Source organism: Propionispora vibrioides (assembly GCF_900110485.1).
In the GTDB taxonomy this organism is placed as follows: domain Bacteria; phylum Bacillota; class Negativicutes; order Propionisporales; family Propionisporaceae; genus Propionispora; species Propionispora vibrioides.
On the sequence record NZ_FODY01000010.1, the window covers coordinates 1 to 57,125 of the forward strand.

Below are 57,125 nucleotides of genomic sequence, written 5' to 3' on the forward strand. Positions count from 1 at the left end.
CATCGACCTATTCCCATATGGAGAAACGCGGTTCCCGTTATTTGCGGTATGCTCTTTTCAATGCCGCTAAATTTGTCTGCAACTGGGATCCCTCTTTTGCCGCCTATCTTGAAAAAAAGCGTGCTGAAGGAAAACATTACAATGTCGCTATTTCTCATGCTGCTAAGAAGCTTGTGCGGCTCATTTATGCCTTAGTCAAATCCCAATCGCCTTACAATCCTGCCGCCTGACTCTTCCTGACTCTACACTTTTTTTGAGCGCCGCAAGACGCTCTTTTTGCTATGCCCTTTTGTCTTCTTTGCCTATTCGTAACTCTTTTGGCTTTTCACCCTTGACTTTTTATAGTTAGTCTTTCTATTAAGAATGACTTATTTTCCGTTTTTATTACTTGATGTCGTGATTGGCCAAATAAATGTTAGAGATGAATATGAGAGAATAGGCATGTCTTATGACAGTATTCAGACATACAAAAAGACGGGTTGGCCAAAAGCTAACCCGTCTTTTTGTATGTCTTCGTGCCGTATTACCAGATTTGCAGGTAGTACTGTACGGCCAGTGAAACTGAAGCTACGGCGAACCAGCAGGCTAATCCCAATAAAACCGGCCGTATGCCGTTAGTTATGAGCTGAGGCAGGCTGGTTTTCAAGCCGATGCCGGCCATGGCGACAATGATGAAAAACTTTCCGGTTTGGGCCAGCAAAAGGCAAATTGCTGGAGGCAGCATTCCCCATGTATTGATGAACGAGGCAAGGATAAAGCCAATAATGAACCAGGGGAAGGTTTTAATAAAATTAAAAGTGCTGTCAGTTTTTTGCCTTCTTGCGGTAATCAGGGAGAGAACAAGCGTGGTGGGAATAATCATTAAAGTACGGGTTAATTTTACAATGGTAGCGTAGTTACCGGCCGCCTGACTATAGGAATAACCTGCGGCTACCACGGAGGACGTATCGTTAATGGCAGTGCCTGCCCACATGCCAAATCCTGTATCGTTCAGCAGCAGGGCGTGCCCTAAAAAAGGAAAAAGGAAGACAGCCGCAATGTTAAATAAGAATATAGTGGAGATGGAATAGGCAATGTCTTTTTCACTGGCTCTAATGGCCGGTGCAGCCGCAGCAATAGCCGATCCGCCACAGATAGCTGTGCCGACGCCAATCAAAATGCTGGATGTACCGGATACTTTTAAGTATTTGCCGGCGAACCAGGCGGTAAGAAAAGCCGCACCAAGAGTAAATACAATGACATATAAAGACTGTCTGCCGGTAACGAGAATATGTTGCAGGTTCATTTCAAAGCCGAGTAAGATAATGGAGTACTGCAATACATTTTTGGCGACAAAATTAATGCCTGCATGATTGCTGACAGGTTTTTTCCAGTAGGACCAAAGCATTCCCAGTAAGATACCCCATACCGGACCGCCGATCACCGGAAAATATCTACCCAGAAACCAGGCCGGTATGGCAAAGGAAAGTGCCATACCCAGCCCGGTTATCCCTGGGGTGTTTGCAAATTGTTTCATGGTAAATACCTCCTTGTTACCATGAGCATAACACTGGACTAATGATAAGTAAAATACTATAATTGTTTATATATAATAGGTATTTACCTATAATAAAGGAGCGCATTATGACATTAAGACATTTAACGATCTTTTTAGCTGTTTATGATGAAAAAAATATGACCGCAGCCGCGGAGAAATTGCATATTGCTCAGCCGTCGATCAGTCAGGCTGTTGCCGAGCTGGAGTCTCATTATAATATAAAGTTGTTTGAACGGTTGGGGCGTAAACTGTATATCACCCAGGCCGGGCAGAAGCTGGCAGGCTATGCCCGGCATATCCTGCATTTACACCGGGAAGCCGAGATTGCCATGAATGAAATAACCGACAAGGGATTGCTGCGGATCGGTGCCAGTGTGACGGTCGGTACTTGCCTGCTGCATCGTTTAATCAGGCGGTTTATGGCGATAAATACCAATACCAGGATCTATCCGGTGGTAAACAATACAAAAATCATTGAGGACATGCTGCTTCTGGATCAATTAGACCTTGGCCTGGTGGAAGGCAAAGTGCATTCACCGCTTTTAGCGGTTACGCCATTTATGAAAGATGAACTTGTTTTAATTACGGCACCAACTCATCCACTGGCTGAAAAGAAAAAAGTGAATATTGCGGAACTAAATGAGCGTGAATTTTTGGTCAGAGAGGAGGGCAGCGGAACCCGTGAGTTGTTTGAATCGGTTATGGCCAGTCAGGGGATAGGCTGGACTGTAGCCGGAGTTTATAATAATGCGGAAGCCATTAAGGAGGCTGTGGCGGAAGGAATCGCAGTTACCGTCATGTCCAGAATGTCCGTACAAAATGAAGTGAAAAGGAAGGATATTGCTATTATCGAGGTGGAAGGAGTCAGTTTCCAGAGACAGTTTAGTGTGGTGTACCATAAAAATAAATTTATCTCTCCACCGTTAGAGCGCTTCATACAAACCTGCTTTTCCCTGTAGGCGGTACGGCGGAACCTCCAGTATTTTAGCTGCATACAATATTTCATACGGATATATCCGAAGCAGTCGGACACTTATCCTAAGGGATCACTGACTTAATTACGACAGGTGTCACCGGTTTTGTCAGAAAACCTGAAAAGACCCTCAATTTCTGCTGTTTCTCTTCTTTGTCATGTGAAGAGTCTTTCTTCATGTCAATGTACCTGCTAAGCAGTGGCTCCTAGGTACCCTCTGGTTAATTCACGCTGCGCGTCCAGGCGGAAAAATCTCTCGCCAGGCCGGCCGGTTCATTTAAGCAGCGGGTACCTAGAAAGGATAAGAAGTCATGCCGTATGGAGGTGTTTAGGTGAAATCGGCAGTCATTACTGGGATTACAGGGCAGGACGGAGCATATCTGGCTAAGCTGCTGCTGGATAAGGGGTACAAGGTATATGGACTGATAGCGCGACGGGCGACGGCAACGACCTGGCGGCTCGGATGGTTGGGAATTGAGTCGGAGATAGAACTGGTCAGCGGTGATTTAACCGATGTATCATCCCTGATCAGGCTTATTCGCATGGCAAAACCGGTGGAAGTATATAATTTGGGAGCCCAAAGTTTTGTCGGAGCCTCCTGGCAACAGCCCATATTGACGGCGCAAACGACCGGACTGGGGGTGTTGCATGTTCTGGAAGCCATCCGCCAGACCGATCCGTCCATACACTTTTATCAGGCGTCGAGCAGCGAAATGTTCGGCCAGATCAGAGAGCCGGTGCAGTGCGAGACTACTCCATTTTATCCGCGCAGTCCCTATGGGGTCGCCAAGCTGTTTGGACACTGGATGACGGTGAATTACCGGGAAAGCTTTGATCTCTTTGCCTGCAGCGGTATTCTGTTCAATCACGAGTCTCCCCTAAGAGGGCTGGAATTTGTGACCAGAAAGGTAAGCGACGCCGTGGCAAGAATTAAGCTGGGAATGCAAAATGAGCTGCGGCTGGGCAATATCGATGCCAAGCGGGATTGGGGCTTTGCCGGAGATTATGTGAAAGCTATGTGGCTGATGCTGCAGCAGGAGCAGCCCGATGATTATGTGGTAGCCACCGGCTGTACGACCACTGTCCGGGAGATGTGCCGCATCGCTTTTTCTTATGTAGGGCTGAATTATGAGGACTATGTGGTGATTGATCCTCTACTTTATCGGCCGGCGGAGGTTGAAGTGCTGCTGGGTAATCCGGCCAAGGCTGAACGCATTCTGGGCTGGAAGGCGGCGGTGGATGTCCGGCGATTGATTGAGATGATGGTCGAGGCCGATCTCAAGCGGGTAACGGCGGAAAAACAACTCAAGGCGGAAACTACCGCCTATCAGCCGGAACCGTTTTATAAAGCGTAAGGAGTGAAGCTATGGAATCTCAAGAGTTTGTTACGGTTGCCATTTTGGCCAAGGATAAAGCGCATGTACTGCCGCTATATCTTGAATTGATTGAGAAGCAAACCTATCCTGCCTCCCAGATAAAGCTCTACATCCGGACTAATAACAATAACGATAATACTGCACAGTTGCTGCGCCAATGGGTCGAAAAAGTTAAGGACAGGTATTCGGAAATTCATTTTGATGCCAGTGATGTAGCGGAGCCGGTGCAAGAGTACAGCCCTCATGCCTGGAATGCCTTGAAGTTGATGGTGCTGATTGACCTGCGTCAGCAGTCGGTCGAGTGGGCCAAGGAGCGAGGGACGCATTATTTTGTAGTCGATTGTGATAATTTTATTGCGCCCGATACGCTGGCGGAACTGTTGGCTACCGGGTTGCCGGTAGTAGGACCGCTGCTGCGCAATGGCGATGATCCGTCAAGCCAGTACGCCAATTATCACTTTGTTACGGATGACAACGGGTATTACCGGCATTCGCCTTTATATCATGAAATCCTGAATCAGACAATAAAAGGACTGATTCAGGTGGAAGTCATCCACTGCACCTATCTTGTCCGCCGCGAGGTATTGCCTGTCGTGAATTATAACGACGGCAGCGGCCGGTATGATTACGTCATTTTCAGCGATACGCTGCGCAAGGCTAATGTACCGCAGTATATCGACAACCGCCGTGTTTACGGTCTGCTTACCTTTTGTGATACCGCCGAGGAATTTAAGGCTAAACAAATAAAAATCGTTTAATATAAAAATCACCGCAGCTTGCTGTTGCGGTGATTTTTTATTGATCAATTGGTATTAATAAATTCGTGGGCCCAGATCAGCGCTTTCTGGTAGGATTGTGATACCTGGTATTCCTGGATGGCCATGGCCCGGGTGAACCGGGAAATTGTTTCCCACTCGCCCCGCTCATAGGCCTGCATAAGCTTATAGATTAACCCAAGCCGGTTGGGTTTAATGCTGAGCAGCGCATCCTTGATCTCCTCGTCTAACGCTATTTCTTTCAATATTTCCGGCAGGGGACGGTCCAGCAGGGCATCCAGGTGGGAAAGCATGCCCATCAAAAAGGCATTGGAGGTCTGCTGTTTGGACAGGTTGATGCCGGCGAGATTTTCGGCAAACCGGGCTCTGACCAGGGAGTTGAGGATTAATTCGCCGGGTTTATGATTGCCCATTCCCTTAAGTGCCATAAGCGAGGCCCATTTGCTCAGTTCTTTCTGTCCCAGCAGTGTTAACGCCTGACGCAGTGATTGGATTTTATTGCTTAAGCCAAAAAAGGCTGAATTGATGAATTTAAGGAGGTTGTAGGAAAGCGATACATCCCGTTTTATGATAGCCTCCAGTTGGGAGAATTCCAAATAGGGCTGGTTGATTTCCCGTAGAATGCTAAGATAGTTGATCTTATAGCTGGGAATGTCTTTGCTGGACAGTACAACGGGCTTGCAGAAAAAGTATCCCTGAAAATAGGAGTAGCCCATCTGGAGAGCAGCCTGAAAATCGGCGTGGGTTTCGACTTTTTCCGCCAGAAATTTGATAGGATAGTTCTTACATCGGTCCAGCAAGGCTTTTCTTTCATCCGGAGGTGTGAGCCGGAAATCTACTTTTATAATGTCGGCCAGCTCAACAAAAGGCATAAATTTCGGCTTGAACACGAAATCGTCCAGCACCAGGCAGTAGCCGCCCTGCTTGAGTTTTTGACAGGCAGCAATGACCGGTTGGTCGGGTTCGATGTTTTCGAGGATTTCAACCGCAATCAGTTCTTTCGGCAGCATGGAGGGAATTTCATTTTTTAAAGAGTTGGCTGTAAAGTTAATAAAGGCCTTCTTACCGTTGGTCAGGTTCTCCATACCGATGAGCAAAAAGCTGTTGGCCACAACGCTGTTGGTGGCGTGATCGCCGTCCGTGCCGTCGTAGGCGTTGGCTACCTTGCTGCGAAACAGCAGCTCATATCCAAAGACGTTCTGGTTGCAGTCAAAAATAGGCTGCCGGGCTACATGGACTTCTGTTTCCTGGGCCATCATAAAAAAGACTCCTTTCCCTTTAGTCTAGGGCTTGTTTCTAAATTAACGGAATGACTCATGGCGAGTGACTTTTGCGCCAGACAAGGGCAACATGTTGCAGGAATAGCGGCCCCCATTTCAAGACATGGTAACAAAGTATGGCATAAAAAGCACCGTCAGGAGGTGTTTCGGATATTTTAGAGACAAGCTCTAGTACCTTATAGTCTTATAGCTTTGATCCGGTGAATCTTGGTAGTCTATTTTCCGTATTTCTTCGCTGTCGCCGGGCAGCATACTTCCGGTATGCCTCTTTCCCCCGCTTTGCGCTGCGACAAATAGCCTTGCCATCATCCTGCTGTCTTAGCCGGGAAGATACTAGTGTACTATAAGGTTTCCCACAGTTTAAAGTCAGGTTGGCCGGGCGGCTACCGTACAATTGCGTCCCGCCTGCTTGGCCTGGTATAAGCGTTTGTCGACCTGATCGACCAGTTGGTGAAAATCTGTTTCCTGGCCGGTGAACATGTAGACCCCGAAGCTGGCTGTGATGCACAGTTCGCCGGCTGAAGTGGGAATGGAGGTCTGTTCGATGGTTTTACGAAGGGTTTCTGTAATATGATAAGCCTGCGCTTCCGAACAATCACTTAAAGCCAATAAGAATTCTTCGCCGCCATAGCGAGCGACCCAGTTTTCCTGTTTATGCCGCACATGCTCGTGCAACTTCAGGGCAAAAAATTTCAATACTTCGTCGCCGACGGCGTGCCCGTATCTGTCGTTTACCTGTTTAAAATAGTCAATATCGGTCATGATCAGGGAAAAAGGCCGGTTATTCTGCCGTACCCGGGCAATCTCCAATGGCAGCTGTTTGTCGATATAACGCCGGTTGTACATGGTGGTTAAGGCGTCGCGAAATACCAGATGGTAAAGATTATTCACAAAGTGATAGGTGAGGGAGTTGGTTTCTTTGGGTGCGGTCAACGCATGTTCCAGCGCCTTGTCTTCTACACAGGTAATGAGCTCTAAGGTCTGAAGCTGTCCGGATATTTCCAGCGGAATAGCGGTGATGAGAAAGAATTTTCCCTCCACGGCTTCAATGCGGACAAGAATTTGCCGGCAGCGGACAGCCTCCAGACACATGCAGTTCTCGCAAAACGACTCGGCAGTTCCGCAGCGGGAAAAAATGGCATGATGAGGAGAAGTCCCGGGGGACTGGCAGGAAATAAGCGGTTGATGGGGTGCTGTCGGTGAAGCGGAGATAATTCTTGCTATATCGTAATATTTGGCTAATACCTTTAAATCGGTGGGAAGAAAGTCGCGAATCAATGGGATTGCCTCCTAGCAATAAGCCGGCGGACTTACGGCAACGGAACCGAGGTCGGTTACCGGAGGCCGTTTGACGTAAGGGTGGTTGTTCCGGCACATCTGTGGTACTATATAATAAGGACAATTGTCCAATATTGTTGAAAAATGTTTATAAAGCGCACAAAAAATCTATTATATTCATTATGACAGCTAATCAGGCCGCTTACAATCTCTCCTGTGTACAATCATTTTGGGAAAATAGGAAAAAATACTATCCCATGGGGATAGTAAAAAATAGATAAAAAGGCATGGCTAATGTCCTTTTTTGACAGGCCGGCCTTTTAACGATAAGGGAGGGGGCATGGGTGATGCAGATCAAACATCCGGATTGGTTGCAGATTCACCGGCAGCAGTGTGGCGTGCTGTATGGATATAATCAGGACTGGTACAGGACTTCTTTTCAACGGACCCGGGGCTGCGGGCCGACAGCGGCGACTATGCTGCTGGTATACCTAAACCGGCGTCAGCCCGGTTCGCTGCCTTATGAGGCCGGTAGCCTAACCGCAATTGCCGATATACTGGAAGAGGTATGGTCGTTTATTACTCCCGACCGGTTGTTGGGGCTTAACAGCACCGGCAAGTTTTGCGAAGGCGCCGACAGACTGCTCAGCCATTATGGGCTGTCCTGGCGCTGCCAACGGCTGGGAGTCAACGCCTTGCGCAAGAGAAGACCTTCGTTGGGGGAAATCGTGCGGTTTTTGGAGACAGCCCTGGCTGCCGATTATCCGGTTGCTTTTTTGAATTTGCACAGGGGAAAGGTAGCGGAACTGGAAAGCTGGCATTGGATGGTGATTACCGGTTTGCGCTATGAGAACGCTCAAGACCGGTATCAGATCACTTGCTATGACAACGGGCGCTGCTTGACAGTCGATCTGGGGCTGTGGCTGCAGACGACTCGCTTTGGCGGCGGCTTTGTCTATATTGAGCTGCCGGAAAATCACGAATAGAGAGGAAGATTGCAAAGGCTAGGGCGTGTTTTCAAACTATCCGTTAGTTTGAAAACACGCCCTAGACCGGGCTCCCGGTGTTTGCAACCATATAAGGTGTGACATGAATAATCAGGTATTATGGACGTTGGAATTTTTAGGGATGAGTGCCAGCAGTTTTTTTCAGTATATGGCACACTATGCCCTGATCGCTGCTTTGCCGGTGGTAGTCACCGGCCAGCTAGGCGGCAATGAGTGGCAAGCCGGCTTGGTTATGACCTTTTTTCAAATCGGCGCCGTGCTGTTTCGGCCCCTGGCAGGTAAATGGATTGATCAGTTTGATAAAAAAGGGATGCTGTTTGCCGTGCTGGCGGTGTTTTTCGCAGTGAGCTTAATGTATTTGGGTGTAACCGGGCTCGGTTTATATTTCTTATTGTTAATTCGCTTTCTCCATGGCGGCGTGTTTGCCGTAGGCAGTACGGCAGTGGCGGCAACAGCCGCGTTGATTGTGCCGGAACAGCGAAAAGGGGAGGGAATCGGTTATTTTGCCATGTTTTCCACGCTGGCCATGGTGGTGGGGCCTTTTTTTAGTTTGACGCTGATTTCCCACTACACGCCGGAGGTTCTTTTTGCCAGTGTTGTTGTACTGGCCGCCCTTGCTTTTTGGACGGCCAACCGGAATACGCTGGACGGATTGGCCGGCAAGGGAAAAAAGCCGGGCGGCCGTTCGCTGCGCTGGCATGATTTTATCGAGGCCCGCGCTTTACCGGTAGCCTTCATCGGCGGATTGCTGTTTTTTGCCTATGCCGGTGTGTTGGTATTTGTGCCGATCTATGCCCGTTTGCTTGAACTGACGCAATATACCAGCCTGTTTTTTGCCGTATACGCGCTATCCATCGTAATCACCCGCCCGCTGGTAGGCCAGTTATTTGACCGGGCCGGCATGCATATGGTGGTGTATCCGGGGATTATGCTGTTTGTGCTTGGCCTGGTCTGCCTGAGTCAGGTGCAGGGAGCCGTCGGTTTTTTAATCGCCGCCGCGATCATTGGTGTGGGTTTTGGTGCCCTGAGTCCGACTTTTCAGGCACTGGCCGTTCAAGTTTCGCCCAGCCGGCGAGCCGGTGTGGCTACGTCCACTTATTTTTTGGCGTTAGATATCAGTGTGGGAATGGGATCCTTTTTTCTTAGTTTTCTGGCTGCCGGTACCGGTTACCGCAGCATGTATTTATGTACCGCCGTGGTTGTCGGTCTGGCTGCCGTTGCCTACTATACCCTGCGACGGCGGCTTGTCAGCCGTGGCGGTTCTGCTGCTCTGCGGTAAGTCAGAAGATTTTTGGTATAGATATAAAAAATGCGCCGGTAGGCTTGGCCGCTGCCAAGCTGCCGGCGCGTTTTGCCGTTAGAGGGACGATCCAACCGGTGACAGCCCTAGCTGGGTAATGGTCTGTAAATCGGTGTCGGCGCCGCGGCCGCTGGTGGTCAGGTAATTGCCCAGCAGCATGCCGTTGATTCCCGATAAAAAACCTAAAGGCACAAGCTCGCCCAGATTGCGTTCCCGGCCGCCGGCGTACCGGATAATTTTGTCCGGCAGGATAAAACGGAAAATCGCAAAGGTCTGTAAAATTTCCAGCGGATGCAGGCGGGCGACATTTTCTACCGGTGTCCCTTTAATCGGATTTAAGACATTGATCGGGACCGAATCCACGTTAAGTTCCTTGAGGGCAAAGGCCAATTCAATCCGCTGCCGCCAGGATTCGCCTAAGCCGATAATGCCGCCGGAACAGACTTCCAGACCGGCCGCTTTGACTTTTTTGACGGTGGCTACCCGGTCATCATAGCTATGGGTGGAACAAATTTGACTGAAAAAGCTTTTGCTGCTTTCCAGGTTGTGATGATAACGGGTAATGCCTGCCTGTTTTAAGGCAGCTACGTGCTCATCGGACAGGATGCCGAGCGAACAGCAGCGTTGTAAGGTTGTTTCGCGGCCGATGCGTTGAATGGCCTGGGTGATATTGGGGAAATCGGCATCGTTTTTCATGCCGCAGCCGGAGGTAACAATACAAAAACGGTAGGCGCCGTGAGCTTCCGCCTGTTTGGCCGCCGTTACCAAGGCTTGTTCGCTAAGCAGCGGATAGGTTTCTATTTGTGTGCGATGATGGGCCGACTGGGCGCAAAAGCTGCAATTCTCCGAGCAGTTGCCGGAACGGGCGTTGACGATCTCGCAGGTGTCGACGGTTGAGCCGGTAAAGTGAACGCGTATTTTATTGGCCAAACTTAGCAAAACGGGAATATCATCCTCCGTCAGCTCGGTTAAGGCCAAGGCGTCGTCAAAAGAAAGGGCGGCGCCGCTTAATACTGCCTGAGCCAGATCAAATAAGTCTTGAAGTTTCATCATAAAGTCTCCTTTGCATAATCGGCCGGAAGCAGGCCGGCATCGTGAATCATAGTAAAGTCATCGGCCGCCTGGCGGCCTTTAAACGTTAAGTAGTTGCCGATAATCAGCCCGTTGGCGCCGGCCAGCATGAGCAGGCCCTGCATATCGCGCAGGTTGATTTCCCGCCCGCCGGCGGGGCGGATAATGCGGTCCGGCAGGAGAAACCGAAAAATCGCAAAGGCTTTTACGATAGTAAGGGCCGGCGGGGGAGCTGTTTTTTCCAGAGCGGTTCCTTTTATCGGATTTAAAATATTGATGGGAACCGAGGCGACCTGCAGTTCACGCAGGGTGAGTGCCAGGCTAATCCGATCCTCCCAGCTTTCGCCAAGACCGATGATGCCGCCGGTGCAAAGCTCCAGTCCGGCGTCTCTGGCGGCCTGAACGGTTGCCAGCCGGTCCTGGTAGGAATGGGTGGTGCAAATTTCGGAATAAAATTGCCGGCTGGTTTCCAGGTTGTGGGCATAGCGTCTGACGCCGGCAGCGGCCAGTCGCCGGGCCTGGGGGCCGGAAATGGTGCCCAAGTTGGCGCAGACAGCCAGACCGGTGACGGTGGTAATGCCCTGGATTATTTCCAGAATCCGTTCAAAATCGGGATCTCCCTCCATTCCTCTGCCACTGGTGACCAGACTGATGCGGGTAGCTCCACTGCGCTGGGCTTCCTGCGCTTTTTTCAGCAGATCATCGAAAGATAGCAGCGGATAGACCGGAGCGTCAGTCTGATGATAAGCTGATTGGGCGCAGAACTTACAGTCTTCTGAACAAATGCCGGAACGGGCATTGATGATGCCGCACATGTCGACAACCGGTCCGTTATAGTGTTCACGGATTTTGTTGGCGTAGGCTGCCAGCAGCAAGATATCCGAGCCTTCGGCGTCGGTTAACTGCAGGGCTTCGTTACCGGTTAGAGCGCCGCCGTCAAGTACTTTTTCGGCCAAGCCTTTAATTAAATCGAGCATAAGGACCTCCTTTACTGGCGAAATGCTAACTTTGTTGTATAGTCGGTTTACGATTCGGATATACATTGATTAAGTAGGATGAAATAAAAGCCTTGTAAGACAATTTGCCGGCGGCAGGAACCGGCCGGTTTAACGAGAAATATCTATATAATTTATCATTTGCGGTGAAGGGGTGTTGGCATGAAAAAGGTAGGCGTGGTTTTAGCGGGCTGTGGCGTGTTAGACGGCTCCGAAATTCATGAAGCAGTATTGACCTTGCTGTTTCTCAGTCAAATGCAGGCTGAGGTGCAGGTCTTTGCTCCCGATAAGAAGCAGCGTCAGGTCATTAATCATGCTACGCAGCAGGAGACGACGGAAAGCCGGAATGTGCTGGTCGAGTCCGCCCGCATCGCTCGCGGCAATGCACTGCCGCTTGAAAAACTGGACATGGCGGTGCTTGACGCCGTGATTTTTCCCGGCGGGTTTGGTGCGGCAAAAAATCTGTGCACCTTTGCGATTGACGGTCCGCACAGCGTAATTGATTCGGCAGTGGCCCGGGTGATTCGCGAGGCCCACCGGCGGGAAAAGCCGATTGGCGCCATGTGCATTGCGCCGGTGCTGGTGGCGCTGGCCTTTAAGGAAACTTCGGTGCGGCCCCGTTTATCGGTCGGCTCCGACCAGGAGGTTCATGCCGTCCTGGCAGCCTGGCAGGCAGAGACGGTCTGTGCCGGGGTGGCCGATGTAGTAGTTGATGAAAAGAATAAAATTGTGACAACGCCTGCTTATATGCTTGGGCAAACTATTGCCGAAGTGGCCGCAGGTATAGAAAAACTGGTCCAAGAAGTGTTAAGGCTGGCCTGATATAAATTATTACAGACGGCGGAAAACTGGACTTGGAGCCTAGTGTCAATCCTAAAACTGTAGAATAATGGCGAGGCTATTTTTCGCAAGGCAAGGCGAAGGAAGGAGGCATACCGGCAGTATGCCGACTGACGACAACGAAGGCTTGCGGAAAATAGACCGTCAGTATTCACAGGATTAGGGTTGATAAGGTACTAGGTGTTCCGGGTCTATTTTGTCAGGCCGAATTTTTGATGAAGCCGGTACGGCGCAAAATGGCGAGGACTTTTACCCCGGTGGCGGCAATCAGGACCGATAAGATCATATCGGGTATAATGTAGGGGATAAAGCCCACGGCCAGGGCCTTGCTCAGGGCCATGCTTTTGCCAAGATATAGGTTGACAATCAGATACAGATAGGGAACTCCTATCAGATAAATCAAAAACAAGCCAAGCAGTACGGCGCCGAGCAATTTGACAAAAGTGACGGCGGCGCCGAAGCGTTCCATACATTTGCCGATGACATAGGCACAGAGGGCAAAGCCCAGCAAATAACCAAAGGTGGGCTGTAATATGTAGGCGGGACCGCCGCCGTTAACAAACACCGGAATGCCGATCAGTCCGAGCAAAATGTATAAGGCCTGGGAATACAGCCCCTGTCGGGAGCCCAGCAGGATGCCGGCATAAGCACAAAATAAAAACTGCAAGGTGTAGGGAACGATGGGCGTCGGAATTTTAATAAAGGCGCCTACAGCCGTCAAGGCGGCAAAGATGGCGATTAACAGCATGTCGCGCAGGGAAAGCTTCATAGAGATACCTCCAGATTTATAGTGTTTTAGGGCAAACTGAAAAATAGATACCATTGTTAACTGTTGTTTTGCAACTGGTTAACAATGGTATCATACACTGAAACGGGTTAAAAGTAAAGGCTGCAGAATAACCGGAGGCTTCCGGGTTATGGTTAAAAATAACAAGAGATAAATATATCGCATATTATTTTAAGGATAAACGACTTTTTAGCTTATTTTTCGATTATTTTCAAAGAATATCGACAGATGAGCAAGTTTTTGATATGATTAGATTCATGAATTGATGCCATAGCCAGTTCAATCTGTTGAAGAGTGACCGGATGGGTTCCGTAACACGTGTTGTCGCTAAGCGGCATACTTCGGTATGTTCCGTTTCGCCACCCTTTTTACGAAACCTGTTCTTTTCATGTGCTTGCTGCTGGCAATTGGTCAGGTTTCATTATCTTTTTAATAGCAGGAGTTTGATGATGAAGATAACCACGCCTTATTATTTAATTGATGAAAATAAATTGCTGCGCAATATGGAAATCATCCGGCAGGTACGTCAGCTTTCCGGTGCCAAATCGGTATTGGCTCTTAAATGTTTTTCCACCTGGTCGGTCTTTGAATTAATGCGCCAGTATATGGATGGTACGACATCCAGCTCATTGTTCGAAGCCCGGCTGGGTTATGAAAAGTTCGGCAAGGAGACCCATGCTTACTGTGTCGGTTATTCGGCGGAAGATATCCGGGCGGTAACGGCGTTTGCCGATAAGGTGATTTTTAATTCCGCTTCGCAACTGGAGCGGTACTATGAACTGGTAAAGACAAAAAAAGTCGGCCTGCGGGTCAACCCGGGTATAAGCCATTCTCATTTTGATCTGGCCGACCCGGCCCGGCGCCATTCTCGGCTGGGCGTAACTGACAAGGCGGTGCTGGCGGCGCAGTTGCCGCGGCTTAGCGGCTTCATGTTTCACTATAACTGTGAAAACGATGACTATCCTGCCTTTGTCCGCCAGCTTGACTATATCGGCGAACAGTACGGAGATATGCTGAAGGAACTGGAGTGGATAAGCCTGGGTGGCGGCATCTACTTTACCAAGGAAGGCTATCCGGTGGAGGCATTTAGCCGGACACTGGCTGATTTTGCCAAGACCTATGGAGTGCAGATTTATCTGGAACCGGGCGAGAGCGCCATAACCGGTGCCGCCGAATTGGTGACCCGTGTCGTCGATATTGTGCAGAACGAGATTAATATTGCCATTGTCGATGCCTCGGTGGAAGGGCATATGCTGGATTTATTAATCTACCGTCTGGCTGCCAAAATGGAGGCGGAACAAACCACAGGGCATTCCTATATGGTGGCGGGCCGCTCCTGTCTGGCCGGTGATGTTTTTGGCACCTTTCACTTTGCTGACAGACTGGAGGTTGGCAGTGAAATCCGTTTTGCCGATGCTGCCGGCTATACCATGGTGAAGAAGAACTGGTTCAACGGTCTCGCCATGCCGGCCATTGCCGTGAAGCGGCTGGACGGTACGCTGGAGGTTGTCCGAACCTTTGATTATGCAGATTTCTTAACTAGTTTATCATAAATATCTTTTTTTAAAATTTAGGAGGAGAGAAATGAGAAAAAATGTTTTAATTGTAGGTGCTGGGGGAGTAGCGCATGTCGTAGCCCACAAATGCGCTATGAACAACGATGTATTGGGGGATATCTGCATTGCATCGCGTACCCAGCAAAAATGTGAGGCTATCATTGAAAGCGTATTGCGTAAGAATCATCTGAAAGATCCTGCCCGAAAGTTATACGCAAGACAAGTGGATGCCCTAAATGTTCCCGAGTTAGTCAACCTGATTAAAGAAACTAAATCTGAAATGGTCATCAATGTGGGGCAGTCGTACATTAATATGTCCGTTTTGGAAGCTTGTATAGAGACAGGTGCGGTATACATGGATACTGCCATCCATGAAGAACCCGACAAGGTTTGTGAAAATCCGCCCTGGTATGCCAACTATGAATGGAAACGCAGGGAGCGCTGTGCCGCTCAGGGAGTTACCGCCATTTTGGGTATCGGTTTTGATCCCGGAGTGGTAAATGCCTGGTGTGCGCTGGCCCGCGATGAATATTTTGATACCATTGATACCATTGATATTCTGGATGTTAACGCCGGCAGTCATGGTAAATACTTTGCCACCAACTTCGACCCGGAGATCAACTTTAGAGAATTCAAAAAGGTGTGGACCTGGGTGGATCGCCAATGGGTACAGCAGAAAGTTCACTCCATCCGGGTCGATTATGATTTCCCCGTGGTGGGAAGCTGCCCGGTTTACCTGACCGGACATGATGAACTGCATTCGCTTTCCAAAAATATAGATGCCAATTCCATCCGTTTCTGGATGGGTTTTGGCGATCACTATCTGAATGTGTTCTCGGTGCTGACCAATATCGGTCTTACTTCGGAGAAACCGGTCAAAGTAGCCGAAGGCGTGGAAATTGCCCCGCTGAAAATGTTGAAGGCCTTGTTGCCCGATCCCTCCTCCCTGGCACCTGGCTATACCGGCAAGACTTGCATCGGTAACTTCATCCGCGGCACAAAAGATAATAAACCGCGCGAAGTTTTTATTTACAATACCTGTGATCATGCGGAGTGTTATCAAGAAGTGGAGGCCCAGGCCATCAGCTATACAGCGGGAGTTCCGGCTGCGGCTGCGGCGATCCTGGTCGCCCGCGGTGACTGGGATGTGAAAACAATGGTCAATGTGGAGGAACTGCCACCCAGACCGCTATTGAACCTGTTGGATAGCATGGGCTTGCCGACCGTGGTCAGCGAAAAGCCGGTGACCTTTACGGCGCCCGTCATTGAGCATGTAGCTTCGGTATAAACGAATGAACATCGTCCCCTATGTTTACGGGAAGCGTAAACATAGGGGATTTTTATTCCCTTAGGGCTTATAGATTTTTTCATTATCTTTTTCGCAACGGGCAGTATACTTTTGCTGTTGTCTGTAATATAATACAATATATGAATACGTGTTCATATATTGGAGGTGTTGATGGTGACATCTGATTGTACAATGGATACCTGCGAGGAATTGTGTGAACATCCCCAGGTAGTATGTCTGGCCAGAAAGGACGCTTTGCCGGAAACGGAAGCGCAGCAGGTGGCCGAAACTTTTAAACTATTAGGGGATGCCACACGGATAAAGATGCTGCATGCCTTGGCTAAACGGGAGCTATGCGTATGTGATCTGGCCGCCGTGGTGGAGATGGGCCAATCGGCTGTTTCGCATCAATTGCGGCTATTGCGCAGTGCCCGTTTAGTCAAATATCGTAAGGAAGGAAAGATGGCCTGGTATTCACTTGACGATACTCACATTGAATCATTACTGGCTCAATGTGTGGAGCATACCAGACATCGCTAAGGAGGCGAACAATGCGCGATTCACATAGTGAAAGTCATGAAATCTCCTGCCGGCGGGACTGCTGTGACGGACGGGTGGCACCGGCCGCCGCCATTTGCAGTTGCTCTGGTGAAAGTGTGGTGGCTGTGGAACCGGATACGGCGGACTGCTGCCGGGCGGATTGTGGTCCGGCGGTGACGGCAGACCAAGCTATTGCCCGGTTTACGCTGGAAGGGCTGGATTGTGGCGATTGTGCCGCCAAGCTGGAAAAGGCCTTAAGCCGGCTGACGGGTGTCAGCCAGGCCAGCGTGTCTTTCGCAACGGCTAAGCTGCAAGTGACTTATGATCCGGAGCTGACGGATACGGCAGCAATCCTTGCCGCCGTGCGGGGCTTTGGCTACACGGGCCGGCTACTCGACGGGCCAGGACAGGTAACAGACAGAAAAAGCATGGTGTTTGTTATTTCCGGCATGGATTGTGCCGATTGCGCCAAGGGACTGGAAAAGCGGATTAGCAAGCTGACCGGCGTATACGCGGCACAGGTGAACTTTGCCACCGGCAAGCTGCTGGTGGAGCATAGTCTGCCGGTGGATGCCATTTATCAGGCGGTGGAACAGGCCGGCTATAAGGCAAGGCTTGAACTGAAAGGAACGGATGTTTCGCCAGGGACGGCTTGGTGGAAGCATGCCAGAACCGGAGCTACCGCGCTGGCCGGCATCCTGTTGGTTGTGGCAACCCTGGCAAATTGGCTGGGCTGCGATGAAGCTGTTGTTTCTTTTCTTTATGTTGCCGCTGCCGTTGCCGGTGGTTATCATACGGCAAGAAGCGGTTTATACGGAGTCCGGTCGCTGACCTTCGATATGAATTTTCTTATGACGATTGCCGTTCTTGGGGCTTTTGCCATCGGTGAAGGGAGCGAAGGGGCTACGGTAGCATTCTTATTTTCCTTTGGCAATACGCTGCAAGCGTATACCGTGGATAAAACCCGGCAATCCATCCGGGCTTTAATGGAATTGGCACCACCGGAAGCGCTGGTGTTGCGGAACGGACAGGAACTGCGGCTGCCGGTAGAGGAGATTGTAGTCGGTGATATCCTTTTGGTGAAGCCCGGTGAACGGATTGCTATGGACGGCATCGTGGCGGAAGGAATATCAGCCGTTAATCAGGCGGCCATTACCGGGGAATCCATTCCGGTAGAAAAGCAGGCGGGCGATACCGTCTATGCCGGCACTCTGAATGAGAACGGTGCTTTGTCTGTCCGGGTAACCAGAGCAGCCGGCGATTCTACTTTGGCCAGAATTATGAAACTGGTGGAAGAAGCACAGGCGCAAAAAGCGCCTTCCCAGCAATTTGTCGATGTATTTTCTAAATATTATACTCCGGCCGTACTGTTGGGGGCACTGGGGGTTATGCTGATTCCCTGGCTGGCGTTCGGATTATCTTTTACCGAATGGTTTTATAAAGGTCTTGTGTTATTGGTGATTTCCTGCCCCTGCGCGCTGGTTATTTCCACGCCGGTTTCCATTGTAGCGGCCATCGGCAACGCGTCCGCCAATGGAGTTTTGATTAAAGGCGGTGCCTATCTGGAGGAACTGGGAGCCATTGAGGCCATTGCTTTCGATAAAACCGGCACGCTGACGACGGGCCAGCCGGTGGTGACCGGTTTACTGCCAGTGCAGCCGGTAACGGAACAGGAACTTTTGCAGATTGCCGCTTCCATTGAGAAGTTTTCAGAGCATCCGCTGGCCGCGGCTATTTTACAGAAGGCGGCGGGACTTTCCCTGCTGCCGGCGAAAGGTTTTACAGCGCTGGTTGGACGGGGCGCGCAAGCCGAACTGGCGGGAAATACCGTATATATCGGTAATCGACGGCTGATGGAAGAACTGGGGCTTTCCACGGCGGTTTGCGAGCCGGCCGTCACTACCTGGCAGCAACAGGGGAAAACGGTCATGTTTGTCGGTAACCGGCAGGAATTGTTCGGTGTCATCGCCGTGGCCGACACGGTCCGGGACAATGCCGGCGAAGCGATCGCGGCACTGCGCCGAACCGGCATGAAGCACACGGCTATGCTTACCGGCGATCAGACCGCCGTGGCCGCCTGGATCGCCGGCAGTTTGCAGCTTGATTCCTATTATAGTGAGCTGCTGCCGGAAGATAAGGTGGCGATTGTTAAAAAACTGGCGGCAGACTATGGCCGGGTTGTCATGGTGGGAGACGGGGTGAATGACGCTCCGGCCCTGGCGGCGGCCAATATCGGGATTGCCATGGGCGTGGCCGGCTCGGATACTGCTTTGGAAACGGCCGATGTAGCCCTGATGGCCGACGATCTGGGTAAGTTATCTTATGTAATGCGTCTGAGCCGCAAGACGGTAGCCATTATCAAGCAGAATATCGGCTTTTCCGTACTGATAAAAGCGCTGTTCATCTGGCTGACACTGGCCGGTCATGGCAATCTGTGGATGGCTGTGTTTGCCGATACGGGTTCCTCCATCCTGGTTACGCTAAACGGCATGCGCCTTATGCGCAAGCTGGCTTAAGACGGTTTGTTGTGTTGAACAGTTGCATAAAAACGGCATTTGCCATAAAATAGAGGATATATTTTTTAATTGCACCAAATAGTGAGGAGACCTTATGAACGATTCACAGAATATAGCGGCCGAAAGGACAGCCGAAACAAAGCGGGCTGTCCTCTGGATTGCCTGCCTGCTGGGCTGGCTGTCCGCCTTCGGGCCGTTATCCATTGATATGTATCTGCCGGCTATGCCTCATTTGGCCAATGACCTGCAGGCCAGCACTTCCCTGGCCCAGCTTAGTTTGACCGCCTGTCTGCTGGGGATTGCGCTGGGACAGATCTTCATCGGACCCCTTAGCGACACCTACGGACGGCGGGGGCCCTTATTGGTTGGGTTAGCCATTTACGCTGCCGCCTCGTTTTTATGTGTCATGGCGCCAACGATGGAACTGTTTGTTGCCATGCGGTTTGTTCAGGGGCTGGCCGGCTCCGCCGGGGTGGTTATTTCCCGGGCAACGGTCAGGGATCTTTACTCCGGACCGGCGATGACCCGCTTTTTTGCCCTGCTGATGTTGATTAACGGCTTTGCTCCCATTTTTGCACCGGTCTTGGGTGGTCAGATTCTGGCGTTTACTTCCTGGCGGGGAATTTTTATTGTCCTTGCCGGTATTGGCCTTGCTATGCTGGCCGGCGTTTTTTTCGGGTTACGTGAGACGCTGCCGCTTAAGCGGCGTTCCCGGGGTGGTATTGCCAATAGTTTGCGGACATACCGCAGCTTGCTGAGCAACCGGACCTTTATGGGTTATGCACTGGCGCAGGGCTTTGTCTCGGCGGCGATGTTTGCCTATATTTCCGGTTCTCCCTTTGTATTGCAGGATATTTATGGTGTTTCGCCGCAAATGTTCAGCGTTTATTTTGGCATAAACGGCTTAGGCATTATCCTGGCCGGGCAGATAACCGGCCGTCTGGCCGGGCGCATCAGCGAGACCAGGCTGCTGATTGCCGGTCTGGGGATTTCCTTTGTGGGAGGAGCGGCGCTGCTCCTGATGATTTTGCTGCAAGGCTCGTTATATATGATTCTGGTTCCATTATTTTTGGTCATTGCCAGTGTGGGGATTGTCGGCACCAGTTGTTTTGCCTTGGCCATGCAGGATCAGGCCAAGGCAGCCGGCAGTGCCTCGGCCTTGATCGGGTTGTTTTCTTTCGTGTTCGGCGGAATTATGGCGCCCTTGGTTGGTATCGCCGGCAGCCGGACGGCTGTGCCGATGGGTGTGATCATTGCTCTGGCGGAGACGGCCGCTGTATTAAGTTATGTCTGGCTGGTAAAGCATAAACAAGATTGATCACGGACAAAGAAATACAGGCAAAAGGCGCGCCGGGCGGTTAACGCGGCGCGCCTTTTGCCTGTAGCGGCAGTATCTATTATCTTATGATATGGCTGATGCGTATATCACCGCCATCATTTAAATCCAGCACGGTGCCGTCCTCCAACTGGACTATCGAGCGGGAGGGCCAACGCTTGTTTGTGCAGACGACGCGCCCCTTGCTGCCGTTGGTCAGCATGACCGGGTCGCCGGTCAGAAAATTGGTCATGTGACTGATGAAGGTGAGACAGGCTTTGGGGTCCAGGCGGTATACCTCGTGCTGCAGCTTCTCAATACTACAGTAAGGGCTCAGCATGCCCGGATCGCGATTGATAGTCAGTGCTTCATCGTAGAGATCGGCAATGGCGATGATTTTAGCGTAGGGATGAATGTCGGTACCTGACAATCCCTGCGGATAACCGCTGCCATCCTCCCTTTCATGGTGATCGGTCACACCCAGGCGGACGCTTTCGGCAATACCGGGAACCTTGCTAAGCAGTTCATAACCTAACGTAACATGCTGCTTATAGGCTTCATAATGGTCGGTCGAGAGTTTATGGGGCCTGTTGACCAGCTTGGGCGGCAGAAGGGATTTGCCGACATCATGCAGCAGGCCGGCCAGTGAAATGGCATGGATGCTTTCCGGCGGGTACTTGAGCCACAGTGCAATCAGGCCGGCAATGACACTGACATTGACGCTATGGCGAAACGTATAGTCATCGCAGGGTGGTAAATTATATAATTGATCAATGACATTGCCGGCGGTGGTCAGGTTTTGAGCCAGATCATCGGCTGTTTTCCGAAAGGTGGCGAGAGGGAGCATACGGGTTTGGCGGATTGTATCAAAGGCCTGCTCTACCACATCGACCGATTGGTTGTAGGTGTTTAAAAATTTTTGGAGAGCCGGATCGGCAATGACCTGTTCCGTGACTTCGCTCCAGATAGATACGTTTTGGATGTTCCAGGTTTCCAGCTTTTTTATAATAGGTTGTGTAACTACTGTGCCCTGATTAATCAGAACATTACCGTACTCCGAATAGACATCCTTGGCCAGTTCGGTGCCGGACACTAAAAAGGCTACCGGTTGCTCGACAATTTTTCTTGCTGTTTCTGTCATATGCTTGCACCTCAACCTCATTTTCCTTAGTGGCATTGGTAAAAATTTTCGCTGTGCTGGAAATAAACCCTTCTTTTTTGCAAAAATTTCTGCTATGGTGCAACCGGCGAATAGCGGAATAAAAAACAGACCAAGTCAGTTGACCGGTGGCTATTTCGTGCTGCCTACCTATCCGGGGGATTTGGCCTGTATCGGATTTGACTGTCCGGTACGACGAAAATCGACAAGTTCATTATTAATCACAGTTTTGTTCTGCCTGGTATTATCGGTATGATAACAGGCTGTATTGCGGGCTATATACTGGTAAGCATATTATTTTAAGTGCGGGAAAAAGGTCTGTTGTCAGGCCTTTTTTGTATACCGTGATAAATGATTTCTAGTTGACAAATTATTACTTTTACTGGATACTAAAAGAGTGTCAATTGTGCAAATCAGTTAAAAAAGTGAATATTGGGCAAACCTGCCGAAAGGCAGGGACGCAAAGCTACGGGTCTAACGACAATGAATTTTGCCTATGATCGCCATGCCGCCAAATAACCGAAGGGTTAGTTGTTTTGTAGGACAGGGCTATACCTGTCTTTTTTGCATGGTCAAAAGAACATAACCTGTCTGATCGTTAGACCGGTAAGTAGTTGCCAGACTTCTGCGGCGTTGCGGAACAAGGCATGAGTCCTTGGTGCGTCTGGCGGGAATGATGGGAAGGAGGCGGTTAAGACTGAGCGACAAGGTGATGGTTCCCAGTTTTTGGTGTAGAGGAAGTAAAAACGGGTAGAGGAGATTCAGTGAACAGTGAAATTAACGATAGGTAAAAAGATTTTTGGGGCTTTTCTGGTTATTATTAGCGGCATGGTTCTCTTAAGCGGATATACTTACTATAAAATTGGCCAGATTAATGAAGAGTACCAGTCTACTACAACGATAAACATTGAAAAACTGATCTTGGCGGAGGAACTGTCCAATAATATTGTGGAAGAAGCCGCGACAGTCCGTAAATTCAATCTTACCGGCGATCCGGCGGCACGGGAAGAGTTTGCTGCTATCCAGAAGGAATCAAACGGCAGAATTGACCGGATGGAGCATATCTTTGTAACGGAAAGTGCGAAGAAAAGCATAGCCGAGATTAAGGCGGCCAAGGCGGAATACGAACAATTGGCCACACAGGCCATGCAGGCCGGTCTGGCCAATGACCAGCAAGCTTTGAAAACCATCATCCAACAGGGGGCTGTTCCCTATGCAAAGGTAACCAAGCAAACGGATGAACTGGTTGATATGATCAAGGAGTATGTTAAAGCAGAACAGGCTAAAATCGGCGACAAAGCAACAACCAATCAGCGGGTTCTTTTTATTATTAACGGCCTGATTATTGTGCTGGCTGTTGCCATCAGTATTAAGCTTAATAGCTCCATCTCCACGGCGGTCGGCCAATTGGTCCGGGCAGTTACGGAGATTGCCGGCGGGAAAATTACCCGGGACAGTATTCGCGTACAGTCAAATGATGAAATTGCTGATTTGGCTGCCGCGATAAATACGATGAAAACCAATATGCGGACGATGATTCAGCAGGTTATGGATTCAGCCGAGCTATTGGCCGCTTCTTCGGCGCAGTTAAAGGATAATTCCGGCCAAATGGCGCAAGCCGGCAGCCAGGTGGCAGACTCGATCAATGCTATTGCCTCCGGGGCCGAACAGCAGTTGGCTTCCGTCGATGCGACGGCGGCGGTGATTACTCAGATGTCGGCGGGAATTCAACAGGCTGCGGCCAATGCGGCGGAAATCAATGAACGGTCGGGCGAAGCGGCGGAAACGGCAATCGTTGGCAGTGAATCGGTAAAAGGCGCTATCCTGCACATGAATAAAATAGAAGAAAATGTTGCCCATTCGGCTGAGGTAGTCACGCAATTGGGCATGCGGTCAAAAGAAATTGGACAAATTATCGACACGATTTCGCAAATTGCCAGCCAGACCAATCTGTTGGCGCTGAATGCGGCGATTGAAGCGGCACGGGCCGGGGAACAGGGCAGGGGGTTTGCCGTAGTAGCTGAGGAAGTGCGCAAGCTGGCCGAACAATCACAGGATGCGGCCAAGCAGATTGCCGGGTTGATCGGTATGATTCAGACCGATACCGACAGGGCTGTTGCCGTCATGAACGAAGGACCGGAACTGGTCAGTCAGGGGGCGGATGTTGTGCAGATGGCCGGACTGGCTTTTCAGGACATCAACGATCTGGTACAAACCATTCATGAACAGATGCAGCAAGTGTCGGACACGTTGCAGCAAATTTCTACAGGCAGCCAGCAAATTGTTTTATCGGTAGAACGTATTGATCAGCATAGTAAACTGGCGGTAGGCAAGACGCAGGCTGCTTCGGCGGCTACAGAAGAACAGTCGGCCTCGTCGCAGGAGATTGCGGCAGCCAGTGAGGAATTGTCCAGCACAGCAGAGGAGCTAAAGCGTATTGTCGACCGGTTTCAATTAAGTTAAATAGCGGCGGTTCTGCAAGCTATCGGCCAAGGATAAGGAAAACCCCAGGCGAGTTGGTTCTCGCCTGGGGTTTTATGCTATTCTAGATCTAAGATCTTTGTTAACTCCATCGTTATTTTAAGCAAGGGGTTTTCCACCATATAGCCGGATAAAGTCATTTGATCTTCTTTCCTGTGGCCGGTTAGTGACAGGGTGTAGGAATGAATGGCACCGAAGAAGGAAGGGCCTGTACCATGCTTGTTGACACAGACAGAACCGGTGATGGCATCATTTTCGAAAGAAAGTTTGCCAACGTGATAAAATGAAGCATCGCCGCCAATAAGCTGATCGCCATCAAGTACGGCGGTACCGGCGCCAAAGGACAGGTTTTTGGTGCGAAATTGAAAGGACCAAATACTCTTCGACATATGATTACCCCCTCTTAATCGTTATATCATATACTTTTGCCATATAGTTACAAAATCCTGCCAAATAGGACGGCATTTTTCGATAATTGATCATAAAAATAACGCGGCAGGTTTGCCGCGTTGGTAGGGCATGTCTTTCAGTATGTCGACTGACGAGACGGATGATGAAATTTTGTCCGTCCAGCAATTTCTGCTTTCAGGGCTGGTGGAGCATTAGTTCTATTCTGCCGGGGTATCGTCGGTGTCCGGCAGTTCGGTTGCCGCCGGTGGCTCCTCCTGCATGGTTTCTTTTTTAATGTTATGCATAACCAGTTCGGCATCGGAGATACTTGAGAATACACCGTTTAGCAGCTTTTTCATTGACATACCTCCCTTAGTTTTGCGTAAACTTCGCCACAATATATAGTATATGCGGTAAATATGCAAATATGCCCGGAAAAAATTTCTATTGCCTGTTGCCAGAAGGTTAAAGACGACCAAATAAATAAGGTGGCATAGCCACCTCGGTTACTCCTTATTAGAGTTCTTCTCCGCCTTGTTCTCGCTTTTGGATGCTGCGACATTTTGTGCCTTGTTCCGGGCATTTTGGCGGCTTTTAAACTGATCGAACGTTTTTCCTCCCATAAGAATCACCTCCTGTCTTGGGCTCTGCGAAACGTGCCCGCCTAGTGGGGCGGTACATCATGCATAAGTGAGTCGGCTTCAATTTCCTTTAATTCCAGATTATTTTGGTAAGTAAGGGTCAGCGTGCTGGCGGCATCAAAATATGCATCCTCATAATTGCTGGCTCTTACTGTTCTGCCGGTGTCCAGGCCGTCAAGAAAAATACGGTAGCGTGCCATAGCTGGTTTCCTCCCACGGTTGTTTATCGGTACTAGTTTATCCTTTGGCCGGCGCTGTTATACCGGTTGTTAGAAAGCTAAGCCTGCCGTAATGGGCGTGCCATAGTCTGATGTATAAGCTGTTTTAGTTTACGTAACAATAAGAAGCTTGCGGCATACTATATAATAAATCGAAAAATAGGGGGGCCGTTGCCATGAGAGCCTATGCCCATGGTCCGGGGCGCCTGGTCTATCCGCTGTGTCCTTACTGCCACCGGCCGTATCGTACCGGAATCTGGTACGGCAAGCGTCCACCGGATCCTTTTGTCTTTTTTCCTGAACTAGTGGTTGAAACCTCGTATGCGACGTTGTTTCCGGAACTCGTATTCTATCCCTAGTGGTCCACCAGCTCTGAAAATACAATTGCTTCCCGGGCCTTTTGCCGCAAGGCGTTGTTGTTGTCGGCTCACCGATCATCCGATAGGTGCGTCCGCTCGCCTTGCTTTATGAACAAATCCCGCAAATCTAATTTGTACCTTCAAAGTTGGCGGACCACCCGCCGGTGGCGTAAATAAAGAGAACAGGCAGCAGCACCATAAGTGTGCTGTTGCCTGTTCTCTTTGTATGTAACAATATTCAATGGTCGTGAATCGGGACCAAGGCAATCCAAAGGTCAGGTTTTTTCTTCCATCTCATTAGCCGGTTGTACCTTTGGGTGGCTTGCAGCAGGCAGCCAACGCGCTTGGTCATGCAAATTCTCCCGTAACGGATATAGATTCCCCAGGCTTTACTCATAATACATACCCCTTTCCGGTTTTACGTAATAAGCAGTAGTAGGATGATAGCAGGGAAGCTCTGCCGGAAAGACGGGCAAACGGTATTGAGCTAAGTGGGTGCAGTGAACCTGCCGGTAGTCGAATTATAACACGAAAGTTTACATAAGGATAGCGGTGTTTTTTTCCAGCTGGGAAAACGTCAGCCGGCTGTGACCAATACCAACTTGGCGGAATATGGTGTAGGGGAGAATAATATGGGATTGAGGGATGGTATGGAAAGAAAGGAATTTAATGATTATGTGAGACAGCTCGTTGTCGGTGTAAATGAAAGGGTGCCGTTGTTGAACGGAAGCTATAGTACGGCCATTAATTTTGACAATGCAGCCACCACGCCGCCCTTTCACTGTGTCTTAAGGAAAATTGAAGAGTTTTGTCCCTGGTATTCTTCCGTACACCGCGGCACCGGCTACAAGTCGGTGACCACCTCTGACTGGTACGAAGCGGCGAGGGAGGAAATCAAAGCATTCGTTCATGCAGACGAGGAAAAGGACATTCTTATATATACGAAGAGTACGACCGAGGCGATTAATGTTCTGGCCCATACCCTGTCCCAACAGGACGGCCGGACTGTCGTTCTTTCCTCGGAGATGGAGCATCTGGCCAATGATTTGCCGTGGCGGAATGCTTTTACCACCGACTATGTGGCCGTTGACCGGAGTGGCCGTCTAGTCCTGGCAAACCTGGAGAAAAAGCTGCGGCAATACGGCGGCAGTGTAAAGCTGGTTGCCGTAACGGGAGCTTCCAATGTAACAGGTTATATGAATCCCATACATCAAATAGCCGCCATCTGTCATCAATACGGAGCGCAGCTTTTAGTCGACGGAGCGCAGCTTGTGCCGCACTGTCCTGTGGATATGAAGCCTCATTCATCGCGGGAGCATATTGATTTTCTGGTTTTTTCGGCCCATAAAATGTACGCTCCCTTTGGTGTGGGCATCCTGATCGGCCCCCGTAAGGCCTTTCACGATGTCAGCCCCCTGTGTAAAGGGGGTGGAGCGGTCAAACTGGTAGGCCGTCAGTTTGTCGATTGGGATGATTCTCCCTATAAGGAGGAGGCGGGCACTCCGAATGTGATCGGGGTGGTGGCCCTGGTGGCAGCCATTCGCCTGATGACGCAGCTTGACGTCAGGGAAATTCACGATTATGAAAGAGAACTGACTGAGTATATTATGACAGGGCTGTCGGAAATTCCCGGCATTCGTCTGTTCGGCCGGACCCGGAGCGGGGAGGATCGGGTAAGCCTTTTTTCCTTCCAGGCGGAAGGGCTGGACCACCGGGCTTTTGCCAAAATGCTCTCTTATGAGGCGGGGATTGCGGTGCGCAGCGGACTATTTTGCGCCCATCCCTATGTGGAAAATTTGCTCGGTGTCACGGAAAAGGAACTGAACTATTATCATAAGCACCAGGAGGCGAGGGTGCCGGGGCTGGTACGGGTCAGTCTGGGTGTATACAATACATGCCGGGAGGCCGACGTATTCCTGGAGACAGTCGGTCATATCATCAGACATAAAGACCATTACAAACAAAAATATGAAGCGCTGGACAGCCAGGCCGGTTCGGGGAACGTGCCGTTCTGGGTAAAGCGGCATGTACCGTGACCTGGCAAGGTCGGGTGTGTCAGCACTCCCTAACGGGTAAAATTGCCGGGCCATCATGTAGGCAGACAGCAAAAAGGCCGTTCCGGAAATTCCGGGACGGCCTTATCAACTGTTTAGAGAGAGAGTATGCGTGCGTTTGGCTCAGGTGCTATTGATTCTGGTTGGGATTATCGCCAGGCTGGCAGGGCGGTTGACCATGATGCGGTCCATGGGGCGGACGGAGAGCGTCAGCCACTTTTTTCGCCTGCTCATCGCTTAGTCCGGCAGCTTTTTTCAGGTCTTTTACCATGTCGGGCCGGTCTGATGCTTTTTGTTCAAAATAAGCGTGGCGTTCTTCCGGGGTCATGTTTTTGGTTTGTTCGAATTCGGCTTTTCTTTCCTCGGCCTTGGCGGCGAAGAATTGCTGGATCTTATCTGATTGTTTTTGGGTAATGGTGCCGCCTTGGACAAGCTGAGTTACTTTATTTTTCAGGTCGGGAAAGCCTTTCTCCGGACCGGCGGGACGGGGCGGACGCATGGCATCGGCCACTGCTTTGGCCTGGTCATCGCTCAAGCCGGCCGCGGTCTTGATATCGCCGATAAAGTCGGGACGGGTGCCTTTCTTTTGTTGGAAATAGGTGCGGCGGTCAGCTTCCGACATGGCTTTCACTTTTTCAAATTCCGCCCGGCGTTCGTTATCCTTTGCCTGGAAGAAAGATGTGAGCTTATCGGCCTGATTCTGGGTAATGGTTCCTGCGCTTACCAACTGGGTAAGCGCGTCAGTCATGTGCTGCCGCATATCCTTGAAGCCAGGTGGCGGGCACTCCCGGCGGGCTTCATAATCCGGCGGCGGTGCGGCGGTATCGGTGGCGGCCAGGGCCAGTCCCCCCAGGGAAAGCAGGATCGTTCCGGCGAGTAAGCCGCCGATGGTCTTTTTTGTTAATGATATTTTCATAGGGCATTCTCCTTTGCCGTATAATGTTGTCTTGCTTGATTCTTATTATGCAGGAGAATTGTTACAACTTTGTTACAAACTTGTGTAAAATTAGCCTGATTTTGCATTTGTCACATCAAACCAGAAGCTAACTCCCTGATCATGATTGGCAACTCCATAGGCGTTGCCGTGCAGTTCCTGGATGGCCCGGACGATAGACAGGCCCAGGCCGTAGCCGCCGTGTTCACGGGAACGGGATTTATCCACCTTGTAGAAGCTTAGCCAGATTTTATCAAGGCTTTCAGATGGAATGGGCTGGCCGGTATTGGAGACCGAAACGCGGATATGGCTGCCCGTATCTTCAGCATTGATCTGAAGGCGGCGGGCTCCTTCGGTATGATCCAGGGCGTTGTTGACCAGATTGCATAGGATTTGCTCAATACGGAGCGGGTCGCCAAAAACCTGTAGTTGTTCCGGAATGTCCGCAATGAGTGTGATCTGCTTTTCCGTCAGCAGCGATTGGTATTTCAGCGCAATATCGCCCAGCAGGGCAGAAAGATCAAAATTGCTTTGGTTTAGCTTAAAAAAGCCTGATTCAATTTGCGACAGGTTTAGCAGGTCTTTGACCAGTCTGTCCATTTTTTCCGCTTCGTCAATGATGACGGAGCAATAAAAATTGCGGTCCTCTTCATTGACGGCGATATTTTCTTTTAAACCTTCGGCATAGCCCAGCAGCAGCGAAAGCGGTGTTTTTAATTCGTGAGATACACTGGACACAAAGTCCTGACGCATTTTATCCAGTTTCCGTTCTTTCTCGACATCGGCCATCAATTGCTGGTTTTTTTGATGCAGCTCGGCAATGGCCGTCCCCAGTTGGGCGGATAAGTGATTAATACTGTTACCCAGTTCGCCGATTTCATCGGTGCGGTTGATGGTGCAGGTCTTGGAAAAGTCAAGCTGGCTCATGTTTTGGGCGATTTGCTTAAGTTCCAATATGGGCGAAGTGAATTTCCTGGCGAAGAAGTAGGCCCAGAGAGAGCCGAGCAGAATGGAGAGCAGACCGGTCCAGGCGATGAATTGGGCTGCGATACCGGCACTTTCCCATACCGGGGCCAGCGGTTGACGAAGCAGGAGCAGATCGCCGTTGCGTAGCTGGTATTCCAGCACTACCGAATCAAGATTCAGTTCCGGACTGTGCTGGATTTCCAATTTGGTGCGGCTGTCGATGGTCTCTTTGGATTTAACGACAGGTGCCGGCGGCCGGCGGAGATTGTTATCCCTGGGAGCCGGCGGATTATTTTCGTTGCCGTGCCGCAGGGGCGGCGGAAAGGGCTCCTGGAATTTCGCATTAATAATGCGGCCGAAAGAGCTGTATTTAACCGAATTATCCTGAGCGATAATGACGATGCCGGCGCCAAGCGTGTTGCCGATCCGTTCGAGATCCAGGGAGATGTCTTCCGGGTTTCCGGCATAAAGTTCGTCGATCTGTCGGCAGTTTTGAATCAGCACCGCTTTCTTCTGCCAATAATAATAATCTTCCAGACCCGTGGAAGTGAGGCCCCAGGAAAGCAGGGTAAAGAAGAGCAGGAGTGCGGTGAGGCTGAGAAACAGTCTGGTACGAAGTGAGAGTTTCATTTGGCCGCCTCGAATCGATAGCCATAGCCCCGAATGGTTTGAATCAGGGTATGTTTGTCCTGTAATTTGGCCCGGAGGCGGTTGATATGGGTGTCGACTGTTCGCAAATCGCCAAAGTATTCATAGTCCCAGACATGATCGAGAATTTGCTGGCGGCTCAGTGCCTTTCCCTTATTTTCAGCCAGATAGATCAGCAGATCATATTCTTTCGGACTTAAATCGAGGAATTGATTGGCAATGAGGACCTGACGGGCTGTCGGATCAATGGTCAGACCATCATAGGAAAATTGTTTGTCCCGGTCCAGCCGCCGGAAGAGAGAATTGACCCGGGCGGTCAGAATTTTGGGACTGAAGGGCTTGGTTATGTATTCGTCGGCACCGATCTCGAAGGCGAATAACTGGTCGATTTCCTCGCCGCGGGCGGTGAGCATGATGACCGGAATATTTGACTTCTTGCGAATTTCCCGGCAGACAGTCAAGCCGTCCTGTTCGGGCATCATGACGTCCAGGATAACTAAATCAACCGCCGCCTGATCAATCATATCCAGCGCGATCCTGCCATTTTCAGCTTCCAGGATGGCATAGCCTTCGCGGGAAAGAAAATCGGCTACCAGTTTTCTCAGGCGCGATTCATCGTCGACAATTAATACGGTTTTATTCACGGAAGAAATTCTCCTTATGCAGGTATTGGGGGTATCTGTTTATACAATAAGATAGTTATAAAGCATAAGTCAATAACCTATTTTGGCGCTAGTACCGTGTAACATCTAAAACCATACTATTCTGGCGGAATATTTCTCGCCAACCTACGTTGTCGTCAATCGGCGTAGGAACCGCTACGCCTCCTTCCTCCGCCTTGGCTGGCGAAAAATCTCCTCGCCAGCCTATGTATGGTTTTAAAGGTTACAAGGTACTAGTGGTCCGCTGACCTTGAAAACAGAAATTGCTGACGGTCGAATTTTCGTCGTCCATCATTGTCGTCAGCCGACGTACTGGCGTTATGCCTCCCGCCTCCGCCTTGGCTGACAAAATTTTGTCTCGCCACCATCTTCCTGTTTCAAAGTTGGTGGACCGCTAGTGCCGGCAAGGATAAGAAAAAAACAGCCACAGGTGTGGCTGTAAAAGGGTGAAGCTTTTTTTGTTAGCAGGTAGGACTGCAGTCATTATTATCAAAGCAGCAGAAAAGCAGCAGGATGATAATGATGATAATCCAGCACCCATTGCCGCGGCCGCCGCCAAATCCGAAACCCATAAAAATCCACTCCTTTTACTGTAAGTAATCTGTTGCTCTATATCCTATGACGGAGAGTGGCCGGTTGCTATTCTCCACCATGGTTTTTTTGCTGCGATCGTTTCCATAACAACAAACAATTTATAGCAGGAAAATGTTGATTTTTGTCTAAATATATCGAATAGGAGGAGTGCTATGCAATCGTTAATTGGTTTAAGCTTAAGGGGACAGCAAATGAAATACCGGAGCAAAGGGCGGCTCAATCGCCGGCTGGTGGCGCTAATCGTCGCAGTTGTGGCGGCAGGCCTGCTGGTCAGGCAATATTTCATGTAATAGGCGGCAGTGTAGCCTTTTCTACTCTCTTTACATAAAATGAAGAGAGGTGAGGAGATGGCCTACTCCATTGTTATCAGTCGTGCCAACCGGCAGTTGACGCTTTATCAAAACGGTAAGATCGTTCAGGTTTATCCGGTTGGCGTAGGAAAGTTTTCCACGCCGACACCAGTTGGCCGGTTTCAGATTGTCAGCAAGGTGCCCAATCCGGGCGGTCCCTTTGGTGTGATGTGGATGGGGCTGAGTCAACCACATTACGGAATTCACGGGACTAATAATCCGGCTTCCATCGGACAGCACGTGTCCCATGGCTGTGTCCGCATGCAAAACAGCCACGTGCTTGCCCTGGCCCGGCTGGTGCCTATCGGAACACCGGTGAGTATTCAATAAGGATATTGTGGAACAATGGCAGGATTTAGCGAGCATCCTGCCTAATCTTTTTTATAGGTGATTAAATGAGTGAGCGACAGATGGTCAGCGCAACAGAACTGGCTAAAATGGGAAAATGTGAGCAGCAGTTGGTTTATGATGCACAATACGGTGAGGATAAGAAGCTGACCGAGGAATACATTCGTCGGGGAAACCGGAGTCATGAGCAATTTGCCTGCCACCTTATGGGTGTTAGGCAAGGCTGGTTTAGCCGCTTGCTGGCTTGGCTGCTGCGTCTGTTGTGCGGCCGCGGGAGACGGCCGTGAGCGGCGTCTTTTGTCTGCTGCTGGGTGGTGCTTTTTATCTCTGGTACCGGCGGCGGCAGGCCAGGCTCACGGTGTACCGGCTTGAACCGTATCTGAAGATCCTGGAGCCTATTCCGCTGTGCGGTGCGCCCGATGTCGTCTGGCGACGGAAAGGCAGTTCGACCTTGATAGTCGGCGATTACAAGAGCCGAGCCAATCACCGGATTTACGAGTCCGACATCATCCAACTATCGGTATACCGGTTTTTATTGCTGCATACGCAGGAAAAGGCTGTTGCCGATTACGGGTACATTCATTTTAACGATGGCAGCCGCCGGCGGGTCAAGCTGCTGCGGGAAAAGCAGATCAGTAAGTTGTATGAACGGTACAGAAAGGTTCTTGCCGGCAACATCGAACCGTCGAAAGTCTGCCGGAACGAATATTGCCGCCATTGCTCTCACCGGGCGATTTGTAATAAAAAGAATTAGGAAAACTAGCAAGGGGAATTTTTGCCGGAGGCATTTTTTGTCATAGTTTTGCCATATATCAAGGCTATACTTAGGCCAGTAAGAACAGTATAGGAGGTAGAACAGAATGCACGGTCACATCCCTTTTTTCGGTATGGCTTTTGGCGGATTTCATCTGATTTTTGCCATCGTCTTTTTGTATTTGTTTTATAATATATCAAAATCCCTGCAGCGTATTGCCGCCGGGATGGAAAAGAAAGAGATAAAGCTGCAGTTATTGGCGAATGATGAACTGGATCAAGCAAAGGACAAGAGCGAAGAAGTTAAGCCGTAACCGCATTGGCTACCGTTAAGGTAAACAAAAAGAACCGGAATACCGGTTCTTTTTTGTTGCGTACTTAAAGTGGCTGGCCCACGAAGCCGCTCTATTCGTCAGGCAGTTTGGTGACAATGATCTTGTCAATCCGCATGCGGTCCATATCGACGATTTCAAAGGAAAGTCCCGACCATTCGAAGGTCTCGCCTGTTTTGGGCATGCTGCCCAGGTAGGAGGTGATAAAACCGCCGAGTGTCTGATAATGGTCCCTGTCTTCGCCCGGCATCTCCTGGATATGAAACAGCTCTTTAAATTCTTCAATCGACAAAAGTCCGTCCAGCAGCCAGGAACGGTCATCCCGTTGCACAATTTCCGGATCGTCCTCTTCTTCCTGCGGCAGCTCACCGACTAAATGCTCCAGTATATCGTACAAGGTGACCAGGCCGATCATGCCGCCGAATTCATCCATAATAAAGGCAATATGCGTGCCGGATTGTTGAAACTGTTCCAGAAGTTTAAAGGCCCGCAGGCTGCGGGGAACAAACAGCGGCTCCTCTGTGTGTTCCGCAATGGGCAGGGGAGACTGGCCGCGGGCTAGAAATAAATCTTTGATGTAGACGACTCCCACCAGTTCATCCAGACTGCCCCTGGCAACCGGCAGGCGGGAGTGATGGCTGCTAACCAGGACTTGCCAGATTTCTTCCTCCCCGTCTTCCAGATCAATCCAGTCGATTTGTGTACGGGGAGTCATCAAGGCCGAAACCCGCATATCGCCCAGGCGGAAAACCCGGTCCACAATGTTTCTTTCCGCTTCTTCAAAGGTTCCAACGGCGGTCCCTTCGGCAAGCATGATTTTTATTTCCTCTTCGGTTACACCGGCATCCTGTGGTTCCCGGATATTAAGCAGGTTTAGGACAAATTCGGTAGATAGGCTCAGCAACTGGACCAAAGGGGAAAATAGTTTGGAAAAAAAACGCATAGGAATGGCAATGGCGACGGCAACCGCCTCCGGTGCATTCAGGGCAATCCGTTTAGGGACTAATTCGCCAATAATCAAAGAGGTATAGGTAATCAGTGTGACGACAATAAACATGCTGACGGCGTAACTATGGGGACCGAGCACCGGCAGCGGCGCAAGATAGCCGGCCAGTACCTGGGCGAAGGTGGCGCCGCCGTAAGCTCCGGTGACCACGCCGATAACGCTGATGCCTACCTGCACGGTGGACAGCAACTGGGTCGGTTCATTCGCCAGTTCCCAGGCGGTTTTGGCGGCCGTGCTTCCCTCCAGCGCCTGTTTTTCCAGGCGTGTTTTGCGGGAGGAGACAATAGCAATTTCGGTCATGGCAAACAGGCCATTGGCAATGATCAAGATTAGTATAATCAAAAGTTCCCAACCGATAGACGGGTCTGCTTCCAATGAAAAACCAACTCCTTTTAATTTTACATTATAACAATAGTTTTTCCTTTTTTAAAGAGTGAGAGGCTGCCGGCCATTTGATAAAAATTCCTGTACAGTATATAATAGCTTATTCATAGCGTGGCGTGACACCGGCACACCGTCGGAAAAGAGGTGTGCGGCGCTTGGCAGAGGAGGCAGAGTATGGACGGGACAGAAAGAAAGAATATCCGGCGGGGTTGCAAGGTGCGGATCGTACAGAAGCAGCATCAGCGGACCGGTGAGTTGACCGAAGGGATAGTCAGGGATATTTTGACCAATAGCCCGGTGCATCCCCGGGGAATTAAAGTCAGGTTGGAAACAGGGCATATTGGCAGGGTTCAGGAGGTCTTGTCCACCTGAGTCACCAGACAGAAAAAGAAGGATAATATCTTTTTACGAATAACTTAGTAAGTAAAGCAGTTTTATAAGAACGGGGGAGTTTGATGAGGATACGATGGTGTGTTTGCGATGTGGACGGTACGCTGATGAACTCGGCGAATCATTTGACGGAAGAAACTATGCTGGCCGTACGTCAAATGCAGGAGGCCGGGGTCGAACTTATTTTATCTACCGGCCGAAGCCCGCTGTTTATTAAAGAGCTGGTGGCTAAGCTCAACCTGGGCGGACCGGTAATTTGCTGCAACGGTGGTCTTATCCGGCATGTGGGAACGAGACAAACGTTGTTCAGCAAGGAAATTCGCCGGGAAACCGTACTGGCCTTGGCGGCTGATTTTTTGGACAACGGCGTTGACGCCCTTATGTATTCGGACGAGCATATTTATTATAACCGCGGCAGCAAACGGGCCCAGCTATATTTCCGGTTCAACCAGGAAAAAGAGCCGGAGTTTCAGGTGCCGATGATTGAAATTACCCGGGCAGAGGAATTGCCCGATCGGATCATAAAATTTTTTGTCTGGGATGTCGATGCTGCCTTGGCGGAGCGGATTACGACCATTCACAATAAGCAGGGAGATTTGTATATTGTGCAATCGATGAAAGGTTCCCTGGACGTTATGGCCAGTGGTGTCTCCAAGGGAGAAGCGCTGCGGTTTTTGGCGCAGCAGGGACGGCTACAATTGGCACAGACTGCCGTTTTTGGTGATAACTACAATGATGTCAGTATGTTCGAGTTGGCCGGCTTGCCTATTGCGATGGCCAACGGGGAGGCTGCCGCCAAACAGGCAGCTAAATTTGTCGCCCGCTCCAATGATGAGAACGGTGTGGCTCATGCCATCCGGCGCTATATTTTGGAACAGCCCGTTTGATAATGGAAAAAAGATAGTATAGACGGCCGGCTTTGCCGGCTGTGTTTTTTTCGGTTACGTTAACATAGCAAATCGGAACTTTCTTGGAATATAACCGGCATGACAGCCAGGGAAAACGGGAAACTGATTTTTTCGCGATATATTGTAACTGATAAAAAAATAAATACTATATCTTGTGTTTTTTGCAGGAAAATGGCTGTTTAAGGCGAAACAATCAATAAAAGTAATCTTATGGAGAGGATTGTCATGCTAATCAGGAATGTATTGGTGGAAAACCCTGAGGCTTTGCCGGAAAAAGAAGTACAGGCCTATGTGGCTGAGGAAATGGCTATTTGGCAAAAGACGGGCAAGACTTTGGGCCGTGTTATTCTTTGCCTGGAAGGGAATGATGTGGTCATTCAGTCTTTTGAGCAATCGCCGATCAAAAGAACGCGCCGGATTACCGGTTATCTCAGCACAGTGGATAAGTTTAATGATGCGAAACAGCGGGAATTGGCCGATCGTTTGCCCCATAACCAGGAACGGGAAACAGTGCTGTTGGTGTAGGAAAATACAAGGAGGGATAATCCATGTCTCAGTTGAAAGCCATCTGCCCCCATTGTGACAGTGAACTGGTCAAACAGGCTGTGACGGTGGACTTGGTTGTGTTTAAATGCGTACAGTGCAATCGCGAGTTTGGTCCGTTGCCGGCAGCCTGCACGCAGGACGAGCTGGACCAGCTCTTGCGTGAGTCCGACCGGTGAAAAAACGCCTGGCAAGGCGTTTTTTTTTATGACTGAAAACAGGCTTGCTAAAATTGGAGAATAACTAACAAAGCAGATAGTTATTGACGAGTTTGGTAAAAATATGTAATATGTTATAGGGATCTAAAAAAATATTGGGTAAACTTATCGAAAGGTAAGGACACAAAGCCATGGGTCTAAGGATGTATGCATCTATGATTGCCAGGTTGCCTGTTTTCTATCAAAACGGTTTAGTAGGCCAGGCGACCCCTGGCCTTTTATGTTTTTGTGAGGATTAGGTCGTGCATAATTCTAAGGTGGTGGCAATACGGAGGAGCGAAAGTGAACAAAGGCAAGCTGTTTTTTTTCTTACAACAAATGGGGCAGGCCAGAGGAAGATGGGTTTTCTTGTTTATGGCTGCTTATATCGTTTTGTTTTTTGCTTGGAGCGTTGGCTGGGCTGAAGCAGGAAGCCTGCGCCTGGCAGGTTGCGGTGCTTTGGTTTTCGCCAGTGTGGCGGTTACAAGCGGGCTTTTATTTCAAACCTACCGGAAGGTCAGGGAAGATTCGCTGTTTTGGCTGTTGTTGTTCCTGGGAATTAGCAGTTCAGCCGGTGGTATTCTTCTGGGAGGGTATTACCGGATTGCGTTACAGATCGATTTTCCTCTTCAAAGCTGGGATAATTTATTTTATGTGACAAGTTCACTTTTGACGTTGGCAGCTTATGTCTCCCTGCTTTGGCAGCGCCGGGGAGCCTGCTTTTGCTTTAAGGCGCTGTTTGATATTACGTTGCTCCTGGTTGTTGTTTTTGCGGTAAGCTGGGACTATATCCGGATGTATTTTGCTTTTCCCAATGAACAGGCCTTGACTAATATGCTTTTTCTGGCATATCCTGTTATGGATTTAGGCTTGCTGTTCGGGATCGCCAGATTTTATCTTCAGTTTAAACGGTTCAACCGGCCTATGCTGCATTGTTTTTTGGGGAGTATTATTTTTTTCTTTATTGCCGATACGGCTTTTTTATACGGCTCTTTGATGGAGGTTAATTCTGCCGGCACCTGGTATCACATGCTCTGGGGTATGGCCAATCTGCTGATTGCCTTGGCAGTGTCGTTCCGGCAGGGCGAGTATGCGATTGGGCAGGAAGGCAACTTAGAATATAATCCCGACACCATGTGGCTTTGCCTTTCCTATGGCGTTGTGGCCGGACTGTTCCTGCTGCTGCTGGTAAAGCTGGAGGAGTTTGTCAGCGTGGCTGTCGGGTTGTTCATTTGCCTGCTGCTGATCAGCGTCCGCCAGGTGTTTTCCTTTTTGGAAAATAAGCGGCTGCTCCAGTCGTTGCAGCAGAAGAACGCCGAATTGCTGACCATGGCTTATACCGATCATCTGACCGCCATGCCTAACCGGTTCCGGTTTCTGGAAGATATTAAAGTAAAGCAAAAACCTTGTGTGGCGATTATCAATATTGAAAATTTCCGGGCTATTAATGAATTTTACGGCTGTCAGGCAGGTGATAAGGTGCTGCGCGATGTAGCCGCCTGCATCCTGCAGGAAGCGGGCCGTTGCGGTTATGAGGTATACCGGCTGTCCGGTGACGAATATGCCCTGTTGGCTGACAGTGTGGAGCCAAACCTGTTTAAAAGAAATATTCTGGACATGTATGACTGTATTGAACAAACCAAGTTTTCAATCCATGGACAACTGCATCCTGTTTTTGTGAGCATTGGCCTGTCCTTCACTGCCGAAAGTCCGCTGGAAAAGGCGCAAATGGCCCTTCGGTATGCCCGCCAGCGTCACCTTAAGGTCCAGGTATATGGTGACGACCTGCCGGTAAAAGACAGTTATCACCATAATTTATACTGGGTGCAGGAAGTGCAGGAAGCCATTGAAGAGGACCGCATTTTGCTTTATTATCAGCCGATTTTGGACCTTTGCACCGGCCGGGTTACCAAGTATGAGGCCTTAGTGCGCATGCTGTCCCGGCAGGGAGAGATTATTTCTCCCGGCTGTTTTCTGCCGGTGATTAAAAAAACTAAAATATATCCCCGGCTAACAGAAGTTATTTTGGAAAAATGCTTTGCCTATTTTCAGGACAAGGATGTTGAGTTTTCGATTAATTTGAGCGCAGCCGATATTGCAGACTGCAAGGTAACGCAGCGGATACTTCGGTTGTTGGCCGGTTCGGGATTGGCTGGCCGGGTCACTTTTGAATTTGTCGAATCGGAGGAATTTGAAAACCCCGAGGAACTGCTGCGGTTCATCACTGCAGTCAAACGATATCATGCCAAGATTGCTATTGATGATTTTGGCAGCGGCTATTCCAATTTTGCCCATATTTTTACGATGGGCGCCGATTATATCAAAGTTGACGGGTCACTGGTAAAGGAGATTGCGGACAATCCGTCGGTACTGGCGGTGGTGGAAAGCATCGTCTATCTTGCCCGCAAACTGAATATCAAAGTCATTGCGGAATTTGTCTGCTGTGAAACCATCTACCATACGGTTAAAGATATGGGATTGGATGAAGTACAAGGCTATTTTATCGGTGAACCGAAACCGCATTTGCTGCAGACCTAGTGTCTTGACCAGGTTAAATCTTAGTCTATACAGCCTATCTTTTTCCGTACTGCTGCGTTGTCGTCGGCTTACATATGGCCGATATGCGCGCCTCCTCCGCCTTGCATTGCAGAAAAATCTATACTGTATAATTCTAATTCATAACTTTGCCAAGACACTAGGTACCCACTGCCTTATTCGCATTGTGCCTCTAGCCGTTTTTTTATGTCTGGCTGTTTCGGTAAAATCCTGAAATAGCCCAAACTGTTTCTGCGGCTTTAATTTCCTGTCAGACGAGAAATTTTCTCGTTATGCCGGCCGGCTCATTAAATCGGTGGCTTCCGAGAGGAACAGGGCTTCATCGTAGCGAAACATATCTAAAAATAAGCTGCGGGAGTATAGTATGCGGGAAACGGTAAAGAAATTGTTGATTACCACCGAATTGCCTTTTGATCAACTGGAGATTCTTATGCGCATTCATCTTGCCAACCGGACAAGCTTTTCCGTTACTTGGGTAAAGCGGGTTCAGGCAACTAATTTCAGCTATTACTGCTATGTGGTGATGGAAGACGCCCGCCGGGAAGCGGACATTTGCGCGGCTCTGGAGCTTGTCTGTGTGGAGGTGCTGCGGGCAACGAAATGTGTCTGGCAGCCCATCACGTAAAAACATCCCGTTTGAATCGGACAAGACGGTATTGCTTTGGTGTGCCTGGCGAACTATTAATGCTATAAAGCAAAAACTCCCCCGTGAAGGGGAGTTTTCTGCTTTATAGGCTGTTTATTTTCCACTGTGAGCCATTAAATTGGCCACTTTATTGGCAAATCCGATGGGGTCGTCCGGCAGGATGCCTTCGATAAGCAGCGCCTGGGTATAGAGCAGGTCGCAGTAGTCGGTGAAGGCCGTGGCTGTAGGATCGGTTTCATACACTTTTTTCAAAGCGGTGAATACTTCGTGATGGGGGTTCAGCTCCAGAATGCGGCTGGCCTTGAAGGGGGCTTTATTCATTTCGGCCAGAATCTGTTCCATCGACAGGCTGATGCCGTTGTTGTCACTGACCAGGCAGACGGCGCTTGATTTTAGGCGGCTGCTGATCTTGACATCGGTAATTTTTCCGGACAGTTTTTCTTTAATGGCCTGCAGAAGCGGCTCATTTTCTTTGGAAAGGCTTTCGGCATCCTGCTTGGCTTCCGGTGATTCCAAGTCGTCCAGTTGCAGATCACCGCGGCTGATTGACTGGAACTTCTTCTCTTTAAATTCCTGTAAGGCGTCAATGGTGAATTCATCGACCCGGTCAAATAGAAAGAGTACTTCGACTCCTTTTTCCTTCAGCAGTTCCATTTGCGGCAGCCGTTCCACTGAGGAGCGGTCTTTGCCGGTGGCATAGTAGATAACTTTCTGTTTTTCCGGCATCCGTCCCACATATTCGTCAAGCGAGGTAAGGCCGTCGGCGGAATGGGAGGAAGGGAAGAGCAGCAGGCCTTTTAGCTTATCCCGGCTTTGATAGTCGGAATAGACGCCGATTTTCAGGGCCTGGCCAAATTCTTTCCAGAAGGACTCGTATTGGGGACGATCCTTAGACAACAGGTTCTCCAGTGTTTTCAGTACGCTTTTTTCCAGGTTTTTACCGATCAGTTTTAGCTGTTTACTGTGCTGCAGCAATTCCCGGGAGATATTGAGCGAGAAGTCAGGCGAATCCACCAGACCGCGGACAAAACGCAGGTACTCCGGCAGCAGGTCCTGGCATTTTTCCATAATGAAAATATGCTTGGAGTACAGCCGGATACCGCCGGTGGCATCCCGGTCATACAGGTCGAACGGGGCCCGGGCCGGCAGGTATAAGAGGCTGGTATATTCCACGGTGCCTTCCGCTTTGGAATGAATGACCTCCAGCGGGTTTTCCCAGTCATGGAACAAATCCTTATAGAAAGAATCGTATTCTTCCCGGGTGATTTCGTTCTTGTTTTTCGCCCAGAGCGGGGTCATCGAATTTAAAGTACGGACTTCTATTGTTTTTACAGCGTCGGCACCTTCAATCGGTTTGCCGTCGGCATCTTTGGGCTGTTCCTCTTTGGTAACGTTCATTTTGATCGGATAACGGATATAATCAGAGTACTTCTTGACCAGTGATTGCAGGGTGTATGTATGTAAGAAGTTTTCTTCGGCAGTACGGAATTCTTCCTTCAGGGTGAGGATGATGGTAGTACCTCGTTGCTCCTTATCGCATTCTTCGATAGTATAGGTTCCGTCGCCGGTGGATTCCCAGCGGATTCCATTGGCCTCCCCGGGCGCACGGGTTAATAGGGTTACTTTTTCCGCGACCATAAAGGCGGAATAAAAACCAACACCGAACTGGCCGATCAGTTCCTGGTCAGGGGACGTTTCTTTTTCTTTTAGTTTGGCAAGAAAGGCTTTCGTACCGGACTTGGCAATGGTGCCAATATTTTCAACGACTTCCTCATAGGTCATCCCCATACCGTTATCGGAGATTGTCAGGGTGTGGGTGGTTTCATCAGGCACTAAGAAAATTTCAAAGTCCGAATTGCCTTCCAGCAGCGCCGAATTAGTCAAAGACTCAAAACGTACTTTGTCAATCGCATCCGATGCGTTGGAAATAAGTTCGCGCAAGAAGATTTCCCGGTTGGTATAAATAGAGTGAACCATTAAATCCAGCAGTTGTTTGGTTTCGGCTTGAAACTCCCGCGTTTGTTTAGGTTTTGTTTCTTGAGTCATGGTGCGAGTCTCCTTTTCGTCAGTCTTAACAAGTTGTTAGCACTCAATCTTCTTGAGTGCTAACTTTGTTTATATCATAACCGGATTGGCGGTGTAAATCAATTGTTTTTGTGGGGCTTTTTACTTTTTTATGGGAATTTTATTGCCTGTTAACTAAAATAGCTGTACCAATTACCAAGATTCTAATTTTTTTGTGGTTGTTGATATTGCGGACATTTTGAGGGTTAGCAGCCCCGTTGCTGTCTGGGGGAACCTGTAAAAAAGGAGTATGATCGGATTGGTCGAATAGGGGGAATGAAATATTCTATTTATATGAGGAAGGATTATGATGAATCAGAAAAAATTAATGAAGGCGGCTGTGATCGCCGCCATTTATGTAGTGCTTTCCGTGGTATTTCAGCCCATCTCCTATGGGGTCATCCAATTCCGGATTGCCGAGGCGCTTACTGTGCTGCCTATTTTATATGCCGAATCGGTATGGGGGCTGTTTGTCGGTTGCCTGCTGGCCAATATGATTGGCGGCGCCGGCGTGATGGATGTGGTCTTTGGCAGTCTGGCCACACTGGCGGCAGCCTGGCTGACCCGGCGCTTTAAAGACAGCAAGGCCGCCTATGTCTTCCCGGTGATCATTAATGCCGTCGTGGTCGGCGCTTATTTGGCTTATCTGTTTGCTATGCCCTATTGGTCGGTATTTGGTTCTGTCTTTATCGGCGAGGCGGTAGTCATTGGAACGCTGGGGGTTATTTTGATTAAAGCCGCACAAAGGATTCAGTAGTTTGCCGTTGATGAATCAAGCTATATTGACTACAGCTTGAACAAATGATAAAATGTTTACTATATTTGTGTAGTCTAAACGGATAGCGTCCGGCCGCCAATTGTTGGCTGGAGCGAGCGGAATCGGGCAAACCTGTCGAAAGACAGGGACGCAAAGCTAAGGGTCTAAAACATTTTTGTTATGGCAGCCGGGTTGCAAAGTACGAGAACTTTGTAATTCGGCTGTTTTTGTCTGTTGCAGTAAATGTTTGTCACTGGAAGAATAAAAATCCTGTTGACGTAAATCGAAACAATTGATAGAATAACTAATGTATTTATTTTGAATAAATGGGTTCATCTAGGTGCTTAACCTGTTTGTTACATATTGGTAATGGTATATATAGCGGGCAAACTTGTCGAAAGGCGGGGACGCAAAGCTCAGGGTCTAAAACATTTTTGTTATGACAGCCGAGTTGCAAAGTGCTAAGAACTTTGTAACTCGGCTGTTTTTTTGTTTTTGACAGTGCATTTTGCCGGTGATAGGTGGGAGGGATGGAAAAGACGCACTTCGATCGTGAAAGCGAAAGATAAAAGCTATTGTTAGGGGAGTGTACATGAGGATCAAGCGAGTATTGGCATTACTTACTTTAGTGTTTTTTTTAGGAAGTGCGGTGTGCTACACACCTGTTAGGGCAAAAGAGGAACCGTCACCAGCCACACTTGGGCAATCAGCTGAAATGTCATATAAGAACCGGGAAGCAGCACGGGAATATGCGGTTACCTTGGCAAGGGACGGGGAGTATCGGCCGGCGTTGGCGATACTGGAAAATTTGGCGGCTGACCGTGAGGCAGAAGAGGATATTGTATCCGATTATGCCGTCGTTGCAGCCTGGGCCGGAGAATATACAAAAGCGATTCAGTTGTATGAAGAACGAATAAAAACATTCCCGGCCATGCCTGATTATGTGAGAATCAATGTGGCCCAGGCATATTTTAAGACCGGACGCTTTAACGACGCCTGGCAGTTATATCATCAATCGGCCATGTCGGGAAATAAGAAAGCCCGCTTATGGGAAGCGGAAAGTCTGGTACATATGGAGCGTTTTGACGAAGCGGAGCGTATTTATTCGACCTTGCTGGAAGAACAACCTGACAATTTAGCGGCTTACAGTGGCAAAGCTAATATATTACTGGCACGCGGTGATGCAGACGGAGCGGCTAAGCTAATAGAAACTGCCGTAGCTTTTGTTGACGGACAAAGCGATCCGGCATTAAAAGCTTCGTTGCTGGCGTTGCGTGGCGGGATGGCGGCTCAATTTATTAGACATGATGCATACCGGCAGGCTATTGTACTGCTGCGGCCTGCAATCCGTGATAAAAGTGCGACTGTTCAGATGCAATGTGACTACGTGCTGGCATTATTTTTGTACGGTGATTATCAAACCGCGGTTAAAGCAGGGGAGCAATTATGGCCCAATTACCGGGAGATTCCTGCCTATGGGCGGCGCGCGTTGGCGGACTCTTATTTACGACTCAATCTGCCCAAACAGGCCATAAGTATTTATTGCAGTATTCTGGAGCAGGGGGAAAGCTTGCCCAGCGATAGGCACAGCCTGGCTTATTCGTATATGTTGACCGGCTCCAAGGAAAAACAGGCGATGGCGTTGTATCAGGAACTTATCAATATGGCTGCAGAACAGGCCATGAGCATTACCGGGGATGCCGATTCATTTTTTACAATGGGGCGGTATGAGGCCGGAAAGAAGCTGTATCAAGCCATAATCCATGCCTATCCTGATTGTGCGGCGTTTCGCCAGCAGTTTGCTGCGATACTTTATCGCCAGGGGCTGATCAGAGAAGCTTACGGACAATATCTGTCGTTGGCTGCTTTGCCGGGTACACAGCCTGCTGCCAATAGTGGTATTGTTAATACGGCTGTGCTGGGAGGCGATTATTATTCTGCCAGGCTGGCCGCAGCAGGATTGGACAAGTATAGTGCAAATCCAATAGCGGCTCAGGCGCTGAGGACCTTTGAAGGACGTTGGCAGGGCAGTCTGGCAGTTAACGCTACCGGTAGCAGCGATTATAAGGGAAATAAGGATCATGGCATACAATTGACCGGCGAACAGCGGGTGACAGACCGGGTAGATATATTGGCAGGAATCGGCAGTACGTGGATTTCTGACGGCCAGGGAGAAACCGTATTAAGAACAAACTCTGTTGGCGGACGATACACCGATATGAAACACATGGTACAGTTGTGGCTGGATCAGGGCCGTAGTCACGGCAGGATGGATGGGTATCGCCTGACCACGAGTCGCTATTTTGGTGAACAAAGCAGAGTTGATTTTAATATAAGCCGTACACCGGTAATGGATGCGGAGGCGTTGCCCGGTCATATGATGACGACAGAGTATCAGCTGGCGTATAACCGGCAAATTGGACGCAAAGACAATCTGTCTGTCATGATGGCAACCGCAAATTATCCGGACAGCAACCGGCGGCGCGATATAAACCTGGACTGGGACCATGTGATGGTTGATACCGGAGCAAAACAACTGTCTTGGTTTGGTTATGCCGACAGAACAGGCTTTAAAAAACAGATGATTGATGGGTTGGAGCCGGTTTACGAAAGTCCCCGTTGCCGGGAAGCCTATGGTCTTGGCCTTCGTCAGCGTTGGAATTTTACCAAGCATTATTGGGAAACTTCCTTTGAGATAGGAGTGGGACGTGATCAGCCGGAGCCGATGGATACCAGTTCTTCACTTCGGGCCGAGTATGGTTATCATATTTCCCGTAATCAGGCACTTGCTGTTAGTGTGGACTATGGATTGCGTACTGGTTATTCAACTGGGACGGGCGGAAAACCGCAGTTTTCTGACCGCCAATACAATGTGAGCTACCAGCTTTCCTGGTAGACAGGGGGAGTCATGGCTATTATGAATAAAAAAATTGTTGGTGCCCTTGTTTTTTGTATGCTAATTCTGTTGATCTGCTCTCCTTCCCTGGCTAATGCCAAGGAGGTTCTTGTATTGTGCTATCATAATGTAACCGATCAACCGGGGCAGGATATATATGCTGTAACACCGGCAAATTTAAAAAGTCATTTGACGTATTTAAAAGAACAGGGGTATACGCCGATCTCACTTAAAGAATATATTGCTGCCAGCCAAACTGGTGCCGCATTACCGGATAAGTCCGTGCTGCTCACGTTCGATGACGGGTATCAGTCGGTGTATACCAAGGTGTTTCCGTTGTTGAAAGAATATCGTTATCCTGGAATGATAGCCATTGTTACTTCCTGGCTGGATTATGCGCCGGCTGAACTCGGACCGCTGGTAACCTGGCAGCAAATAAGGGAAATGGAGAATTCCGGCTTAATTGACGTAGCTTCTCACTCCCATGACATGCATCGATTTACTGTGGTTACACCTCAGGGCGATCGTGGTCCGTTATTAAGCAGGCTGCAATATAAAAACGGCCGATATGAGACGATTGCCGAGCAGCGTGAGCGGGTAAGGCGGGATTTACATGAATCCCAGGCTGTTTTTAACAAGGAATTGGGCCATACGGTGCAAGCCGTGGTCTGGCCTTATGGAGCCTATACGCCATTTGCCGTCACAGATGCCCTGCAAGAGGGTTTTGAAGCTTGCTTTACCTTAAATGATGGAGTAAACCATCCGGGAGAACAGGCCCTGCAGGCAGCTAACCGCCTGATTATAACAGGTAATCCGTCGAAAGAGCATTTTGCCAGTTTACTCAAGGCCAATAGTGAAGCGGCCAAGGTCCCGGTTAAAGCAATACAACTGGACTTAGATATGATTTATGATCCCGGCAGTGCGGTTCAAACAGAAGAAAATCTGAATCTGGCGATAGAACGGATTCGCAGTTCAGGGGCAAATACCATTTATTTGCAGTCTTTTAGTGATGAGGACGGATCGGGTAATAGTAAGAGTGTCTATTTTTATACGAAAGAGGCACCGGTCAAGGCTGACTTATTTTCTCACGTAATTGGCCGGCTGCGGGAAGAGGGAAGGTTTAGTATTTATGCGTGGTTTCCTACGTTGGCGGCCCAATGGCTGCTGGAAGACTCGCCGCAAGATGCCGTTGTAGCTTATGATGAAAAAAACAAGGGCTGGTACCGGCGGGCGACTCCCTTCAGTTCCCGGGTGAGTGACCGGCTCAGCGCCCTGGTTGCCGATCTGGCAGCTTATAATGATATCAATGGCATTTTATTTCAGGATGACGTATATTTAAACGATTTTGAGGATTTTTCACCTGCTGCGCGTCAGGTGTTTAAAGAACAGACCGGGTTTGAGCTGTCGCCGCAATTGCTCAAGGAAAGACCGGAACTAAACGAACGGTGGGTTCGTTTGAAAACGGACAGGTTAACCGGGCTGACGGTAAAGCTTTGGGAAACAGCCGGGAACTACCGTTCTAACCTTGGCAGTGCCCGCAATATATATCCCATTGTGATTACCAGTCCGGCGGCCGAAGAATGGCTGGGGCAGAATTACGAACAATATCTTAAGACATATACCTATACGGTAATCATGGCCTATCCTTACTTGGAAAAGGCTTATCAAAATCCGGACGGCTGGTTGGAGAACCTGGCGACGGCTGCTTTGAGTAACCGGGAAAATGCCCAAAAGACAGTGTTTAAGCTGCAGACTTATGACTGGAATAAAAAACACTGGTTGAGCGAAGCCGAAATACGCAGACAGACTGAAGTTCTCAGAAAAAAGGGTGTTATTCATATAGCTTATTATCCGGAAAACGTGTATTCCGAGCAATAAATAAGCTGTTTTGCTGGCACTTCTGCCAGAACTATAGTTGCTATGAGTAGATAAGAATGCAGTTCTTTCCTCAACTGGTTTTATAGGTTGTGGCAGAATAAAAATTCGTGAGGTGAAACATGCTGGATTCCTATAGTTTACTGGAATTTTTAGAGGATTATGTTTTTTACTATCCGCTGGCTATGAGTATTATCTGGATGATTGGCGCGTCATACTTCTATATGCGGCGGGAGCAAGGCCGGAAAACGCTGCCGGAATTGGAAGAATATCCGCTGGTTTCCGTGCTGGTGCCCGCACGCAATGAAGAGAAAGCAATCGGCAGCACCTTAAAAGCAGTGCTGGCCTCTTCGTATCCCCATCTGGAAGTGATAGCTATTGATGATGCCAGCACGGACAGTACCGCAATGATTTTACAGCAGATAGAGTCGGAAGAGGCCAACGTTCGGGTGTTGATGTTGGATAAAAATATGGGTAAGCCCTACGCGCTGCGTTGCGGCGCCCTGGCCAGTAAAGGTGATATTTTACTCTGCATTGATGCGGATGCTTATCTTGATCCCTATGCGCTGCACTGGATTGTAGCGCATTTCATCAATGGCCCCCGAGTTGGGGCTGTGACCGGCAATCCCCGGGTTCGCAACAGGACCTCCTTGTTAGCTAAAATACAGGTTGGCGAGTATTCGTCCATCATCGGCATGATCAAGCGGACGCAGCGAATTTTGGGCAAAGTGCTGACCGTATCCGGTGTCATCGCCGCATTTCGCAAGCAGGCTGTTTTGGATGTAGGACTATGGGATACCGATATGATTACAGACGACATAAATATTACCTGGAAGTTGGAAAAACGTTTCTGGGACATTCGCTATGAACCCAATGCGTTATGCTGGATTCTGGTACCGGAGTCTTTTCGGGGTTTATGGAAACAGCGTGTTAGATGGGCTCAGGGTGGTGTGGAGGTTATCCGCCGTCACCGCGATATATGGAAGAGCTGGAAGCAGAGACGGCTATGGCCGGTTTATCTCGAATATGTACTGTCGGTTATTTGGTCGTACACTTATGTTATTTTCGGCTGCATTTGGCTGATTAATCTGGTATATCCGACCGGTTGGCCGGAAGTGCATGTCTTGCCGGAATGGAAGGGTTCCCTGCTGGCATTTGTGTGCCTGGTCCAATTTCTTGTCGGGTTAAGTCTTGATAAAAAATATGAGCGGCATATTCCCGGCTATTTATTTTGGGTTATCTGGTATCCCTTCGCCTATTGGCTGTTGATGGCCCTGGCTACCGTGTATGCAACGCCCCGGGCGCTTTTTCGGAAAATGGGAAAGCCCGCCGTATGGACAAGTCCCGACAGAGGATTATTTACCAAATTATAAATTCTTGCAAACGAGAGGAGAGAGTGTAGTTGCAAAGAAACGAACGGTGGTATCAGTTTCTTGCCGGTAAGACCGTTGCTATTGCTGCCGGTTGTCTGATTGTGGCGACGGCCGTATATTTTGGTTACCGGTCTTCCTATATCAGGTTTCCCGAGCCATTATCGGTAAACAATATACTGGTATTTGCCTTTTTGTTTGTACTGGCCGCACTAATCGCGGGACTGCTGTTTCGTAATATAGTACAAATGGTTTTCTTGTCCCGGTTGTTAAAAAAGGAGGTACTGTCAGCCGGTCCTGATTTGGTGATTAACCAATCTGTTTTGCAAAAACCGGTTGTTCGCGGTCTGGAAATTCTGGTGTCGGTTTCGGTATGGGGACTTTTTCTATATTTTTTTCAGTCCTTTTTTACGGCAGTTAGCTGGATTTTAGGAGGAAGGCTATTATATGGCGATTTGTTATCTCCTTCAATGATTGAGGGGACTGAAACCATACTGTTGATTTCCTTTCTATTTGCTTTAGCTATGTTTCTGGTCATGTTCAGTTGGTCCCAATGGAATTATTGGCGATTTGGACGGCTGGAACGCCGCAAACCCCGTCCTCCTGTGCCATGCTCGGTAATTGCCGCTCAATACGGCATTTCGGAAAGAACAGTGCATAAGGCTGCCGCTGTGAAGGTGGCAAGAATATTGACACAGGAGGTTGGTTTGGACTTGGAGGTAATAAAAGAAATGTAACTCTCACTTAGACAAATACCCTATCAGCCGTTAACAATCTTGCCGCCGTTGCAGTGGAGAATCTGGCCGGACATGTAGGCGGAATCGGCAGAAGCTAAAAAGACATAGCAGGGAGCTACCTCAAAGGGCTGACCGGCATGCTGCATCGGTGTATCTTGACCGAACTGGGCGATATCCTCGTCAGAAAAGGAAGCGGGAATTAGCGGGGTCCAAATGGGGCCGGGTGCCACTCCGTTAACGCGGATGCCTTGCTTGATAAGTGCCAGCGACAGGGAGCGGGTAAAGGCCACAATTGCGCCTTTAGTGGCTGAATAATCGATAAGCTTCTCGTTGCCGGCATAGGCGGTGACCGAGGCCGTGTTGATTATGGCAGCACCTGCTTTCAGGTAAGCCAGAGCGGCCTTTGTCAAATAGAAGCAGGAAAAAATATTCGTCCGGAAGGTTTTTTCCAATTGGGCGGCGGTGATGTTTGGCAGGGTGGTTTGCACATGCTGCTCACCGGCGTTGTTCACCAGAAGATCCAATTGGCCCAGTTTTTTTACTGTCTGATCGACGGCTTGCCGGCAAAAGGCCTCATCGCCGATATCGCCGGACAATAACAGGCAGCGCCGTCCGGTTTTTTCCACGTACTCTTTTGTCTCCTTGGCATCGGCGTCTTCATTTAGGTAAGCGATAGCCACATCAGCCCCTTCTTTGGCGAAAGCGATAGCTACGGCCCGGCCGATGCCGCTGTCGCCGCCACTGATAAGGGCGACTTTGCCTGTCAGTTTACCGCCGGGCTGGTAATTGGCATCGTCAAAAACGGGACGGGGTTTCATTTGTGATTCGATGCCGGGCTGCTGCGCCTGATGCTGGGGCGGAAAAGCCGGCTGGCTGTTTGTATTTTGCTGTTGACTCATAATGGCCTCCTTGGAAAGTAATATAGTAGAAGTTTTTCCTGTTCGTCCTATTGTCATGCGCTGTGCTATTGGCAGCAACCGGCGATAACTGGTATAATGTGGAGGATGAGAGTTAGTTTTCCGAGGGGGCGGCTGTTGTATGAGAAGCATTCACTTGTCGCAGGGAAGTGGCCGGACCAAGGTAAATCTGGTATGTGACCGGATGGGAGATAGTCTGGTAGTGCGAATCTTTAATGAAAACGAACACATTGGCGCTGTAGCGTTCGGCGAGTATGATCATGTTCGGGAGCGGGCCTCGGGGTCACTGATTAACCGGCTGGGACATAAGGACGATGTGATTGCCTTGCCGATGGCCCATAAAATTGCCCGCAAAACGAAAAAACCGGTTTGTGTCATTGCCGGCGTTCATTTGGATGATATTACCCCGGAAGAGATTACCGTGCTTACCGACTACTATGAGGCTATGGTGGATAAACTGTTAGCCCGCCTAGAAGCGGGGATGGCCTAATATTAGTACCTTGTCAGCCTTAATTCAGTGAATACTGGTGGTCTATTTTCCGCACCGCTTCGTTGTCGTCAGTCAGCATACTAACGGTATGTTCCTTCCTTCGCCTCGTGGCTGCGAAAAATAGCCTCGCCATTCTCCTGCTGCTTTAAGACCGACAAGGTACTACTGAAAAGAAGAAAACAGCCTGCTTTATTTCATTCTGAAATAAGACAGGCTGTTTTCTTCTTGTTACAGGCGATAAGTTTTTATCAGTTCGGCCAAACGATGCAGGCCGGTAGCCAGATCGTCCAGACGGGCATACGCATAAGAAATTCGCAGGTTTTGGCTGGCTTGTTTGTCATATAGATTGCCGGGATTGAGCAGCAGGCCGTTGTCCAGGGCCGTGTAAAAGAGCCGGTTCAGTGAAACAGGTTTTTTGAGCGTCAGCCATACATAGAAGCCGCCTTGCGGCACGGTCCAGGTGGCAATATCGGCAAAGTACTGTTCCAGGATTTGAAGGCAGACGGTACGGCGGGCAAGCAGCTTACCGCGCAGGCTGTCTACGTGGTGGTAGAAGGCGCCGGAAGCCAGCAGACGGTGCACAGCCCATTGTGAGAGGGAGCTGGAACCGTAATCAATCTGATTTTTGATATCGGCCAGCCGGCTGATAACAGGTTCCGGCCCGGTAATCCAACCGAGGCGCAGCCCCGGACTTAGCGCTTTGGAAAAGCTGCCGATATAAAGGACCAGGCCTTGTTTATCCAGTGTTTTTACCGGCAGTGGCGGCGGGCTGTCGAACCACAACTCGCGGTATACGTCATCTTCAATGATTGGCAGCCGTTTGGCGGCGCAGAGATCATACAGCTCGGTGCGACGTTTGGCCGTCATAGTTGTGCCGGTAGGGTTCTGGAAACAGGGAATGGTGTACAGGCAGCGGGACGCGGTGGCCGGTACGGCTTGCAGTGCCTCGGGCGAAATTCCCTCGTTGTCCATAGAAAGGCCGCGCAGCGCGATGCCGGCCGACTGGAAGAGATTGAGGGAAAAAAGATAGGAAGGGCGCTCCAGATAGAGCGTGGAGCTGCGGTTGAGCAATCCCAGGGAAATAAGCTGCAACGCCTGCAGCCCGCCGGATACGATTAACAGTGAGGCCGGTGTGGCGGCAATCTGCAGCCGCGCTAAGTAGCGGCAAAGCTCTTCCCGCAGCGGGTACAGGCCAAGCGGTTCCTCATAGCCGAGACTGGTGATATTTTCACCGATGCTGCGGAGTGTGTCCTGCATCAGTTCCTTGGGATAAAACTCGGGTGACAGTTCGCCGGTACCCAGCCGGATGACACGGTCGTCGAATTCATAGGTATTGATTTTCTGGATGGTGGACAGGTTGGGCTGCTGTAGTCCCCTATGGGTATAGGGGGTCCACAGGGCGGCAGAGGAAGCCAGGACCGACCAGGAATTATTGGCCACTCGCGTACCGCTGCCAACGGCGGCCTCCAGCAGGCCGTCGGCGATTAGCTCGTTGAGCGCCGTATTGATCGTGCTGCGGTTGACCTTAAGCATGTCCGACATGCTGCGCTGGGAGGGGATTTTAGTGCCTGGCGGCCATTCGCCGCTGGCGATCTTGTCTTTGATTTTTTCGATGATTTGTTTGTATAATGTACTTGCCTGATTTTTGTCAAGCTGCCAGTCGATGGTGTCCATACAAAGCCTCCCCGCCGGATATTTATTGTGTCATGACCTTATTGTAACAAAGTGGCTGGGTATTTTCCAGAAGGATTGGCTGGTTACAAAGAGCCATTCAGTTATTACAATAAAGAAAAGCACACATGGAGGATGAATAAATGGTTGGGTATTCTATACAAGGATTTTTGATGGGCATCGCCTATTTAGCTCCCATTGGCATGCAGAATTTATATGTGATTAATACAGCGCTGCGCAAAACGAGGTTAAAGGCCTACCAGGTTGCGCTATTGGTAACACTGTTCGATATATCGTTATCCCTTTCCGCCTTTTGGGGGACCGGAAAAGTATTGGAGTCCATTCCGTTTTTAAAATGGGGTTTTTACCTGTTTGGCAGCCTAATCATTCTGGCCATCGGTATCGGCCTGCTGCGGGCACACCCGGAAAGTTCGGAGGATATCCAACTGGATGAGTCTTTTTATAAGACCGTATTTTTCACTTTCAGCGTGACCTGGCTCAATCCGCAGGCATTGCTGGACAGCACTTTTATTTTAGGCGGGTATCGCGCTTCGCTTGACGCCATGGCCAGTTTCTTCTTTATGTCCGGTGTCATTAGCGGGTCTTTTGTCTGGTTCTTCGGCCTGGTCACGCTGGTGGCCCGCTTCCGTAATCAATTAACGACGGCCAGGCTGCGGCTGATCAATGTGGTTTGCGGTGTTACCATTATTCTGTTTGGTATCAATCTGGGCTATAAGTTTATCCAGGACGCGTTGGCCGGCTATCCTGTTTTGGGGCAGGTTTTTTCCTGAACGGGCCGGCTCCAGCATATCGTTTGAACAGAGGATTTGCCGTCGGGCAAATCTTTTTTTTTTTGCAAAAAAAAAGGGGCAATGAAAGAAAGGGAGAATAGTAATATTTTATTTGCGAAAAGAGGGATGGCTAATGAAACTGATTGAACTTATCAAGCGAGTGAAGCTGGCTAAGTTGACAAAACTGACGGTGGGGAAAAAGATTGCCGGCGGCTATGGCATTGTTGCTATACTGGTGGCGCTAATGAGCCTGTTTACTCACTTTAAAATTGGCCAGATCAATACCTCTTATGAAGGCATGATTGAAAGTAATTTGCAGAAAATAGAACTGGCTCAGGGGTTTGCCGTCAGTTTTTCCAATGAATCGGTTTCCCTGTGGCGGTTCAGTTTTACCGGTGATTTGTCGGATGCAGCGACGTTTAATAATTATAGCAAGCAAGCTGACCTGTATCTGCGGCAAATGGAAGAGATTCCAGCCAGCGAAAAAGGGAAAAACATTCTGCAAGATATGAAAAAGCATAAGCTTACATATGATGAGATGGCCAATAAGGTGATCCAGGCAAAACGAAATAGTGATGCCGGCTTGGTCAGCCAAGCTATGCAGGAGGCGGGCAAGCCTTACCAGGATACTATTGCTTCCTCGGAGGAGTTATTAAGAACTGTCAGGATGTTTGTTAAGGAAGAACAGAAGGCTCAACACGAAAAAACCGACCAAATTCAATTTATGCTGTTTGCCATTAGCGCCCTGGTGGCTGTGGTCGGTATCGGTGTCGGGTTGACGGTAAGCCGCAAGATATCCCGCCCGATCCGTCTGCTTACCAGCAATGCTAATGAAGTGGCACGAGGCAATTTAGTGCACGACGATGTACTTGTTTATTCTGACGATGAAATCAGCGAAGTAGCCCATTCCTTCAATACGATGAAGCGGAATTTACAGCAGCTAATTCTGCAGATTGTCAAAACGACCGATCATGTGGCTTCCTCCTCGGAGGAACTGACGGCCAGTGCCGAACAATCGGCACTGGTCACCAATCAGATTACCACGGCGATCAGTGAAGTGGCGGCGGGGACGCAGACTGGCGCCAGCGCTATTGAAACAGCCGTTACCGCTGTAGAGCAGATGACGGCGGGCATTCAGCTCATGGCCACTAATGCCGGTCTGGTAGAGGGCGTAACCAATAAGACGGTACAGGCCGCGCAATTAGGCGATGATGCGGTAAGCAGCGCTGTCCGGCAGATGGAAAGTATTGAGCAGACGGTTACCGATTCGGCCGGTGCTGTAGAAAAGCTGGGAGAAAAATCCCATCAAATCGGAAAAATTGTCGATACTATTTCCGGCATTGCCGGACAGACCAATCTGTTGGCACTTAATGCCGCCATTGAAGCTGCCCGTGCCGGTGAACAGGGCCGGGGTTTTGCCGTTGTGGCAGACGAGGTGCGCAAGCTGGCTGAACAATCCCAGGAAGCGGCTAAACAAATTGCCGGCATGATTGCCCAGATCCAGGCTGAAACCGAGGCGGCGGTAATTTCCATGCACAGCGGCTCGCAGGAGGTCAAGGTTGGTACCGAGGTGGTTCACGCAGCGGGACGGGCGTTTCAGGATATTGTTGGGTTAATTAGTATAGTGTCGGCTCAGGTGAAGGAAATGTCCGCCACCATTCAACAAATGGCCGATGGCAGCCAGCAAATTGTCGGCTCGGTCCATAATATTGATGAAATCGGTAAACATACGGCTGATCAAACTCATACCGTATCGTCTGCAGCGGAAGAGCAATTGGCCTCTATGCAGGAAATTGCAGCTTCCAGTCAGGCGTTGTCTAAACTGGCGTCAGAATTGCAAGAGGCTGTCCGACAGTTTAAAATCTAAATATGTAACAATAAAACCCGCTTAGGCGGGTTTTATTGTTTTAGAGGTTGTTTGAAGCAAAGGACTAGTGGTCTGTAAACTCTCTCGTAAGAACACTATAGAATTAGGGTTTACAGACCACTAGCTGTATAAAATGGTCGGGCTATTGTGAAAATAAGGAAGATTACTGACAGATTATTGACTTTTGCAGATAATAAACTATAATATATACTATACGGGGGTATAGTATTGGAGGGCGAAGCGTGTTAAACGAACAGGAACAGAAGAATATTAAGGCAAGACTGAGGCGGATTGCCGGCCAGATAAACGGAATCGAAAAGATGGTGGAAGACCGGCGGTACTGTGTAGATACGCTGCAGCAGATTATGGCGGCCAGGTCGGCGCTTAATCAAGTGGCACTTATTATATTGGAAAGCCATACCAAAAGCTGTGTGGTAACCGCTATTCAGGAAAATCGTACGGAAGAGTCGGTTAAAGAATTGATGGATGTATTGTCTAAATTTGCGAAATAACAGGTTCTGTTTCTACTAAGAAACTGGAAAGGTTAAGAGGGTGAAACCGGTATGAATAAAATGCAAAGTGAAAACTTAGTAACGTCTTCCTTTAAGATTGGCGGTATGTCCTGCGCCGCCTGCTCCAGCCGGGTAGAGCGAGGCTTGGCCGGTCTGCCGGGGGTGGCTAAGGCAGCAGTCAATCTGGCAACCGAAAAAGCTTCGGTTACCTATGATCCTAAACAAGTCAGTCTGCAGGAGCTGGCCCGGAAGGTAGAGGACTTAGGATATCATACGTTTAAGGAAAAATATGAATTTAATATAACCGGCATGCATTGCGCCGCTTGTTCTGCCAGAATTGAGCGGGCCGTCGGCAAGCTGCCCGGAGTTTATCGGGCAGTGGTTAATCTGGCGATAGAAAAAGCCGTTATCGAAGTGAATCCAGCCGAGGTTACCAGCGCAATGCTTATCGCTAAAATTGAAAGTCTGGGCTTTGGCGCGCAACCGATTGCTGTTGATGCTGACGGAGCGGCCGGTGCCGACCGCGAAAAGGCCGCCCGCCAGCAAGATATAAAACGGCAGCAGTTCCGGCTTATCCTTTCGGCTGTATTCTCGTTGCCCTTGATACTGGCTATGGTGTTACATCTGATGGGAAGTGACGGACAGGTGACGGAGCTATTAATGAATCCGTATCTGCAGTGGTTTTTGGCAACGCCTGTCCAGTTTATCGCCGGCGGGCAGTTTTACCGGGGAGCTTATCTGGCTTTAAAAAACGGCGGTGCCAATATGGATGTGCTGGTCGTGTTGGGAACGTCGGCCGCCTATTTTTACAGCATTGCCAATATGCTGTATTCGCCGCATAATTTGTATTTTGAAACTTCGGCCATACTGATTACGCTGATTATTCTAGGCAAGCTGCTGGAAGCCAGGGCAAAAGGGCGTACTTCGGAGGCCATCAAAGCGCTCATGGGGCTGCAAGCCAAAACAGCCCGGGTGGTGCGGAACGGCAAAGAAGAGGAAATCCCTATTGACCTTGTACAGGTCGGTGATATCTTAGCCGTCCGGCCGGGAGAAAAAATTCCCGTTGACGGCGTGGTAGTGGAAGGAACCTCAACGGTTGATGAATCCATGCTGACCGGGGAAAGTTTGCCGGTTGAGAAAAAGGTAGGCGATGCAGTAACCGGCGCGACTCTGAACCGAGTGGGGGCCTTTAAGTTTAAGGCCGCCCGAATTGGCAAAGACACG

General features: G+C 49.5%; 53 protein-coding genes, 2 pseudogenes and 4 riboswitches (1 of these 59 running past the window's edge). Of the genes and pseudogenes, 37 read left to right on the top strand and 18 right to left on the bottom strand.

The genetic code is table 11. The features are described from left to right. Positions 1-230, top strand: a pseudogene (locus BMW43_RS09665) (IS110 family transposase); the annotation flags it as partial. Between the two features lie 293 nt (positions 231-523). Here BMW43_RS09665 and BMW43_RS09670 read toward each other — a convergent pair. Continuing rightward, complete coding sequence (locus BMW43_RS09670; protein WP_091746376.1) at positions 524-1,516, bottom strand: YeiH family protein; 993 nt, start codon at positions 1,514-1,516, stop codon at positions 524-526. Between the two features lie 107 nt (positions 1,517-1,623). Between BMW43_RS09670 and BMW43_RS09675 the strand changes: the two genes are divergently transcribed. From BMW43_RS09675 to BMW43_RS09685, 3 genes are all read left to right on the top strand, one after another. Then, positions 1,624-2,496: a LysR substrate-binding domain-containing protein gene (locus BMW43_RS09675; protein WP_091746378.1), complete on the top strand. Its 873-nt coding sequence runs from the start codon at positions 1,624-1,626 to the stop codon at positions 2,494-2,496. 346 nt (positions 2,497-2,842) lie between these two features. After that, the gene (gene gmd, locus BMW43_RS09680; RefSeq protein ID WP_091746379.1) at positions 2,843-3,865 is read left to right on the top strand and encodes a GDP-mannose 4,6-dehydratase; all 1,023 of its coding nucleotides are present in this window, start codon (positions 2,843-2,845) and stop codon (positions 3,863-3,865) included. Positions 3,866-3,876: 11 nt separating this feature from the next. Next, entirely contained in the window at positions 3,877-4,644 is a 768-nt protein-coding gene (locus tag BMW43_RS09685) for a glycosyltransferase family 2 protein (RefSeq protein WP_091746382.1), read from the top strand. Between the two features lie 44 nt (positions 4,645-4,688). Here BMW43_RS09685 and BMW43_RS09690 read toward each other — a convergent pair whose 3' ends face one another. Continuing rightward, the gene (locus tag BMW43_RS09690) at positions 4,689-5,921 is read right to left on the bottom strand and encodes an EAL and HDOD domain-containing protein (protein ID WP_245732311.1); all 1,233 of its coding nucleotides are present in this window, start codon (positions 5,919-5,921) and stop codon (positions 4,689-4,691) included. A gap of 387 nt (positions 5,922-6,308) precedes the next feature. Continuing rightward, positions 6,309-7,220 (bottom strand): GGDEF domain-containing protein, encoded by a 912-nt coding sequence (locus BMW43_RS09695; RefSeq protein WP_091746384.1) that lies wholly within the window; start codon positions 7,218-7,220, stop codon positions 6,309-6,311. A gap of 347 nt (positions 7,221-7,567) precedes the next feature. On the opposite strand from BMW43_RS09695, the gene BMW43_RS09700 reads away from it, so the two are divergent. Next, entirely contained in the window at positions 7,568-8,206 is a 639-nt protein-coding gene (locus BMW43_RS09700; RefSeq protein WP_091746386.1) for a hypothetical protein, read from the top strand. A gap of 103 nt (positions 8,207-8,309) precedes the next feature. Continuing rightward, positions 8,310-9,506: an MFS transporter gene (locus tag BMW43_RS09705; protein ID WP_091746389.1), complete on the top strand. Its 1,197-nt coding sequence runs from the start codon at positions 8,310-8,312 to the stop codon at positions 9,504-9,506. A gap of 78 nt (positions 9,507-9,584) precedes the next feature. Here the strand turns inward: BMW43_RS09705 and bioB (BMW43_RS09710) are convergent, their stop codons facing one another. Both bioB (BMW43_RS09710) and bioB (BMW43_RS09715) read right to left on the bottom strand, forming a co-directional pair. After that, positions 9,585-10,580: a biotin synthase BioB gene (gene bioB / locus BMW43_RS09710; RefSeq protein WP_439331451.1), complete on the bottom strand. Its 996-nt coding sequence runs from the start codon at positions 10,578-10,580 to the stop codon at positions 9,585-9,587. After that, positions 10,577-11,575, bottom strand: coding sequence for a biotin synthase BioB (gene bioB / locus BMW43_RS09715; RefSeq protein WP_091746392.1), 999 nt, complete (start codon positions 11,573-11,575; stop codon positions 10,577-10,579). The genes bioB (BMW43_RS09710) and bioB (BMW43_RS09715) overlap by 4 nt, the downstream gene beginning before the upstream one ends. Before the next feature lie 180 nt (positions 11,576-11,755). On the opposite strand from bioB (BMW43_RS09715), the gene elbB reads away from it, so the two are divergent. After that, positions 11,756-12,415 (top strand): isoprenoid biosynthesis glyoxalase ElbB, encoded by a 660-nt coding sequence (gene elbB / locus BMW43_RS09720; protein WP_091746395.1) that lies wholly within the window; start codon positions 11,756-11,758, stop codon positions 12,413-12,415. A 217-nt stretch (positions 12,416-12,632) separates the two neighbouring features. On the opposite strand, the gene BMW43_RS09725 is transcribed toward elbB, so the two are convergent. Then, a complete protein-coding gene (locus BMW43_RS09725) occupies positions 12,633-13,202 on the bottom strand; it encodes a biotin transporter BioY (RefSeq protein ID WP_091746397.1) in 570 nt (189 codons plus the stop codon). Between the two features lie 464 nt (positions 13,203-13,666). On the opposite strand from BMW43_RS09725, the gene nspC reads away from it, so the two are divergent. From nspC to BMW43_RS09750, 5 genes are all read left to right on the top strand, one after another. Beyond that, positions 13,667-14,773, top strand: coding sequence for a carboxynorspermidine decarboxylase (gene nspC / locus BMW43_RS09730; protein WP_245732313.1), 1,107 nt, complete (start codon positions 13,667-13,669; stop codon positions 14,771-14,773). Positions 14,774-14,804: 31 nt separating this feature from the next. Beyond that, positions 14,805-16,064, top strand: coding sequence for a saccharopine dehydrogenase family protein (locus BMW43_RS09735; protein WP_091746402.1), 1,260 nt, complete (start codon positions 14,805-14,807; stop codon positions 16,062-16,064). A gap of 171 nt (positions 16,065-16,235) precedes the next feature. Further along, positions 16,236-16,604 carry an ArsR/SmtB family transcription factor gene (locus BMW43_RS09740; protein WP_091746404.1) on the top strand — a complete coding sequence of 123 codons (369 nt, stop codon included), beginning with the start codon at positions 16,236-16,238 and terminating at the stop codon, positions 16,602-16,604. 11 nt (positions 16,605-16,615) lie between these two features. After that, positions 16,616-19,120: a heavy metal translocating P-type ATPase gene (locus BMW43_RS09745; RefSeq protein WP_245732315.1), complete on the top strand. Its 2,505-nt coding sequence runs from the start codon at positions 16,616-16,618 to the stop codon at positions 19,118-19,120. 94 nt (positions 19,121-19,214) lie between these two features. Beyond that, the gene (locus BMW43_RS09750; protein ID WP_091746410.1) at positions 19,215-20,438 is read left to right on the top strand and encodes a multidrug effflux MFS transporter; all 1,224 of its coding nucleotides are present in this window, start codon (positions 19,215-19,217) and stop codon (positions 20,436-20,438) included. A 79-nt stretch (positions 20,439-20,517) separates the two neighbouring features. Here BMW43_RS09750 and BMW43_RS09755 read toward each other — a convergent pair whose 3' ends face one another. Next, positions 20,518-21,576, bottom strand: coding sequence for an HD-GYP domain-containing protein (locus tag BMW43_RS09755; protein WP_177173529.1), 1,059 nt, complete (start codon positions 21,574-21,576; stop codon positions 20,518-20,520). Positions 21,577-21,724: 148 nt separating this feature from the next. On the opposite strand from BMW43_RS09755, the pseudogene BMW43_RS21525 reads away from it, so the two are divergent. Together BMW43_RS21525 and BMW43_RS09760 are read left to right on the top strand one after the other, a co-directional pair. Further along, a pseudogene (locus tag BMW43_RS21525) lies at positions 21,725-21,897 on the top strand (anaerobic C4-dicarboxylate transporter family protein); the annotation flags it as partial. A gap of 122 nt (positions 21,898-22,019) precedes the next feature. Beyond that, positions 22,020-22,110, top strand: a riboswitch (cyclic di-GMP riboswitch). Positions 22,111-22,365: 255 nt separating this feature from the next. After that, positions 22,366-24,057: a methyl-accepting chemotaxis protein gene (locus BMW43_RS09760; RefSeq protein WP_091746416.1), complete on the top strand. Its 1,692-nt coding sequence runs from the start codon at positions 22,366-22,368 to the stop codon at positions 24,055-24,057. A gap of 77 nt (positions 24,058-24,134) precedes the next feature. Here the strand turns inward: BMW43_RS09760 and BMW43_RS09765 are convergent, their stop codons facing one another. The 4 genes from BMW43_RS09765 to BMW43_RS21110 all read right to left on the bottom strand — a co-directional run bounded on the left by BMW43_RS09765 (position 24,135) and on the right by BMW43_RS21110 (position 26,080). After that, positions 24,135-24,464, bottom strand: coding sequence for a GrlR family regulatory protein (locus BMW43_RS09765; protein WP_091746419.1), 330 nt, complete (start codon positions 24,462-24,464; stop codon positions 24,135-24,137). Between the two features lie 219 nt (positions 24,465-24,683). Then, positions 24,684-24,824, bottom strand: a complete 141-nt coding sequence (locus BMW43_RS21100; protein ID WP_177173530.1) for a hypothetical protein — start codon at positions 24,822-24,824, stop codon at positions 24,684-24,686. Positions 24,825-25,129: 305 nt separating this feature from the next. Beyond that, the gene (locus BMW43_RS21105) at positions 25,130-25,306 is read right to left on the bottom strand and encodes a hypothetical protein (protein ID WP_177173531.1); all 177 of its coding nucleotides are present in this window, start codon (positions 25,304-25,306) and stop codon (positions 25,130-25,132) included. A 615-nt stretch (positions 25,307-25,921) separates the two neighbouring features. Beyond that, positions 25,922-26,080 (bottom strand): hypothetical protein, encoded by a 159-nt coding sequence (locus BMW43_RS21110; RefSeq protein WP_177173532.1) that lies wholly within the window; start codon positions 26,078-26,080, stop codon positions 25,922-25,924. Positions 26,081-26,315: 235 nt separating this feature from the next. On the opposite strand from BMW43_RS21110, the gene BMW43_RS09775 reads away from it, so the two are divergent. Beyond that, positions 26,316-27,719 carry an aminotransferase class V-fold PLP-dependent enzyme gene (locus tag BMW43_RS09775; protein ID WP_245732316.1) on the top strand — a complete coding sequence of 468 codons (1,404 nt, stop codon included), beginning with the start codon at positions 26,316-26,318 and terminating at the stop codon, positions 27,717-27,719. Between the two features lie 148 nt (positions 27,720-27,867). Here BMW43_RS09775 and BMW43_RS09780 read toward each other — a convergent pair whose 3' ends face one another. From BMW43_RS09780 to BMW43_RS09790, 3 genes are all read right to left on the bottom strand, one after another. Then, complete coding sequence (locus BMW43_RS09780) at positions 27,868-28,653, bottom strand: hypothetical protein (RefSeq protein ID WP_091746425.1); 786 nt, start codon at positions 28,651-28,653, stop codon at positions 27,868-27,870. Positions 28,654-28,743: 90 nt separating this feature from the next. Beyond that, positions 28,744-30,267: a HAMP domain-containing sensor histidine kinase gene (locus BMW43_RS09785; RefSeq protein ID WP_091746427.1), complete on the bottom strand. Its 1,524-nt coding sequence runs from the start codon at positions 30,265-30,267 to the stop codon at positions 28,744-28,746. Continuing rightward, a complete protein-coding gene (locus BMW43_RS09790; protein ID WP_091746429.1) occupies positions 30,264-30,929 on the bottom strand; it encodes a response regulator transcription factor in 666 nt (221 codons plus the stop codon). Before BMW43_RS09790 ends, BMW43_RS09785 begins: the two co-directional genes overlap by 4 nt. Before the next feature lie 476 nt (positions 30,930-31,405). On the opposite strand from BMW43_RS09790, the gene BMW43_RS21115 reads away from it, so the two are divergent. From BMW43_RS21115 to BMW43_RS09810, 6 genes are all read left to right on the top strand, one after another. After that, entirely contained in the window at positions 31,406-31,543 is a 138-nt protein-coding gene (locus BMW43_RS21115) for a hypothetical protein (protein ID WP_177173533.1), read from the top strand. Positions 31,544-31,693: 150 nt separating this feature from the next. After that, positions 31,694-31,831, top strand: a complete 138-nt coding sequence (locus tag BMW43_RS21120) for a hypothetical protein (protein WP_177173534.1) — start codon at positions 31,694-31,696, stop codon at positions 31,829-31,831. A gap of 57 nt (positions 31,832-31,888) precedes the next feature. Continuing rightward, a complete protein-coding gene (locus BMW43_RS09795; RefSeq protein WP_091746432.1) occupies positions 31,889-32,221 on the top strand; it encodes a L,D-transpeptidase in 333 nt (110 codons plus the stop codon). 65 nt (positions 32,222-32,286) lie between these two features. Continuing rightward, the gene (locus BMW43_RS09800) at positions 32,287-32,526 is read left to right on the top strand and encodes a hypothetical protein (RefSeq protein ID WP_143050602.1); all 240 of its coding nucleotides are present in this window, start codon (positions 32,287-32,289) and stop codon (positions 32,524-32,526) included. Continuing rightward, on the top strand, positions 32,523-32,993 hold the full coding sequence (locus tag BMW43_RS09805) for a PD-(D/E)XK nuclease family protein (protein ID WP_091746438.1): 471 nt from the start codon (positions 32,523-32,525) through the stop codon (positions 32,991-32,993). Before BMW43_RS09800 ends, BMW43_RS09805 begins: the two co-directional genes overlap by 4 nt. A 106-nt stretch (positions 32,994-33,099) precedes the next feature. Further along, the gene (locus BMW43_RS09810) at positions 33,100-33,306 is read left to right on the top strand and encodes a hypothetical protein (RefSeq protein ID WP_091746441.1); all 207 of its coding nucleotides are present in this window, start codon (positions 33,100-33,102) and stop codon (positions 33,304-33,306) included. A 91-nt stretch (positions 33,307-33,397) separates the two neighbouring features. Here BMW43_RS09810 and BMW43_RS09815 read toward each other — a convergent pair whose 3' ends face one another. Beyond that, positions 33,398-34,705, bottom strand: a complete 1,308-nt coding sequence (locus BMW43_RS09815; protein ID WP_091746443.1) for a hemolysin family protein — start codon at positions 34,703-34,705, stop codon at positions 33,398-33,400. 183 nt (positions 34,706-34,888) lie between these two features. Here BMW43_RS09815 and BMW43_RS09820 point away from each other — a divergent pair, with 183 nt between their 5' ends. The 6 genes from BMW43_RS09820 to BMW43_RS09840 all read left to right on the top strand — a co-directional run bounded on the left by BMW43_RS09820 (position 34,889) and on the right by BMW43_RS09840 (position 39,933). Then, positions 34,889-35,086 (top strand): YwbE family protein, encoded by a 198-nt coding sequence (locus BMW43_RS09820; RefSeq protein ID WP_091746446.1) that lies wholly within the window; start codon positions 34,889-34,891, stop codon positions 35,084-35,086. A gap of 83 nt (positions 35,087-35,169) precedes the next feature. Beyond that, on the top strand, positions 35,170-35,991 hold the full coding sequence (locus tag BMW43_RS09825) for an HAD family hydrolase (RefSeq protein WP_091746449.1): 822 nt from the start codon (positions 35,170-35,172) through the stop codon (positions 35,989-35,991). Positions 35,992-36,237: 246 nt separating this feature from the next. After that, positions 36,238-36,537, top strand: a complete 300-nt coding sequence (gene nrdD / locus BMW43_RS09830) for an anaerobic ribonucleoside-triphosphate reductase (protein ID WP_091746451.1) — start codon at positions 36,238-36,240, stop codon at positions 36,535-36,537. A gap of 23 nt (positions 36,538-36,560) precedes the next feature. Then, positions 36,561-36,734, top strand: a complete 174-nt coding sequence (locus BMW43_RS21125) for a hypothetical protein (protein ID WP_177173535.1) — start codon at positions 36,561-36,563, stop codon at positions 36,732-36,734. Between the two features lie 127 nt (positions 36,735-36,861). Then, a riboswitch (cyclic di-GMP riboswitch) is annotated at positions 36,862-36,948 on the top strand. Positions 36,949-37,055: 107 nt separating this feature from the next. Further along, positions 37,056-39,290, top strand: coding sequence for a bifunctional diguanylate cyclase/phosphodiesterase (locus BMW43_RS09835; protein ID WP_091746454.1), 2,235 nt, complete (start codon positions 37,056-37,058; stop codon positions 39,288-39,290). Positions 39,291-39,672: 382 nt separating this feature from the next. Next, positions 39,673-39,933, top strand: coding sequence for a hypothetical protein (locus BMW43_RS09840; protein ID WP_091746457.1), 261 nt, complete (start codon positions 39,673-39,675; stop codon positions 39,931-39,933). 114 nt (positions 39,934-40,047) lie between these two features. On the opposite strand, the gene htpG is transcribed toward BMW43_RS09840, so the two are convergent. Then, the gene (gene htpG, locus BMW43_RS09845) at positions 40,048-42,000 is read right to left on the bottom strand and encodes a molecular chaperone HtpG (RefSeq protein ID WP_091746460.1); all 1,953 of its coding nucleotides are present in this window, start codon (positions 41,998-42,000) and stop codon (positions 40,048-40,050) included. Positions 42,001-42,325: 325 nt separating this feature from the next. Between htpG and BMW43_RS09850 the strand changes: the two genes are divergently transcribed. The 5 genes from BMW43_RS09850 (at position 42,326) to pgaD (ending at position 49,653) form a co-directional block, all read left to right on the top strand. Continuing rightward, positions 42,326-42,775, top strand: coding sequence for a QueT transporter family protein (locus tag BMW43_RS09850; RefSeq protein WP_245732318.1), 450 nt, complete (start codon positions 42,326-42,328; stop codon positions 42,773-42,775). Between the two features lie 115 nt (positions 42,776-42,890). Next, a riboswitch (cyclic di-GMP riboswitch) is annotated at positions 42,891-42,975 on the top strand. A gap of 174 nt (positions 42,976-43,149) precedes the next feature. After that, a riboswitch (cyclic di-GMP riboswitch) is annotated at positions 43,150-43,234 on the top strand. 256 nt (positions 43,235-43,490) lie between these two features. Beyond that, positions 43,491-45,671, top strand: coding sequence for a tetratricopeptide repeat protein (locus BMW43_RS09855; RefSeq protein ID WP_177173536.1), 2,181 nt, complete (start codon positions 43,491-43,493; stop codon positions 45,669-45,671). Positions 45,672-45,692: 21 nt separating this feature from the next. Beyond that, a complete protein-coding gene (gene pgaB / locus BMW43_RS09860) occupies positions 45,693-47,549 on the top strand; it encodes a poly-beta-1,6-N-acetyl-D-glucosamine N-deacetylase PgaB (protein WP_177173537.1) in 1,857 nt (618 codons plus the stop codon). 119 nt (positions 47,550-47,668) lie between these two features. Continuing rightward, entirely contained in the window at positions 47,669-48,919 is a 1,251-nt protein-coding gene (gene pgaC, locus BMW43_RS09865) for a poly-beta-1,6-N-acetyl-D-glucosamine synthase (RefSeq protein WP_091746469.1), read from the top strand. Between the two features lie 29 nt (positions 48,920-48,948). Beyond that, positions 48,949-49,653: a poly-beta-1,6-N-acetyl-D-glucosamine biosynthesis protein PgaD gene (gene pgaD, locus BMW43_RS09870; RefSeq protein ID WP_091746471.1), complete on the top strand. Its 705-nt coding sequence runs from the start codon at positions 48,949-48,951 to the stop codon at positions 49,651-49,653. A gap of 23 nt (positions 49,654-49,676) precedes the next feature. Here the strand turns inward: pgaD and BMW43_RS09875 are convergent, their stop codons facing one another. Continuing rightward, complete coding sequence (locus BMW43_RS09875) at positions 49,677-50,552, bottom strand: SDR family oxidoreductase (RefSeq protein ID WP_091746472.1); 876 nt, start codon at positions 50,550-50,552, stop codon at positions 49,677-49,679. Positions 50,553-50,691: 139 nt separating this feature from the next. Between BMW43_RS09875 and lpdD the strand changes: the two genes are divergently transcribed. Further along, positions 50,692-51,060, top strand: coding sequence for a prenylated flavin chaperone LpdD (gene lpdD, locus BMW43_RS09880; protein WP_091746474.1), 369 nt, complete (start codon positions 50,692-50,694; stop codon positions 51,058-51,060). Positions 51,061-51,288: 228 nt separating this feature from the next. On the opposite strand, the gene BMW43_RS09885 is transcribed toward lpdD, so the two are convergent. Continuing rightward, on the bottom strand, positions 51,289-52,734 hold the full coding sequence (locus BMW43_RS09885) for an aminotransferase-like domain-containing protein (protein WP_091746476.1): 1,446 nt from the start codon (positions 52,732-52,734) through the stop codon (positions 51,289-51,291). Positions 52,735-52,874: 140 nt separating this feature from the next. Between BMW43_RS09885 and BMW43_RS09890 the strand changes: the two genes are divergently transcribed. The 4 genes from BMW43_RS09890 to BMW43_RS09905 form a co-directional block, all read left to right on the top strand. Continuing rightward, a complete protein-coding gene (locus tag BMW43_RS09890; RefSeq protein ID WP_091746477.1) occupies positions 52,875-53,522 on the top strand; it encodes a LysE/ArgO family amino acid transporter in 648 nt (215 codons plus the stop codon). Positions 53,523-53,655: 133 nt separating this feature from the next. Further along, positions 53,656-55,389: a methyl-accepting chemotaxis protein gene (locus BMW43_RS09895; protein WP_091746479.1), complete on the top strand. Its 1,734-nt coding sequence runs from the start codon at positions 53,656-53,658 to the stop codon at positions 55,387-55,389. 242 nt (positions 55,390-55,631) lie between these two features. Beyond that, complete coding sequence (locus BMW43_RS09900) at positions 55,632-55,901, top strand: metal-sensitive transcriptional regulator (RefSeq protein ID WP_091746480.1); 270 nt, start codon at positions 55,632-55,634, stop codon at positions 55,899-55,901. 51 nt (positions 55,902-55,952) lie between these two features. After that, on the top strand, positions 55,953-57,125 hold the 5' end (the start) of the coding sequence (locus tag BMW43_RS09905; protein WP_281246124.1) for a heavy metal translocating P-type ATPase. Its footprint extends 1,266 nt past the window's final position; only the first 1,173 of its 2,439 coding nucleotides appear in the window; it begins with the start codon at positions 55,953-55,955; its stop codon lies beyond the right edge, outside the window.

Bases quoted from the DNA above. Each gene is read 5' to 3' on its own strand.
- BMW43_RS09795 (WP_091746432.1), top strand. From the start codon at position 31,889: ATGGCCTACTCCATTGTTATCAGTCGTGCCAACCGGCAGTTGACGCTT.
- BMW43_RS09690 (WP_245732311.1), bottom strand. From the start codon at position 5,921: ATGATGGCCCAGGAAACAGAAGTCCATGTAGCCCGGCAGCCTATTTTT.
- pgaC (WP_091746469.1), top strand. From the start codon at position 47,669: ATGCTGGATTCCTATAGTTTACTGGAATTTTTAGAGGATTATGTTTTT.
- BMW43_RS09725 (WP_091746397.1), bottom strand. From the start codon at position 13,202: ATGAAGCTTTCCCTGCGCGACATGCTGTTAATCGCCATCTTTGCCGCC.
- bioB (WP_439331451.1), bottom strand. From the start codon at position 10,580: ATGATGAAACTTCAAGACTTATTTGATCTGGCTCAGGCAGTATTAAGC.
- BMW43_RS09785 (WP_091746427.1), bottom strand. From the start codon at position 30,267: ATGAAACTCTCACTTCGTACCAGACTGTTTCTCAGCCTCACCGCACTC.
- BMW43_RS21120 (WP_177173534.1), top strand. From the start codon at position 31,694: ATGCAATCGTTAATTGGTTTAAGCTTAAGGGGACAGCAAATGAAATAC.
- BMW43_RS09800 (WP_143050602.1), top strand. From the start codon at position 32,287: ATGAGTGAGCGACAGATGGTCAGCGCAACAGAACTGGCTAAAATGGGA.
- nrdD (WP_091746451.1), top strand. From the start codon at position 36,238: ATGCTAATCAGGAATGTATTGGTGGAAAACCCTGAGGCTTTGCCGGAA.
- BMW43_RS09895 (WP_091746479.1), top strand. From the start codon at position 53,656: ATGAAACTGATTGAACTTATCAAGCGAGTGAAGCTGGCTAAGTTGACA.
- pgaB (WP_177173537.1), top strand. From the start codon at position 45,693: ATGAATAAAAAAATTGTTGGTGCCCTTGTTTTTTGTATGCTAATTCTG.
- BMW43_RS09700 (WP_091746386.1), top strand. From the start codon at position 7,568: ATGCAGATCAAACATCCGGATTGGTTGCAGATTCACCGGCAGCAGTGT.
- BMW43_RS09890 (WP_091746477.1), top strand. From the start codon at position 52,875: ATGGTTGGGTATTCTATACAAGGATTTTTGATGGGCATCGCCTATTTA.
- BMW43_RS09850 (WP_245732318.1), top strand. From the start codon at position 42,326: ATGATGAATCAGAAAAAATTAATGAAGGCGGCTGTGATCGCCGCCATT.
- BMW43_RS09685 (WP_091746382.1), top strand. From the start codon at position 3,877: ATGGAATCTCAAGAGTTTGTTACGGTTGCCATTTTGGCCAAGGATAAA.
- BMW43_RS09840 (WP_091746457.1), top strand. From the start codon at position 39,673: ATGCGGGAAACGGTAAAGAAATTGTTGATTACCACCGAATTGCCTTTT.
- BMW43_RS09740 (WP_091746404.1), top strand. From the start codon at position 16,236: ATGGTGACATCTGATTGTACAATGGATACCTGCGAGGAATTGTGTGAA.
- BMW43_RS09825 (WP_091746449.1), top strand. From the start codon at position 35,170: ATGAGGATACGATGGTGTGTTTGCGATGTGGACGGTACGCTGATGAAC.
- BMW43_RS09855 (WP_177173536.1), top strand. From the start codon at position 43,491: ATGTCATATAAGAACCGGGAAGCAGCACGGGAATATGCGGTTACCTTG.
- nspC (WP_245732313.1), top strand. From the start codon at position 13,667: ATGATGAAGATAACCACGCCTTATTATTTAATTGATGAAAATAAATTG.
- BMW43_RS09780 (WP_091746425.1), bottom strand. From the start codon at position 28,653: ATGAAAATATCATTAACAAAAAAGACCATCGGCGGCTTACTCGCCGGA.
- BMW43_RS09885 (WP_091746476.1), bottom strand. From the start codon at position 52,734: ATGGACACCATCGACTGGCAGCTTGACAAAAATCAGGCAAGTACATTA.
- BMW43_RS09875 (WP_091746472.1), bottom strand. From the start codon at position 50,552: ATGAGTCAACAGCAAAATACAAACAGCCAGCCGGCTTTTCCGCCCCAG.
- bioB (WP_091746392.1), bottom strand. From the start codon at position 11,575: ATGCTCGATTTAATTAAAGGCTTGGCCGAAAAAGTACTTGACGGCGGC.
- BMW43_RS09675 (WP_091746378.1), top strand. From the start codon at position 1,624: ATGACATTAAGACATTTAACGATCTTTTTAGCTGTTTATGATGAAAAA.
- BMW43_RS21100 (WP_177173530.1), bottom strand. From the start codon at position 24,824: ATGAAAAAGCTGCTAAACGGTGTATTCTCAAGTATCTCCGATGCCGAA.
- BMW43_RS09765 (WP_091746419.1), bottom strand. From the start codon at position 24,464: ATGTCGAAGAGTATTTGGTCCTTTCAATTTCGCACCAAAAACCTGTCC.
- elbB (WP_091746395.1), top strand. From the start codon at position 11,756: ATGAAAAAGGTAGGCGTGGTTTTAGCGGGCTGTGGCGTGTTAGACGGC.
- BMW43_RS09755 (WP_177173529.1), bottom strand. From the start codon at position 21,576: ATGACAGAAACAGCAAGAAAAATTGTCGAGCAACCGGTAGCCTTTTTA.
- BMW43_RS09745 (WP_245732315.1), top strand. From the start codon at position 16,616: ATGCGCGATTCACATAGTGAAAGTCATGAAATCTCCTGCCGGCGGGAC.
- BMW43_RS09735 (WP_091746402.1), top strand. From the start codon at position 14,805: ATGAGAAAAAATGTTTTAATTGTAGGTGCTGGGGGAGTAGCGCATGTC.
- BMW43_RS09820 (WP_091746446.1), top strand. From the start codon at position 34,889: ATGGACGGGACAGAAAGAAAGAATATCCGGCGGGGTTGCAAGGTGCGG.
- BMW43_RS21125 (WP_177173535.1), top strand. From the start codon at position 36,561: ATGTCTCAGTTGAAAGCCATCTGCCCCCATTGTGACAGTGAACTGGTC.
- BMW43_RS09705 (WP_091746389.1), top strand. From the start codon at position 8,310: ATGAATAATCAGGTATTATGGACGTTGGAATTTTTAGGGATGAGTGCC.
- BMW43_RS09670 (WP_091746376.1), bottom strand. From the start codon at position 1,516: ATGAAACAATTTGCAAACACCCCAGGGATAACCGGGCTGGGTATGGCA.
- BMW43_RS09775 (WP_245732316.1), top strand. From the start codon at position 26,316: ATGGGATTGAGGGATGGTATGGAAAGAAAGGAATTTAATGATTATGTG.
- BMW43_RS09750 (WP_091746410.1), top strand. From the start codon at position 19,215: ATGAACGATTCACAGAATATAGCGGCCGAAAGGACAGCCGAAACAAAG.
- htpG (WP_091746460.1), bottom strand. From the start codon at position 42,000: ATGACTCAAGAAACAAAACCTAAACAAACGCGGGAGTTTCAAGCCGAA.
- BMW43_RS21105 (WP_177173531.1), bottom strand. From the start codon at position 25,306: ATGGCACGCTACCGTATTTTTCTTGACGGCCTGGACACCGGCAGAACA.
- lpdD (WP_091746474.1), top strand. From the start codon at position 50,692: ATGAGAAGCATTCACTTGTCGCAGGGAAGTGGCCGGACCAAGGTAAAT.
- BMW43_RS21110 (WP_177173532.1), bottom strand. From the start codon at position 26,080: ATGAGTAAAGCCTGGGGAATCTATATCCGTTACGGGAGAATTTGCATG.
- BMW43_RS09810 (WP_091746441.1), top strand. From the start codon at position 33,100: ATGCACGGTCACATCCCTTTTTTCGGTATGGCTTTTGGCGGATTTCAT.